Below are 57,671 nucleotides of genomic sequence, written 5' to 3'. Positions count from 1 at the left end.
CAATAAAGGTTTAAAACAGGAAACGGCCCTGCTCATTCAGCCGTTTCCCTCCGGTTTAAACTAACCTATTTACACTTTTGCTGATGTGGCTTGTGCTCAAGGGTCTGTTCAAGCTTGGCCTTGGCCTGTTGCTGAGAGTTAAGATTCTTTTCCAGAAAAATCAAACCACCATCGGCATTGGCCCAGCTTGCTGAAACGAATAAAACCAAAAAACATAGCACTGTATTTAATTTAAAAGACATAACATTCACCTGATTTAAATCTGTTGATTCATATTCCATTTCCAGCATTAAGAAATGGAGTGTGGGTGAATTCATCTTCAATAAACGCCTGATTCCAAACTGCTGTTTTAAAAATTCTGAAGAACCCAAGAAACTACGATTTATCGAGGCAAGTTCAAATTTGCCAAGCGTTTGATTAAGGACAAATAACCCATTGAAATAGATATATTTCCAGTGAGTTATTTTTAGGCTACCTCACTTATAGCGAGGTCAATATCGGAGGCGGGTTTAAGCCGGATAAATGCGGGGACTGGTAAGCATTAGACCAGTCATAGTGGTGTTCGATTTCATGGATCCGTACAACAGGAGCATGCCACTGCTGCTGTGTTTGCATCACCATCACGTAGGAACAGGACGGTAAATGATCATGATGATCTTGCAAGTTTAAAGAGGCGGCGACATCCGTATCCGCTTTAACAGCAGAAGCTGAATGCGTTGCAGAAACATGACGCTTTTCAGGGGTATGGTGCCCAAAATGCTTAAGCTCACTGTATTGGCCCGACTTTTCATGCGCGCAGAAAGCCGCTGCCACATTCCAGAAACCTTGGAACATGAACAAGCTTAACAACAGGGTCATAAAAACGATCGGACGTTGCAACAGCGCACCATTACAGTAAATTGCATAAAGTCACTATAGCAAGCGATGCCGATGTAATAAAATTACAAAACAATTTTTGGTCAATTTATGACTGATTTAAAAAAGTTTTTTCTTTAGAAAAATGAATTTCAGATTTGAGTTCCTGCCATGCATAAACTATGTTCCGCCCTCATCGCAATCGCCTGTCTAAATTTGAGTGGCTGTGCCACGACATTGCTGTCACAGGCACTTCCGAACGAAACCACAAGAACCGAAACAGTGACTTTAGCAAAAGATCAAATCATTGCCATAGGACAAGCTGTTCAAAACCAGCAGGCACAAGGTATTGTATTTGTAGGTAAAGATTTCAGTTATTTAATGACCGACGGAAGCGCAGAGCTATCCAAACTGCTACATGCAATTCCAGCAGATCAACGCAGTCTGACCAGCCCTTCCCCATTGGTACTGACCATGGATGATCCAAGTCATTTTCAGGGTGTGTTACAGATTCGCTATAACACGCGAATGGTCGATTTGAATGACACACAAAAGGACCTGTTAAAATCCCTGGGCTTTAGACAGAATTTCAATACCATTTATAACCAGCAAACCGCGCCTTATCCGTATATCAATATTTTCTTTAAAGGCCAGCTCTATCAGGCACCGGAAGCACGCAAGATCCAGAAAACCTTAGCGCAGCCTTATCCAATTATCCTGCAACAGGAAAATAAAATTACCAAAAAGCATCCTGTGAAAAAAGCCACCCGAATGGTGCTGTATCCATTTGCCATGACTTTCGATGTGATTACAGTGGTTCCATCATTGATGTGGGCCGATTTACGTGGTGAATTTAATAATTAAACGTCGAGTATTGGCTTTTTTATATGCCCTGCTGATCCACTCAACTTTTAATGAACATAAAAAAAACCAGCCCGAAGGCTGGTTTTTTGCTTTACCCGAAATTAACCGGTAATTTTTTTGTATTTGGTGCGTTTTTGAGATGCATCATCACCTAAACGTGACTGACGGTAAGCTTCGTATTCTGCATAGTTACCTGTGTAGAATTCTGGCTGTTCGTTCTCAAACGACAAGATGTGCGTTGCAATACGGTCAAGGAACCAACGGTCATGCGATACCACCATGACGGTACCTGGGAATACCAGAATGGCATCCTCAAGTGCACGTAAAGTTTCGATATCCAAGTCGTTCGATGGCTCATCCAGTAAGATCACGTTTGCGCCCATCTGCAATATCTTGGCAAGTTGTAAACGGTTACGCTCACCACCCGACAATTCGCCTACACGTTTTTGCTGATCTTGGCCTTTAAAGTTAAAGCGACCGATATAAGCACGTGATGCAATTTCGTAATCACCGATTTTAAGGATATCTAAACCGCCAGAAACTTCTTCCCAAACGGTTTTGTTGTTATCCAAGGTGTCACGAATCTGACCTACGTAAGCCACTTTAACCGACTCACCTAAAGTCACAGTACCGGTATCCGGTTGCTGTTCGCCCGTCATCATACGGAATAAGGTAGTTTTACCCGCACCGTTTGGACCAACGATACCCACGATCGCTGTAGGCGGAACAGTGAACGTCAGGTTTTCATAGAGTAAGCGACCATCGAATGATTTACTGATCCCTTCCACTTCCACAACCTTGTTACCCAGACGTGGGCCAGGTGGAATGTAGATTTCAGAGGTTTCATTACGTTGTTGGAATTCTTTAGAGTTAAGCTCTTCAAAACGTTCCATACGCGCTTTGTTTTTCTTTTGCTGGCCTTTGGCATTTGAACGAACCCATTCAAGTTCTTTTTTCAATGCTTTAGCAAAAGATTCTTCTTGTTTCTGTTCCTGCTCTAGACGGGCATTCTTTTGTTCCAACCAAGAAGAATAGTTACCTTGGTAAGGAATACCATGTCCACGGTCAAGTTCAAGAATCCACTCAGCCACGTTATCCAAGAAATAACGGTCATGCGTAATCGCAACGATGGTGCCAGGGAAGTCTTTCAAGAAACGTTCTAACCAAGATACTGATTCAGCATCCAAATGGTTGGTCGGTTCGTCGAGAAGCAACATGTCTGGCTTGGAAAGCAATAAACGGCACAATGCAACGCGACGACGCTCACCACCTGAAAGCAAGGATACATCAGCATCCCATGCTGGAAGGTTCAATGCATCCGCAGCAATTTCAAGCTGGTTATTGAGGTTATGTGCATCCCATGCATGGATGATGGATTCCAATTTTTCTTGCTCTTTCGCAAGTGCATCAAAATCTGCATCCGGTTCAGCATATTCAGCAAAAACCTGGTCAAGACGTTCTAAAGCGTCAAGTGCTTCACGTACACCATCTTCAACGTTACCACGAACGTCTTTGGTCGGATCAAGTGGTGGCTCTTGTTCTAAGTAACCGATTTTGATTCCTGGTTGTGCACGAGCTTCACCTGAGAAATCTTTATCTACGCCAGCCATAATACGGAGAAGGGTTGACTTACCTGCACCGTTCAAACCAAGCACACCAATCTTTGCGCCTGGGAAAAATGATAAAGAGATGTCTTTTAAGATTTCGCGCTTCGGCGGAACCATTTTAGACACTCGGTTCATCGTATAAATATATTGGGCCACGCAGGACTCCTCAATTGAAAAACCAGTACATCGCAAATAAGCGAAAAAATATCTGGCATATTATACGCTGAAACCCCCTTGACTTGAAGTTAAGTTGACATTTGTTTGGCTTCAACAAAGGATTTTCTTTTTCAAGACATTACAGGCTTGAAGAATGAAGCACTGATAAAAAATTGATCTGCTTCGGATTAACCCTGCTATATCACTAAAAACACTATACAGCGCAAAATTTATGCACCCTTCTGGATAAAATATCGGCTAGACTCGATGATTATTTAACTCACGTAGATGAAGTCATCATGACCTATAAAGATGAAACTTTAGCCATTCATGCGGGATATTCACCAGAAGCTACCACCAAGGCTGTGGCCGTGCCGATCTATCAAACCACCTCTTATGCCTTTGATAATACACAGCATGGTGCAGACCTATTCGATTTAAAAGTTCAGGGTAATATCTATACCCGGATTATGAACCCGACCACTGCCGTGCTTGAACAACGTATTGCAGCACTAGAGGGCGGGATTGGGGCGTTGGCGCTGGCCTCAGGCATGGCTGCGATTACCTACGCGATTCAGACCATTGCCGAAGCAGGCGACAATATCGCCTCGGTCTCCACCTTATATGGCGGAACTTATAATTTATTTGCCCACACCTTGCCGAAGCAAGGCATTGAAGTGCGTTTCTTTGACTATCAGAATCCGGAAGCGCTGCGTCAAATTATTGATAATAAAACCAAACTGGTGTTTGTGGAATCGATCGGTAATCCGCTCGGCAATATCATCGACCTTGAAGCCATTGCCAAGATTGCGCATGAATATGGTGTGCCTGTGATTGTCGATAATACGGTAGCAACACCTGCACTGCTTAAACCTTTTAAATTTGGTGCAGATATTGTGATTCATTCCCTGACCAAATATATCGGCGGTCACGGCAATAGCATCGGTGGTGTGATTGTCGATAGCGGTAAATTTCCTTGGGGCAAATATCCTGAACGCTTCAAAGCATTAAACACGCCAGACCCAAGCTATCATGGTGTTAATTATGTCGAAGTATTGGGAGAAGCTGCTTATATTGCCCGTGCGCGGGTGGTACCGTTACGCAATACCGGCGCGGCAATTAGTCCGCTCAGCGTATTCCTGATCCTGCAAGGACTGGAAACTTTAAACCTGAGAATGGAACGACATACAGAAAATGCCATCAAGATTGCTGAATATTTAAAACAGCATCCCAAAGTAAAATGGGTCAATTATGCGGGTCTGAAAGATCATCCACAGCATCATTTGGCGCAAAAGTATGTGAAAGGTAAACCTTCTGCCATCCTGTCCTTCGGTGTGCAAGATGGCTTAAAAGGCGGTACTCGCTTTATTGATGCCTTGCAACTGTTTACCCGTCTGGTCAACATTGGCGATGCCAAAAGTCTGGCCTGCCATCCTGCAACCACAACTCACCGCCAACTCAATGCAGAAGAGCTAAAATCAGCGGGTGTCAGTGAAGATTTAGTGCGTTTGTCGATTGGTATCGAACATGTGGATGACCTGATTGCCGATCTCGAACAAGCCCTCGCCCAAGTTTAATTTTAATGAAATCAACGAGCCCCGGAAATGGGGCTTATTTTTTGTGCAAAACTAAAAAAATATGCTCGATTTTTCAACTAATACAACACCTTGTTTTAGAGCTTTTACTCTAAAAAAGATATTATTTTTCAAACATTTACACTAGACAAACAAAAAAGATCGGTTAATATTAGACCAAAATAAATTGCAGTGTTAAGCGGTATAGGACAGCATTGCACACAACAGCATGATTCGTGATGAATGTAGGATACTTACATGAATGCAAAACTCAAAAAACTTTTTCAGCAAAAAGTCAACGGTAAAACAATCATTGTCACTGGTGCATCAAGTGGTATTGGTTTAACGGTTTCAAAATACCTGGCGCAAGCTGGGGCCCATGTCTTATTGCTCGCTCGCACCAAGGAGAAGTTAGATGAGGTCAAAGCAGAGATCGAAGCTGAAGGTGGAAAGGCGTCTGTGTTTCCATGTGATCTCAACGAGATGGAATCCATTGATGCAGTTTCAAAAGAAATTCTGGCTGCAGTGGATCACATCGACATTCTTGTAAATAATGCCGGTCGTTCCATCCGCCGAGCGGTCCATGAATCGGTTGACCGTTTTCATGACTTCGAGCGCACCATGCAGCTTAACTACTTCGGTGCAGTACGTCTGGTTCTGAATATCCTGCCGCATATGATGCAACGCAAAGATGGCCAGATCATCAATATCAGCTCGATCGGGGTACTTGCCAATGCGACCCGCTTCTCGGCTTATGTTGCATCAAAAGCGGCTTTGGATGCATTCAGCCGCTGCTTATCCGCAGAAGTACATGCACATAAAATTGCGATTACCTCTATTTATATGCCTTTGGTCCGTACGCCAATGATTGCACCGACCAAAATCTATAAATATGTCCCAACCCTTTCACCAGAAGAAGCTGCGGACCTGATTGCTTATGCCATCGTGAAACGTCCAAAGAAAATCGCCACCAATCTTGGTCGTCTGGCTTCGATTACCTATGCAATCGCACCAGACATCAACAATATCCTGATGTCGATTGGCTATAACCTGTTTCCAAGCTCTACCGCATCTGTGGGCAAACAGGAAAAACTTAATCTGGTGCAACGTGCCTATGCCCGCCTGTTCCCAGGTGAACACTGGTAAGCCTCTAGCCGGTTCATTAAGAAAACAGCCCGTCCTTTGACTGGCTGTTTTTATTTTGAATAAAGCTCTGTTTAACGGGCCTGACTGACCCAATCCGTGGTTTTACGAATTGCGCCTTCCAGATCACCCGTTGCAAGCTGCCAGCGCTGTTTGAACTGCTGTAACACTGCTTGTTCTAAAGGTTCGGTTCTAAGGAAATCTAACATTTCCCGAGACATTTCCAGCTTCTTCGCCAGCCATTGCCACTTTAAAATCAGTTTCAATAAAGCGACCGGAACATGGCGTGTAGGCGCCTTGACCTGCAACTGCGCTGCAATCAGGCCCGTCAATTGCGGTAGGGCCAGATCATGCTCGCTGACTACCAGCATCGACTGATTTACTAACGCCTGATCCATCGAAGCCTTGACCATGATCTGACATAAATCATCGACCCGGATCAAAGGCAGATAATGCTGTGCGCTTGCCGGCAGTGCACTCATTTTCTTGCGTTTTAGCAAATCAATCATTTGCGCAATCGGCTGGTTCAACGGAATCTCGCCAGAGACATCATCACCCAACACCGTTGCTGGATGGATAATGGTCCAGTCCACCGACAAGCGTTGTGCGGCGCGGATCCAGGCAAAATGAGCCTCTATCTTTGAGGCCTCATAGGCACCTAAGCGCTGATATACCGCGAGCCAGTCAGTCTGGTCGGGCTGTTCAAGACAAACGCCTGCCTGGCGTAAGTGATCAAGCAGCGTCAGCATATATCCTGACATATGTACAGCGCGTTTTAAATCACAATGCTGATGTACACAGGCCAGTAAATTCAGTGCGCCATCAACATTGACTGCCCGTGCCTGCTGCATCTCCAGATTCCAGGCAAACAAGGCACTACTATTATATAAAGTATTGACGGACTTTAATTTCTCCCAGTCTTGCGGCTGAATACCAAGATTTACCTGAGTCACATCCCCTTGCATAAAAGTCAGTTGCTGCAAAGAAACATTTTTTTGTTGCAGCCATTGAATCAGGGCCTGTTGTTGCTCCAGCGGATTACGGATCAGGGCGAAAACTGAATGTCCCTGTTGCAAAAGTTGCAGAATCAGATAGCGGCCAATAAAACCTGTCGCGCCAGCAACCAGTGCAACTTGACAATATTGTTGATTTTTTAAGTGATTATGGTCCATTTTTTATGCCTATTTGATTGACTGTAGGCACAGGTTAAAGGATGGAGTACACTCAATGGTCAAGGGGTTAATACCGCTTTTTTTATAACAATAAAGGATACGCAAGATGTTGATTGGACAGTTGGCAAAACAGGCAAACCTAAGCCGGGACACCATTCGCTTTTATGAAAAGATGCAGCTGATCCAGTCCATGACCTGTAATAATGGCTATAAAGATTATCCGGAACAGACGCTGCAACAGCTACAACTGATTCGTTCTGCCAAAAATCTGGGCTACACCCTGAATGAAATCAAGCAAATTTTAAATATGACGGCGCAAGAGGAAATTCCTGCGGCACAGGTCCAGACCCTTCTTCAAGAAAAGCTCAACTTGATTGATGAAAAAATTGCCCAGCTTTATCAGATCAGAAGCATGCTGACTCAATTTACGCAGGGAGAGCCCTGTCCATTCAGAGCAGACTGCATTATTCCAGTGCTGGACTAAGTGTTATTCCAAAATAGCTTGCTGCTCTAGGACGGCATAAGCCAAAAGCAAAAAATCAGGACGGGTGAAAATACGATTAAAAACAACACGGATTGACTGTGTGTATAAACTGAAACTTATCCACAGCTTTGCTGCTTTAATCATCAGTTCTAACGACTCGGCCTGTTTATAGCTTAATGAATGGATATTCATGTCTTAATGCATCGATCAAGATTTAATCTCCACACAGCCATCCAATCATCTAAAAAAATGCTCAAGATAGATTGCACCAAAATGGCTCTATTACAGATCATTTACATAAACTGAATCAGGCGAATGCAAATATTGTCTCTTATAAATACTTAATTCTCTGCTTTTAAAAAGATTAAAACCTATACATTGACCATTCTGACAATGTATATCTGTCAATGAGTTAGCTCAGAATCATAGTTATTCTCTCTAGATAAAAATATATTCATAAAAAACATACAAAATAGTGTCATTTTCATGCTTCTTTAGCGGTATATAACATTCTGTAAAGATTCAGTTACAGAATCTTGCTTGGTGAAAAGGAACGTATATGAGTCAGGTATATAGCAAGGAAGAAAGAAGAAGTCGTATCAAAGGTATCGTCGGTGCGGCATCAGGGAACTTGGTTGAATGGTTTGATTTCTATATCTATGCCGTCTTTGCTGCTTATTTTACGCATGCATTAACTGCACCGGATATGGATCCAACCACTAAAGCGATTTATGTATGGGGTGTATTTGCAGCCAGCTTCTTTATGCGACCAATCGGCAGCTGGTTATTCGGACGGATCGCTGACCGTCACGGTCGCAAACAGTCCATGGTGATTTCAATCTGTCTGATGGCACTGAGTTCATTCCTGTTTGCAGCCTTGCCGACCTATGATCAGGTGGGTATGTGGGCCCCTTTCCTGCTACTGATGGTTCGTTTATTACAAGGCCTTTCGGTCGGTGGTGAATATGGTGCCGTCGCTACCTATATGAGTGAACTGGGCTTAAAAGGTCAACGCGGTTTCTTTGCTTCGTTTCAATACGTCACCTTATCCGGTGGTCAGCTACTCGCCAGCTTACTCGGGGTCATCCTGCTTGGCTTTATGACCGAACAGCAATTGAATGATGGCGGCTGGCGTATTCCATTCGTGATTGGGGGTATTGCGGCAATCTTGTCTTTACTGGCACGAAGCCGTTTAGAAGAAACTTTATCGCATGAAGATGCGGAACGTGAGGAATCCGGTAGTCTGGTTGCCTTACTGAAACAGCACTGGAAAACCTTCTTGCTGGTAGTCGGTTATACCTCTGCAGGTTCACTGACCTTCTATGTGGTTACAGTGTATTCTAAAACCTATCTCACCAACATCGGGATGGATGGCAAAACTGTCGGTTTCATTATGACCACAGCCTTGTTTGTGTTTATGTTGGCGCAACCGTTGTTTGGGATGCTTTCAGACCGTATTGGCCGTCGTGCATCCATGCTGGCTTTCAGTTTACTCAGCGCGATCTTTATCTATCCGGTGATGGTCACCGGTATGCGTAGCTTTGCTGACTCGCCTGTCATTATCACCTTATTACTGATTTTCCTGATGATGCTGCTGAGCTTCTACACCTCAATCAGTGGTTTGGTCAAAGCAGAAATGTTCCCTCCACATGTGCGTGCCTTAGGTGTCGGTTTCTCTTATGCCGTCGGTAATGCCTTGTTTGGTGGTTCAGCACCATCGGTGGCGTTGCTATTTAAAGATGCAGGTATTGAAAACATCTTCTTTATTTATGTGATTATCATGCTGATGATCTGTTTCTTCTGTAGCTGGGCCTTACCGAAAAAGCCTGAATATCTGGAACATGACCACTAACTACATTCAAGCTTAACTAGCAAAACCACTTTTGTTCAGGCAAAAGTGGTTTTTTATTTTGGACTTATTTTAAATAAGGATTTGAATTTACCAACTGCTTAAATCCACTCTGGACCAGCATGGCGGTGCGAGAACGGGGTCGCTGTTCAGCTTCCCGCTGGGTAAATTCAATCATGATCCGGTTAAAATCGAGGCGCGGATAATGTTGCTGTAATTGCTGTCTAAACTGTTTGGAAAATTCAAAACCACGGCTACCAATGACGTCGCAGCTGGCAGCCTGTTGTAATAAATGAGCCTCAAGCCCCTGCTCAAGGGCGACATGGGGGTTCATATGCAGACTGATCACATCAAACAGCTGATCAGCGCGCCCCATGTCCCAGCCTTGTTGAATTGACCAGTCTTTCGCAGCATAGGCTCCTTGCCCGGCAAAGCAACGGCAATGTGCATGATGCTGATAATGTTGTGTTGTCATTCCCAAATCGTGTAACAGGCATGAAACTGCCAACAGCTCAGCATCACATTGCAGTCGTTGCATTTTGGCAAAGGCAATGGCGTAACACCATGTACGCAGACAGTGATTCTGTAAGGCCTCAGCACTACAAGACTGCATCTGGGCCAAGGCCTGTTGTACATCTGAGCTATCGGGCAATACCAGATCTTCGATACTCAATTGTTGCATTCTGTTGCGCTGTTTATGGTGGGCTAGAGCATAGCTTTTAATGGTTTGCTGAATGACTGGCAGTAAACTGTGACTCAGCAAGGTTATGCGATCTTTTAATCCTAAATCACCAGAAGTCCGGTTCATCCAGTGCTGTCGACCAATCTGCATCGTATTTTCTAAAATTAGAGTAATTACTCTAATTTTTAAAGCAACGCATTGAATCTGTCAAAGTCTTTTCCTTTCTCGACCTGAGCTGGTTTAAACAAGACAGCCATGAAGCCTGGATCAACTTTGGCTTTTTCTCCCCCTCTTCCGACATTTTTCGCTGCTGAATAAGCGCAAAAAATGATAAAAACTCCACTACTTTTCAGTCAGTTTTCCAGTTTCCTTTACAACTATTTTTAGAGAAAATTAAACAATTTGCTCACTTATCCAGCATTTCGTTTAGTTTTTCTGCTGAAGTTTAAGCGTAATTTAAGTTTTTATGCATAATGGACGGCGCTTTGTTTTTTATTTTTTGGTGTACTTTTAACACTTTTTTTATGGCAAGAGGTTACGACTTAAGGGAGTAAATAATGCTTACGCTGATAGGTATTCTAATTATTGTAACGATTGTCGCGTTACTCATGTCGGGTAAAACCAGTCCAATTGTTGCAATGTCGATTGTTCCGCTTATTGGGGCACTCATTGCTGGCTTTTCGATTAGCGAGATTTCCGGCTTCTTTGAAGCAGGTTTATTAAAAGTCAGCAAAGTGGCCACCATGTTTTTATTTGCCATTTTGTTTTTCAGTATTTTAAAAGAGTTACATGTTTTTGATCCCATGATCCGCAACATGGTGCGTCTGACCCGCGGTAATGTGGTGATTGTTGCGGTGATGACCACCTTGATTGCTGCTATCGTGCATCTGGACGGTTCCGGGGCGGCCACTTTTCTGATTATTATTCCTGCCTTACTGCCGCTCTATCGCAAACTGGGGATGAGTCCTTATCTGATGCTGCTCCTGATGGCCGGTAGTATGGGCATTATGAATATGGTGCCGTGGGGTGGCCCTTTAGGTCGTGCATCTGCCGTGACCGGCATTGAAGCCGCCGCACTCTGGCAGAGCCTGATCCCGGTACAGGTAATTGGTATTCTGGGCATGATGGGCTTTGCCGTATTGATGGGCTTACGTGAAAAAAAACGTATCCTTGCAGCACAAGCCTTGGGTACTACACCTTTTGAACAAGACTGCATGGCAGCCGATATGGCGGAAGATGTACAAGAACAAGTCAAACCTAAAAAGTTCTGGTTTAACATCGGTCTGGTTGTTCTTGCGGTTATCTGTCTGGCATTTGGTCTGTTCTCGGCACCTTACGTCTTTATGATTGCCTTATCACTCGTATTATTGGTGAACTTCCCTAAACCAAGAGAACAAATGGCGGTGATCAGCCGACATGCACCTCAAGCCTTAAGCATGGTTGCGATTATTTTTGCTGCTGGCGCCTTTTTGGGAATTCTCTCCGAATCAGGCATGTTGAAGTCAATCGCACTGGATCTGATTCATATTTTACCAACGACTTGGGTCGGTAGCCTGCATATTCTGGTCGGTATCCTAGGTGTTCCAATGGATCTGTTTACCAGTACCGATGCTTACTATTTTGCCCTCTTGCCGATTGTTCAGGAAGTGACTGCAACTGCTGGTGTAACTGCTGATTCGGTGGTGTATGCCATGGCCATTGGCAATAACGCCGGTACCTTCGTTAGCCCATTCTCACCAGCAACATGGCTGGCCATGGGGCTTGCAGGTACAGACATGGGACGTCACTTACGTTATTCATTTGGCTGGATCTGGCTATTTAGTTTCTTCACCTTAGGTGTTGGTTTCTTGCTCGGTCTTTATTAATCTTTGCCAAAATAAAAAGAGCATACTCAGGTATGCTTTTTTTATGTCTTATAAATTTTTATCGTGAGCAGAACAATGCCTAGAGCTGCTGCTTTAATAATTCCTCTAACCAATCAATAAAATCCTGAAAATATTGAGGACGATACTGGCGATCTGTCAATAAAATATTGACCGGTAATTGCAAGTCCGGAACCTCTACAAATAAACGCTGTAACACACCTTGCTGTACATAGGGTGCAGCATCAAATTCAGGAATCTGGATAATACCAATGCCAGCCAAACCTGCCTGAATATAGGCTTCGGTATTTTCAATCAGTAAACGGTACGGTATTCTCAGACGCTGATCCTGAAATACCAATTCGCTCCATTCCCGATAATGTTTCGCCACATGGTAGTCCACAGCATAATGCTGCTGCAGCTCCTCAAAGCTTTTGGGTTCACCAAATTCGGCTAGATAAGCAGGTGCTGCCAGTGTCCAGATATGGGTTTGTGTGATGGGTCTGATCAGCAGATATTGGTCCTGTACCTGTCCCACCCGCACCACACAATCCAGTTGCTGTTCAATCAGATTGGAAAAGTCATCACAACCATTCACCAGCACCTTGACCTTGGGATAGCGCTGATAAAAACAACCTAAATGCGGAATCAACAGCTGAGTGGCCAAGCGTTTTGGCATGCCAATGCTAATCTTGCCTTCCGTACTCCGCACATGCGTCTTAAAGCGATTCAGCTCTTTTAATTGCGTCACCAGACGCATGGCTTCCTGATAAAACAGACTCCCCTCATGGGTTAAAGCAACTTTACGAGTGGTGCGATAGAACAGCAGTACTTCATATTCTTTTTCAAGCGCCTGTATGGCATAGGTCACGTTGGAGCGGGGCAATCCCAGTTGCAGTGCAGCTTGTGCAAAAGATTGCTTCTCTGCCACTAAACAAAAGATTTTTAAGCGCTCAATCTTATCCATTTTATTATTCAACTTTTCTGCACAATCAGTTCAATACTAACAACTATTTCAAACAAATAAATTGCATTAGCATGATTTTCATACACAACAATCAGGAGAGAGATGTCACAACATACGCTAGCAGGAAAAACCGTATTGATTACGGGCGGCGCTAAAAACTTGGGAGGCTTGATTTCACGCAAGTTTGCAGAACAAGGGGCAAACTTGCTCATTCATTATAATAGTGCAGCAACACAGGCAGATGCAGAAGAAACCTTAAAAGCCGTACAGGCATTCGGGGCAAAAGCGGTTTTGGTGCAAGCAGATTTATCCGATATTCAGAATATTGAACACCTGTTTCTCACTGCCAAAGGAAACTTTGGCGGGGTGGATATTGCCATCAATACCGTCGGTCGCGTGCTCAAAAAACCATATCTGGAGACGACTGAACAGGAATTTGACGGGATGAATGAGATCAATAACAAGATTGCCTATTTCTTCATTCAGTCTGCAGGTCGTCATCTCAATCCGCACGGAAAAATCTGTAGCATTGTGACCAGTTTACTGGCTGCCTATACCGGTCTCTATTCCACCTATGAAGGTCTGAAAGCACCGGTAGAACATTACACGCGGGCCGCATCCAAAGAGTTTGGTGAACGTGGCATTTCAGTGACTGCGGTTGCGCCGGGTCCGATGGATACGCCATTTTTCTATGGTCAGGAAGCACCTGAAGCCGTGGCCTATCATCAATCTGCATCAGCCTTAGGTGGACTGACCAAGATTGAAGATATTGAACCGCTGGTTCGTTTTCTGGTCACAGAGGGCTGGTGGATTACAGGCCAAACCATTTTCGCCAATGGCGGTTATACCACCCGCTAATTCCAAAAATGAAACGCTTGGGCACTTTATTTAACAGCCCAAGCGTTTAATGCAACCAAAATACCAACCCGTAAAAACAGGCCAGACTCAGGATAATGGTCAATAAGGTATGCTTGACCTTGTAGGCAATTACAATGGTCAGCAGCGTCGCCAGAAAATAGGGGTTGAGTAAAGTACTACGGAAAGCCCCATGCTCATCCATAAATACAATCGGCGTGGCAATCGCGGTCAATAAACACGGTGCAGAATACTGCAAGGATTGCTGGAACCATTTCGGTAAGCGTAATGGAATATTCGGCTCCAGCAGAATATAGCGATTCATGAAGACCACAATGGCCAGGATAATCAGCAGAAACCAACTCATGCCGCACGCTCCCGCAGATTCTGCAAACAGGTCGCAGTTAACATACCAATCACGCCCGCCAAGATGGCTGCACTTTTAATGCCCAGACTCAAGAACACAACCGTCAGCATAACCGAGACCAGCACACCGACCAGCGTATTGAGGTTTTTAATAAATGGAATCACGATGGCGATAAAGGTCGCAACAATGGAAAAATCGAGATGATATTGATCCAGATTGGGCACTGAAGCTGCCAGCAATACACCACACAGGCTGAACAACACCCAGCATAGATAGAAGCAACTACCTGCACCTAGCAAATAATAAATATAATGCTGCTGTTTCTTAATACTGACCGCAAACAGTTCATCTGTCAGTAGAAATCCCAACATTAAGCGATGCTTCAATGGCTGTCTGCAAATATCGTCACGTAGATAGAGTGCATACAGATAATGCTGGGTGGTGATTAAAAACACGGAGATGATAATGGTTAAAGCAGGTGTCCCTGCCATGACCAGCCCCAAAGTCATCAACTGCGCTGCACCCGCAAAAACCAGCGCCGACATACCCACCGCCTGTAAGGTGGTCAGTCCAGCCTGAATTGCCATAGAGCCCGCGAGTAAGCCCCACGGTAATACCGCAAAACATAGTGGTAGTATTTTGACGACACCATTAAAAAATGCCCGCATTACAGTCATGGGGGTATCATCAGTTACGCTGTCACTTAACATCAAAATCACAAGGGTTGATAAAAGACCGTATGACTATGCCAAAATTTGCATCAGGAGAATTGCATAAAATTGCTGTTTTATTTGAGATAGGCAATATAACCGCCGGGCGTAATGCCAAAGGTCTGACGGAAATGCCGGCTAAAATGGCTCTGATCCGAGAAACCACATTGTTGTGAGACTTCGGATAAATTCAGTCCCTGTCTTAACAATCTTTGCGATTTCTGCAACCTTGCCTGTACCAGCCATGCATGCGGTGACAACCCGACATGTTTTTTAAATTGTCTCAAGAAATGCCACTGACTCAGATTGGCCATTTCTGCTAGCTCAGCCAAGGAAAACTCTTGCTCAGGCATCGTTGCCATCAGTTCTTTTATATTAAGGATTCGCTGTTTGGCATTGCTCAAATCGGTCACATGCGGCTTGACCTGACTGTATTTGGACACCAGCCATGCAATCGTCGACAAGAATAAGGTCTGTTTTAACAAGCTATTGTTCGGTTGTTCCAGTAAATCAAACAATAAACGGAATTGCTGGGCCAATCCTTCATCATGCAATACCGCTTCTCTGAACCAAGGTGCAGTACCGTGTACCGTCGTCAGATCGCGGGTGAGTTCATGAAATACTTCAGGTGTTGGATAGATTGCGCGATAGCGCCAGCCAGTGTCTACCGCCGAAGATCCGGTATGCACTTCATCGGCATTGACCAGAATAATATCGCCCTGTGGTGCCACATGATTGCCACCGGTACGATAAAAGCGCTGTGCGCCCTCTTCGATCACGCCGATACAAAATCCTTCATGAACATGTCGTGAAAACTCCTGCTGATAGTAACTTGCTTTCAGCATTTCCAGACCACCCAGTTCTTCCAGATGGAGGTAATCAACTTGTTCACGAGGTCTACGCGACATCACGACCTCCTTTGAATTTTTTGCATCATGTCAGATTAGCGCGATTGCATGAAATTTATAGAATAAAATTGCTGTTTATAGCGGCTATTCTACGCCCATGACAGCAGTAGGACAGGGTTTATTCTGCTTTTCAACAAATAAACGTCTTATCCAGTATATGCAATCGATTGATCATGGCATCAATAAAAAAGCGCCTGAGAACAGGCGCTTTTTTAGATGAAGCATCAACGATCCAGAAACTCGACCTGTCCGGTCTTCACATCATAAATTGCACCGACTATTGCAATTTCGCCTCGATCCAGCAGGTCTTTCAATACCGGACTATGCGCCGTAATGTATTGAATATTGTAATGCACATTCATTGCCGTGACCTGATTGATAAAAGCCCGACTTAAATCGCGCGGTTGCATAATGTCATAGACACTATCAACTGAATGCATCAACGGCCCCAGTACATACTGGATATGGGGCATCTCTTGCACATCAGAAACCCGTTTCTGCTGTAAACGTAACTGACAGGCACTGGTAACAGCACCACAATCGGTATGACCCAAAACCAGAATCACCTTGGAGCCTTTGGCCTGACAGGCAAACTCAAGCGAACCCAGTACTTTTTGTCCCGCAATATTTCCTGCAATCCTTAAACTGAATAAATCGCCAATCCCGACATCAAAGATCATCTCGGTTGGTGCACGCGAATCCATACAGCCCAGTACCGCTGCTATGGGATGTTGTCCTTCATCCGCAGTGACCCGGATCTGGCGATAAACATCCCGTTGCAGGCGTTCATTTTTGACAAAACGCTCATTGCCCTCTTTGAGTAAGGTGATGACCTGTTGCGGGCTTAATTTACGTTGCAGTTCCCGGGTACTGATATAAATATCCAGCGCTGCCTCATCGACATCCTGATAATGTTGCTTAAATCCGATGAGTTTTAGGTCGATCTGACGCTTACTGGCAGTTTCATTCTGATAGTCCTGAATCACTTGATAAATATCGGGATCAATCGAATCACACTGGGTTGCATCAATAATCAGCTGCTGGTGTTTATGTACATACTCCAAGGCTGAAATCAATGCAGAACGGTTCAGAAAGGTCACTTGTGAAGGTAGTTCAATTCGCGTCACGATACCATGCAAATGCTTCTCTTTATAGACTCGCACCCCTTTATTAAAATTACCATACAGAATGAAGCCGCTACTGGTGAGCAAGCCGATCACGATGCCCGTCAACAAATCTGTCAGTAAAATTGCAACCAGCGTAATAATAAACGGTAAAAACTGCTTCCAGCCTTTTTGATATAACTGTTTGAATAATTTGGGATGCGTGAGTTTAAAACCCGTTACAATCAAAATAGCAGCCAGCGCAGACAATGGAATCATGTTCATCAATGGCACGAAGAACAAAATTGCCAGCAACAGGAGTATCCCATGAAAAATAGTGGAACATTTGCTACGTGCACCTGTATTGGCATTGACTGAACTACGCACAATCACCGATGTCACGGGCATACCACCAATTAAACCCGATACGATATTGCCTGCTCCTTGTGCCCATAGTTCACGATTGGGTGGAGACGATCTTTTCTGTGAATCCAATTTATCGGCAGCTTCCAGATTGAGTAAGGTTTCCAGGGAGGCCACGATGGCCAAAGTGACTGCTCCAGTGTAAATCAGCGGCTCCGCCAGATAAGCAAAGTCAGGAAAAACCAGCACCTCCTGAGGTGCCTCCAGGATATTGGGTAACTGAATCAGGTTATCGCTTTGTACTGCCCACGGCGAACCGATACTGATTAAAATAAAATTCAGACCCGCAGCCAGTACAACTGCGATCAAGGCCGAGGGTAAGGCCAACTTTTTAAGCGGACTGCTATCCCAGGCCAGAATCAGAAACAAACTGAGCAGGCCAATTAAGGCCGCACCCAGATCAAAATGCTGAACCAAGGCGCTCGGTGTACTGGTCCACAACATGTCCCAAGAGAAGCTAGATAAACCGAATAAGTAAGGTAATTGGGTTACAATCAAAATTGCGCCAATGGCCGCCAGTAAGCCCAGAATCACATTATTGGGAATAAAATTCGCAAAGAAGCCCAATTTAAACAGTCCAAATAAAATCTGTAAAATCCCGGCAAAAACAATACACAATAAAAAAGCGGCATAATTGCCGCCTAATTGATCCAGTTGCACAAGAATGACTGCAGTCAGTCCTGCCGCCGGACCCGAAACGCTAATGTGCGAGCCACTCAGCAGCCCGACAATAATACCGCCAACAATTCCGGCAATAATGCCTGAAATAATCGGTGCTCCGGAGGCTAACGCAATCCCTAAACACAAGGGTAAGGCCACGAGAAAAACAACAACTCCGGAGAGGAGGTCATTTAAATGGAATCTATTTTTCAGTGCTAAACTTGTCATGAAGTAACCATTTATAATAAAAAAATAATTAATTTTTACTGCCTGAAAGCGTTTTCCCTACTTCGAGGCTTGAATGATATTGTCCGACAAAGTGCAAGGTTTAAAGTTTGGTTACGTTATAACGTTGTATATTTATTTATCGATTTCAGCCTATTTTTGTTGATCTTAAGATTCGCCTCATCTTGCTTCTGCGCAGACATCAGCTCTACCGTAAATCGGCTGGCAAATGAAAAAAACAGCAATAAAAAAACCTCCCGAAGGAGGTTTTTTAGCAATTATAAATTTATTTAGAACCTTTAATCCCGGCTTGTAATAACAAGGCGCCTAAACCACCAATTTTTTGCTCTTGTGGTTTTTCAGTTTTTGGCTTGTTCTGTTGCGGACGCTTAAAGTCACCTTCTTTACGTGGCGGACGTTGGCCTTGTGGTTTACGCTCTGCACGTTCGGTACGGTCTTGTGCTGCACGTTGTGGACGTGAAGCCTTCGCTGGCGCAGAACCTTCTGCACGCATACTCAAGTTGACACGATTACGTTCCACATCAACCTGCATGACACGGACCTGTACGATTTGGCCCGGTTTCACCACTTTATGCGGATCAGAGACAAATTCATTCGCCAACTCAGAAATGTGTACTAAACCATCCTGGTGTACACCCACATCGACAAAGGCACCAAAGTTGGTCACATTGGTCACCACACCTTCAAGCTGCATGCCTTCGGTCAGTTGCGCAACTTCAGTAATGTCTTCACGGAACTTGGCTGTACGGAACTCTGGACGTGGATCACGGCCCGGTTTTTCCAATTCAGCTAAAACGTCCTGAATAGTCGGTAAACCAAATTTGTCATCAACAAACTCATCTGCCTTCACTTGGCGAATGATTTCAGTGTTGCCAATAATGTCTTTCACCGTCGTTGCTTTTGCTGCAACAATCTTTTCTACCAAGCCATAACTTTCCGGGTGAACCGCAGAAGCATCCAATGGCTCTGAACCGTTTTGAACACGTAAGAAACCTGCTGACTGTTCAAAGGTACGCTCGCCTAAACGTGGTACTTTTTTCAAGGCCTGACGGTTATCAAAGCGACCATTTTCTTTACGGTATTCCACGATTTGCTGTGCAATCGACTTATTCAAACCGGCAATATAAGCCAGAATTGCAGGAGAAGCCGTATTCACATCTACACCAACGGCATTCACACAATCTTCAACCACAGCATCCAGTGTTTTTGCCAAACCGGTCTGATTCACGTCATGCTGATATTGCCCCACACCAATTGATTTCGGATCAATTTTAACCAGTTCAGCCAATGGATCTTGTAGGCGGCGTGCAATTGACACGGCGCCACGAATCGACACATCAAGCTCAGGAAGTTCTTGTGACGCCAATTCACTTGCAGAATAAACCGATGCACCTGCTTCACTGACGGTGATACGTGTCAATTTCAAATCTGCATTGGCTGCCATCATTTCTGCAACCAGAGCTTCAGTTTCACGGCTTGCCGTACCGTTACCAATCGCAATAAGTTCCACGTGGAACTCTCGGCATAAACGCGCAAGCTCTGCCAGCGAACCTTCTTTATCTTCTTTTGGTGCAAATGGATAAATGGTGCTATGCGCCAGTACATCCCCTGCATCGCTTACCACAGCAAGTTTGACACCCGTACGGATACCAGGATCTACACCTAACGTGGTACGGCTACCTGCAGGTGCAGAAAGCAATAAATGACGCAAGTTTTCAGCAAACACATCCATCGCTTCAGCTTCAGCAGCTAAACGCTTATCCGTTAATAATGAATGTTCGATTTGCGGACGAACTTTACCCAGCCAGAATAATTTAGCAGTTTGCTTTAAATAATCCTGACGGCTTTGTGGCTGAAGTTGCTCAAGATTATATTCTGTCTCGATACGTGCCAATGGAGCATCGTCTTCACCATCTACTTTTAGACCCAGTACATTTTCCTGACGGCCACGTAACATTGCCAATAAACGGTGTGAAGGGACTTTATTGAGGTTTTCTGAAAAGTCAAAATAATCACGGAATTTCTTGCCCACTTCTTTTTTCTCATCAGAAGCGACTGCACTTTTTAATACTGCAGTTTTAGCAAAAGTTTGTTTTAATTCAGTGGTTAAGGCGATATTTTGTGCCCAGTCATCAATCAGGATGTGCTGGATCGCATCGAGCTGGCTTTCAACATCAGGATAGTCTTCATGACTAAAACCAGCCAGTGCTTCTGCAGGATCAATTTGATCTGCAATAATTTTTTCAGCAATCGGACCTAAACCAGCTTCTTTGGCTTTAAATGATTTGCTGGTGCGTTTTGGACGATAAGGTGCATAAATTTCTTCTAATGCATTTTTCGTTTCAGCCGCATTGACGCGTGCCAATAAATCATCGCTTAATTTATCTTGTTCTTGTAAAGATTGAATCACCTTCTCACGACGCTCGAATAAATCACGTAAATAGGTTAAACGTGTATCGAGTTGACGTAATTGCGTATCGTCTAAGCCTTGCGTGACTTCTTTACGGTAACGTGCAATAAAAGGAACGCTAGCACCTTCATCAATTAAACGAATAGCAGCTTCTACTTGGTTTGGACGTACGGCAAGTTCATTTGCCAACTGCTGAACTAAGTCAGTCATCGTGATTGATTCCACAAGGGTTAATTCTAAAAGCACTGATTATAAAGTTCATGGCTATAAAATCCACCATTGTTTTTTTGAATATTGTGTTTTATTCCTGTATAAATTTTATTCACAGGCGATTAATTGCAGTATTGGCCCGCCCTTCGAGAACAATCTCTGGACTCAATCTTTTATGCAAATCGCCGCATATTTCTCAAATCAGCTGTTTTTTCTGCCTAAATATTGAAAAAATAGGTTGTTTGTCATAATTCTGCCTGTATATATTTGGTATCTATCTCTTGATTTTATTGGCAATATTTGTTGCTTTATAACATAGCCAAAACTGTGCAATGAATCGTATACTCAAAGGTCTATTGATATTTCACATTCGCATTGCATAAAGACGATGACAATAAACGATAAAGGAGCACAATCATGAGTTTAGTTGTACCTGCTGAATCGACGGAAACCGTACACCATGAGACAGACCGGGTCGAACGCATTTTAGTGGTCGATGACGATGTGCGCTTGCGTACGCTTTTACAACGCTTCCTCGAAGATAAAGGTTTCGTGGTAAAAACTGCTCATGATGCGACACAAATGGATCGTTTACTGCAACGTGAACTGTTCTCTTTGATCGTGCTCGACTTTATGCTCCCTGTCGAAGATGGTTTAAGTATTTGTCGTCGCCTACGCCAATCCAATATCGACACTCCGATTATCATGCTCACTGCACGCGGTAGCGATTCTGACCGTATTGCCGGTCTGGAAGCAGGCGCTGACGATTATCTGCCAAAACCGTTCAATCCAAATGAATTACTGGCCCGTATCCGTGCCGTGTTACGTCGTCAGGTTCGTGAAGTCCCAGGCGCACCAAGTCAGCAAGTTGAAGTGGTCAGCTTTGGCCCATGGTCACTTGACCTTTCGACACGTACGTTGACCCGTGAAGGCCAAGTCGTGACCTTAACGACAGGCGAATTTGCAGTATTGAAAGCACTGGTCCAGCATCCTCGTGAACCCTTAACCCGCGATAAATTGATGAATCTGGCGCGTGGTCGTGAATGGGGTGCAATGGAACGCTCAATTGATGTACAAGTCTCTCGCTTACGTCGTTTAATTGAAGACAACCCTGCCCGTGCGCGTTACATCCAGACCGTTTGGGGTGTGGGCTATGTATTTGTTCCAGATGGTGCAGAGTAAGTTCGGGAAATTAAACGTTGAAACTTGAACCCATTGATCCACAAGAGTTTACCGAGTTCGCGGCTTATTCCGAAAGGCCCCGAACCAAATGGGAACGTTTTTTAGATAAAATCAAACCACGTTCCGCTGCCATGCGCACTACCATTCTGGTCTTGTTCATGGTGTTTTTCAGTCTGTTTATGTCCTTGTGGTTCTTTTGGCGAACCCTTTATCTTCCCGAATTACAGCAACATGCCCGCTATCTGGCGATTGAACTGGAACTGGTCAACAATCCGGATATCCGGATTTTGCATCGTGATAGCGAAGTCGATGTCGATACCTGGTTGAAAAACCGGATCGGGATTGAATACGTCACCGATCCAAAAGAGTTTCCCCGGGTTGAAGATAAATTCCTGGCTGAACTCTTTACCAACCAGATTGAAGAGAAGCTGGCCAAAGAACTCGGTGTTAAAGACGTTACGGTTTATTTTAAATTCAAGCCGATTCCGCGTATCTGGATTCAAACGCCTGAAATGAATGGCAACTGGGTCAGAGAACCACTCAAAACCTATACCAACTATAGTGTTGAGCTGATTGCTGGCTGGCTGTTTGGTGTTCCGATTGTATCGTCCATTATTATTTTAATCCTGGTGCGACAAATGAACCGGCCTTTGCGTCGGCTGCAAAATACTGCGAATAATTACAGTAAAACCGGTAAAGCCCCTTATCTCGATACCAATCACGGGCCACTGGAAATCCGTCAGGTCAATCAGGCCTTTAACCATATGGTGTATACGCTGGAGCAAACCGAGCGTGACCGTCAAATCATGCTGGCAGGTATTTCCCATGATTTACGTACGCCGCTGACCCGTATTCGCCTGACCGCGGAAATGCTGCCAGACGAGTTCTTCCGTGAAGGCCTGATTTACGACGTGGATGATATGGATGCGATTCTGAATCAGTTCATTTCCTATATGCGAGACGGTTCTGACGAAGAGCTCACAGAGACCAATCTGAATAGCCTGCTGCAAGAACTGGTGGTGCAGTTCAAACCGCTTGATATTCGTTTTGAGGCACAGGAACTTCCGATTATTGCTGCACGCAGCTTGTCGCTGAAACGTCTGATTGCCAATCTGATCAATAATGCCAAACGTTATGGTGCAGAACCGATTGAATTGTCCGCCAGCCATGTTGATGATCATATCCTGATTACCGTGGCAGATCATGGTGAAGGGATTCCGCCGGATCAGGTCGAAGAACTGATGCAACCATTTGTCCGCGGTAATTCTGCCCGTACCATTCAAGGGAGCGGTCTTGGACTCGCCATTGTGAAACGTATTGTCGATATTCATCAGGGCCAGATCAGTATCCGTAACCGCGAACAGGGTGGACTGGAAGTGGTGATTTCCCTCCCTATTCCTACGGCGGCACCAGCAACCGAATCACCGAATAATGCCATTGATAAGATCAAACAGACTATTACCGGGCATTTTTAATTGCAAATGCCCAATTGAGCTAAATTAAGGAATACAAAACTCCATCCTGTTACCCTTCCTCTTATTTATCTCACCGAAAATACATACATAAATAACTTTAAATCAAATATTGAAACACACTAATCTAGCTTAGAGATTCAAATCTTACTATTTTTACAGCCTCTTAGTTTCCAGTTTTATAAAAATAAGAGGCTATAAGTAAAATAAATTAATGCTCCGAACAGTTTCTTATTTTTTCTATCGCCAATTTGTTAGTGAGGTGGTTAAAACCGCATTAAGAGCAGTAATGTACATAAGACCATTCGATGAAATTGCCAAATCTTTTGCATTATACATAACAGCATATCTAAGCACTTGAAGTTTACAACCCGAGGTTGTTGCATCACAAACTTGACGAGCCATGAGTATAGTTGATTCTATCGGGTTAATAATATAAAAATTACCGTTCGCATCTAATACTATTTTGCGAAGATTGAAATTTACTCCACCGCCTTCTATCGGTAAAGTACTCACCAGACCTGAAGGAGTAATTTTACGTACAGTACTTTTTTGATCAACTACATATAGATTTCCACTACTATCAACTGTAATTCCCGTAGGTAAATAAAACCGTGCAATATCCCCTTTACCATCAGCACTTCCCTTTACTCCTGCCAAACCCGCAAGAGTAGTAACAGTGCCAGATGGACTGATTTTTCTAATAATAGAATTTCTTGTATCAGCTACATAAATATTTTTGTTTCTATCAATTGTAATTCCAGATGGTAAAAGGAATCGTGCGGTTGCTCCATTCCCATCAACATCACCACTTTCCCCAGCTAATCCAGCTAAAGTAGTGACTACTGCTGATGGACTAATTTTACGTATAGTATGATTGGCAGTATCTGCCACATAAGTATATCCATTGTTATCAATAGTAATTGCTGAAGGCCAACTAAAGCCTGCTTTAATCCCTATGCCATCATTTACAGTAGATTCACCTGGAATGCGCAACCCAGCTAAAGTAGTAACCACACCTGTGGAGCTAATCTTCCTAATATTGTCATTAAACATATCAGTCACATATGCATTGTTATGTTCATCAACGGTAATTCCTTCAGGATTATCAAACAATGCTGCAGAACCTGTTCCATCAGTATTACCCACTTTACTCGCTATGCCTGCAAGGGTGCTGACAACGCCTACTGAGTTAATTTTGCGAATGGTGTTATTTAGGCTATCGGCTACATAAACATTACCATCTATACCGACAGAAATTCCATGAGGGGAATGAAATCTAGCAGCATTGCCTTTACCATCGACACTCCCCCACTCTGCATCCTTTCCTGCTAAAATGCTGACCACGCCTGTAGAACTAAGTTTTTTGATAATATTTCTTATTGATTTTGTCGCATAGATATTATCCTGTAAATCAACTGATATTCCGTCACAATCAAAACCAAGAATAATAGTGGTAACATCAGCTTTAGGGCTAATTTTACGAATAGCATTATTACCAGTATCACATACAAAAATATTATCATTATTATCAATAGCAATTCCTACAGGTAAACGAAATCTAGCGTTAGTACCATTACCATTGATAGAACCCTCCTCTGCTTTTGCTGATCCTGCTATCGTAGTAACAACACCTGTAGGACTAATTTTGCGAATTGTCTTACTGAATGAATCTGCTACAAAAACGTTACCATTCTTCCCTACAGCAATCCCACCAACATATACAAACCTAGCCATTGAACCTTGACCATCAGCATAAGCAGACTCTCCTACAGCACCCGCCAAAGTAGTAACATTACCTGTAGGGCTAATTTTTCGAATCGTATAATTACCAGTATCAGAGATATATACGTTATCACTACTATCAACAGCAATTGCTGTTGGTGCATTAAAGCGGGCATTAGTACCAGCTCCATCAGTACTACCCTGTACTCCAGCTAGACCTGCTATGGTTGTAACAATTCCTGTAGGGCTAATTTTTCGAATAGTGTTATTAGCAGTATCAGACACATAGAAGTTACCATGACGATCACTTGCTATACCTTCTGGTCGACTAAATCTTGCATCAACTCCCTTACCATCAACAAAACCTTCCCCTCCATTATTACCCGCTAATACTGAAAATGCAGACGCAGTCACAAGTGTTGGTGTTGGTGTCGGTGTTGGCGTTGGTGTCGGTGTCGGTGTTGGTGTCGGTGTCGGTGTTGGTGTCGGTGTCGGTGTTGGTGTCGGCGTTGGTGTCGGCGTTGGTGTTGGTGAATTACCATCCGAGCCACCTCCACATGCTGTTAAAACTATTGATAATAAAGCGACTGGAATCGATGAATAAATAAGTTTTTTACCCATTTCAATAACCCCTTAAACTATTTAAATTTCTACTTTCATTAAAATATTACAGATAAGTTTCTTTATTCTTGCATCTTAGCTCAACCTAACATAAAGCTAATTCTCACTGCAAAAAGATTAGTTAATATAACTCATATTAAGCCAGTTTATTAATAAGAAAATTAAAAGAATAGCCTTATATATTTTCACATTTGTTCAAAAAAAAGATAATTCATTAATTATTAATCTAATTGAAAATTTCTTTTCTCGGGATCTATTGAGAGCCTAAATAAAATATTAAGTTTAATTTAAATATCTATAAAAATAATTTTTAACTTTAAAAGAATTTTTTAAATAGAAATCCATTATCTCACAACTAAAAATCAAACCTACAGATTGTGAAACGTATTGTCGATATCCATCAATGTCAGATCAGTATTCGCAATCGTGAACAGGGTGGACTAGAAGTAGTAATTTCCTTACCCATTCCAACAGTAGAAGCTAGCGAACCGGCCAACAATGCAATTGATAAGATCAAACAGACCCTGACAGGCCATTTCTAAAGCAAAATTCCTGAATCAACCGCCTGTCACCGGTTGATTTAGACTAAAGTCGCCTATTTAATCACCACACAATCGGCGACTTTCTGCCCATTCAGTCGCACAGATACATCCTATTTTACTTCACATATATTTATTTTTTTCTTCATAAATTCAAACAGCTAGATTACTGCTTTAAAATAGGCTGAAATACAAGTGAATAAAGCGTATGCAGCTGTATTAGACCTTAGCCTTATTTCAATCCACTTTTCATGTTTTAGCGCTAAAATCCATACCCAATGAAAAGCAAAATTGAGAATGGATGATGTCTTTAAGTCGTATTCGCCTTGCAGCTCTACACGACAAAGTGATGAGTGCAGAACAGGCTGCCAGCTTTATTAAAAATGATATGACGGTCGGAATGAGCGGTTTTACCCGTGCAGGTGAGGCAAAAGCTGTTCCTCAGGCACTGGTTGAACAAGCCAAGAAAAATCCGTTAAAAATCACGTTAATTACTGGTGCCAGCCTTGGCAATGACTTAGACAAGCAATTGACAGAAGCCGGTGTACTGGCTCGTCGTATGCCCTTCCAGGTTGACAATACCTTGCGCCGCGCGATTAATAACGGCGAAGTGATGTTTATTGACCAGCATTTGTCTGAAACCGTTGAACAGATGCGTAACCAGCAACTAAAACGTCCTGATGTTGCGGTAATTGAAGCGGTTGCGATTACCGAAGATGGTCATATCGTTCCAACCACTTCGGTCGGTAACTCGGCGAGCTTTGCGATTTTTGCAGAAAAAGTGATTGTTGAAATCAACACCTCACTCAGTGAAAACTTTGAAGGTCTGCACGATATTTATATTCCGACTTATCGCCCAACCCGTACCCCACTGCCATTAACAAAAGTGGATGACCGCATTGGTTCAACCGCGATTCCAATCGATCCAGCGAAAATCGTCGGTATCGTGTTCAATGACACCGCAGATTCACCATCAACGGTGACCCCACCCGATGCGGAAACCCAAGGCATTGCCAACCACCTGATCAAATTCTTTGAACAGGAAGTGGCTGCAGGTCGTTTAGCCAAGAACTTAGGCCCATTACAGGCGGGGATTGGTTCAATTGCCAATGCTGTGCTGACCGGTCTGAAAGACTCGAATTTTGAAGATCTGGTGATGTATTCAGAAGTACTGCAAGACTGTACCTTTGAATTGATTGATGCAGGCAAGATGAAGTTCGCTTCAGGCAGCTCCATTACCTTGTCGGCACAATGTGGCGAACGTGTTTTTGGCAATCTTGAGAAATACAAAGACAAACTGGTGTTACGTCCACAGGAAATTTCCAACCATCCTGAAATCGTACGCCGCTTAGGCATTATCGGGATTAACACGGCACTTGAGTTCGATATTTACGGCAACGTAAACTCAACCCACGTTTGCGGTACCAAGATGATGAACGGTATCGGCGGTTCAGGCGACTTTGCCCGTAATGCGCATCTTGCCATCTTCGTAACCAAATCAATTGCCAAAGGCGGTGATATTTCGTCGATCGTACCGATGGTCAGCCATGTCGATCACAACGAACACGATGTTGATATTCTGGTGACTGAAGTGGGTCTTGCTGATTTACGCGGTTTGGCACCACGTGAACGTGCCCGTGTCATTATCGACAACTGTGTACACCCGCTTTACCAAGGCGCGTTAAACGATTACTTTGACCGTGCTTGCGAACGTGGTGGTCATACCCCACATATTCTGCGTGAAGCATTGTCTTGGCATGCCAACTTTGAAGAAACAGGTCATATGTTAGCGCCTGTAGAGATTGCTAAATCTGCTTAAACTGCGCATTTGTTTCTAAAAAGCATGCTTCGCCATGCTTTTTTTTATTTTCAGTCTTTCAAGTCCTTTGCCACCCTACTCTCAGCAAGACTGGAAAGGTCACCCGCATCGGCTGCCGGATCAACAGGATATCCTGTAAATCGACCAGCGCACTAACCTGCATGCGATCTTGATAATGTTGGACTGCAGACCAGGTATTGAGATAATCCCACAACTGCTGTCCTGTCCAGCATAATTCAATCTGAAACTGCGGCATCGGAATGTCTTGAAAAGGAAATGGGATCGTTTGATAAAGCTCATCAATATAGCGCCGCTCTGCATCCCAGAAGCCGTTTAAGGTCTGGTGGTAGAGCTGTTGCAGCCGATCATTTAACAACGCATCCTCAAGCGTTAACAGGCCATAACCAATCACTGCAATCACGCCTTCTGGTTTGAGGGTTCGTTTCACTTGTGCGTAGAATTTTTCAAAGTCAAACCAGTGAATCGCCTGCGCAACGGTAATCAGGTCAAAATACTGATCGGGGAAACTGCATTGTTCCGCGGCTTGCTGTAAATAGCTGACATTACGCAAGACTGGCGCCTGATCAAGCTGGTTCTGGCTCAGGTCAGTTGCAATCACCTGTTGAAAATACGGCGCAATCAGGCGGGTTAATTGCCCTGAACCTGCGCCACAGCCCCATGCACGGTCGAAACCCTTGAGCTGCTGAATTAAGCTGTCTATAAGCGATTGTGGATAAGTCGGTCGTGCCTGTTGATAAAGTTCACTTTGCGCCGAAAATAAATCCTTCATGCGATGTTATTCTTCAATTCTTCTACTTGGTTTCAATATAACAAACTATTGGCGCAATAAAAAAAGCCCCAAACTTTCGTTTGAGGCTTTTTGAATATGGTGGCGAGACCCAGGATCGAACTGGGGACACACGGATTTTCAATCCGTTGCTCTACCTACTGAGCTATCACGCCAATGGGGTGTATTAAGCCGTATCTCGGCGCAATAGTCAATAATTATCATGAGCTTTTGATTTGATTGCCCATTTTTCACGCAATCAATTTTAAGGCAAAAAAAATCCCTGATGGGATCAGGGATTGAAAATACAAATTTATGGTGGCGAGACCCAGGATCGAACTGGGGACACACGGATTTTCAATCCGTTGCTCTACCTACTGAGCTATCACGCCAAAGTGGGCGTATTAAACAATGTTTGTCTAAGCCCGTCAAGCAAATTTGTGGATTTTTCGTTTAAGCGCTTAATTTTGCTGCAAAGCATGGTTTTAAGGCCAGCTGTTTAGATTTTACCGAGATGCGACAGGCAACGATGGATCGCCCCGCAGCCCGGTTCAAACTGTTGCACGCCCTGTGCTTCTTCCATGCGACAGACCTCTTCAACCAGACGTTCTGCCACACCGCGGCCACGATTGGCGGGATGAACCACAATATATTCCAGAACACGGCTTTCACCTTGTCCTGTCGCCCAAATTGCACCTATAATTTTGGTGTTAAATTCAGCAGTGTAAACTGTGGTATATTGCTGTAGATTTTGTTCAAGTTGTTCCATTGCATCTTGCCCGTCGCCAAACTCTGGGCTGGTATCGTAAAGTCGCTCGAGCTGAGTACGAATTCCTGAATCTTCCAGAGAACTGTAAGCATGTACGGTAATAGGCATTGATTAACCCTCCTGAGCAAACTATGATGCTGTCACTTTTTCGTCACAGCGAAACTATTGGTTTTTAATTCAATCATTTTTGACGTTTTTTGAGGAACGTGTCCATGACGCAACGTATCAGTGAAGTGGTAAGAAATACCAACGAAACAAAAATTCGAGTTCGTCTCAATCTCGATGGTACTGGTCAAGGCACACTCAACACTGGAGTTCCATTTTTAGACCATATGATTGATCAAATCAAGCGTCATGGTCTATTTGATATCGATATTCATTGCGATGGCGATCTGGAAATCGATGACCATCATACCGTCGAAGACTGCGGCATCACACTAGGACAAGCCTTTGCGCAAGCCTTAGGTGATAAGAAAGGCTTACGTCGTTATGGTCATTTTTATGCACCTTTAGACGAAGCATTGTCTCGTGTAGTAGTAGATTTGTCTGGTCGCCCGGGTTTATTTATGGATATTCCATTTACCCGTGCCCGTATCGGAAGCTTTGATGTCGATTTATTCTCGGAATTTTTCCAGGGCTTTGTCAATCATGCACTGATGACGTTGCATATTGATAACCTGAAAGGCAAAAATAGCCACCATCAGATTGAAAGTGTATTTAAAGCGTTGGCACGTGCCTTACGTATGGCCTGTGAAGTTGATCCACGTGCTGAAAATACCATTGCCTCAACCAAAGGTAGCCTGTAATGACCCGTATTGCGTTACTTGATTATGGCATGGGCAACCTGCACTCTGCGGCAAAAGCATTAGAACATGTCGGTGCAACGGTGGATGTGACCAATGATCCTAAACTGATTGCCAAAGCAGACAAGATTGTGTTCCCCGGTGTCGGTGCCATGCGTGATTGCATGCAAGGCATGCGTGAAGCAGGGATTGATGAAGTGGTGCGTCAGGCGGTCTTTAACAAACCAGTTCTGGCAATTTGTGTGGGGATGCAAGCCCTGTTACAAAGCTCGGAAGAAAATGGTGGCGTCGAAGCACTGGGTATTTTTGAAGGCGCGGGAAAACACTTTCCGGCAATCCCGAATCTCAAAGTGCCACATATGGGCTGGAATCAGGTACATCAGCTTGATCCAGAGCATCCAATGTGGAATAACATTGAACAAGATGCCCGCTTCTACTTCGTACATAGCTATTATGTCGAGCCAAGCGATTCGGCAATTATTGCCGCGACCTGTGATTATGGCGTGAACTTCTGTACAGCCATTCATAAAGACAATTTGTTCGCAACACAGTTCCACCCAGAGAAAAGTCATACGGCCGGTTTGCAGTTGCTGAAAAACTTTGTGGAATGGAAAATTTAACTGATCTGCATTAAAAAATCGCCATATCATGTGGCGATTTTTATTGCCCATAAAAAATAATTCAAACGACGAATAATGATGTTACAGCCTGTTTCTAACAATTTATCCAATCCGCTTAATCCGCAGGGCCGTTTTAGCCGCTTATCTTATCTGGCCTGGCAAACTGTCATTTTCCTGTTGGCGATTCCGCTAAACATTTACCTTAGCTATGAAATGTTTCAGATCGGCTTAGATGAAGCCTATAGACGCACAGACTTTCTGGCTTTATTTTTATTTTTGACCTTGGCGCTGTTTGTGGTCTATAGCAGTATCATGTTTGCCGTACGGCGCCTGCACGACTGTAACCGTTCAGGTTGGTGGGCGCTGCTGCTGACCTTACCTTATCTGAATATATTGACGCTGTTGTATCTGCTGCTGGCCCGTGGGCAGCAGCAGCCCAATCGTTATGGGCCTCCGCACCCGACTGCCATCTGGGAGAAAATCATGGCCTATATCGGATTGAGCTTAATGCTGATCTTCTCGGTGCTGATGTTTCTGGTGATCAGCAAAAGCCCTGTACTGTTCCACTAATCGTTTTTTATGGTTTGCTTTCTCTCTTAGTCGCCTAAAACCAGATCAAAATTTCTGCTATTTTTAGATTTCTTGCTTATAATCGGATGCGATACAAAAATTTAAATAAACATAAAAACTACGATTTATGAGGCTTTAATGAATACATCAACTCAAATACAAGATTCTGTTTTCAATGCTAAAGGCCGTTTTGGGCGGCTTGCCTATGCGGCATGGTCCTTTCTCAGTGCCATTGTGCTATGCGTGGTGATTTTTATCCTTGCCTTTATTGGCAGTCTGTTTACAGGTAGCGAGAGTAATTTAGAAACAGGTAACTTTCCATTTGTTATCATAGCCTTATTCTTTATTAGCTACGTCATCCTGATCTATTTTTCCTTTGTGTTTAGCATACGGCGATTCCATGATCGTAACCAAACCGGCTGGCTGTCATTACTGATGCTTATTCCACTGGTTAATTTTATTGTGATGCTATATTTATTCTGTGCCAAAGGAACAGAAGGACCCAATAAATTCGGTCCTGTACGTGCAACAGCCCCTTGGGAAAAAGTGCTGGGCTGGATTTATATTATCCTGATTCCGCTCATCCTTATTTTTGCGCTGATCGGCACCGCAGTGCCTGCCTATCAGGAATATCTACAACGCAGCCAGTATATTCAATCAGAATAGCTGCTCTCAGCTCTTCAATCCTTCTCAATCCAGCCAAGTTCCGACTTGGCTTTTGTATTTCGATAAAACCCTTTAAGCTCAGTTAACTGACTTGAGTTTTTAAATGCAGATGGACACACCTCAACAAACAGCAACACCCTTAAGCAAGGAACAAATACGTGCCTTAACTGCCTTTGAAAACCTTGCTTCAGAAAAGATCATGGTCATTCAAACGCTTGAACAATGCCTGACGCTACACGATCAACTCAGTTCCATTGCAGTGTTTGGTTTTGACAGTGAATCGAAACCGACCTTTAAAGTCGGGGAAAAGTCGACCGGACCGCATGTCATCCAGCTTGCAACACACGATACCGCCTATGTTTTTCAGGTCAGTGCTGAAATTCTGGATTTTTTAAGACCGATTTTAGAAAATGAACAGCAACTGAAAGTCGGCTTTGGTCTCAAGAATGATGCACATATTTTCCGTAGCCGAGGTATCCAGCCTGCATCACTGATTGAACTATCCAAAAGCTTTGGCAGTTTTGGCTATCGCAGCCAGGTCGGTGTACAAACTGCGATTGCCCTGCTTTTCCAGCGTTATCTGGCCAAGAATAAAAAGATCAGTACCTCAAATTGGGCGGTTAAACGGCTTAGTCCGCATCAGGTCAGTTATGCCGCAGCGGATGCTTACGCAGCATTGCTGATATTTGAGCAGCTTTACCAGCAACACCGATTCACACCACAATTACAACAACAAATCATGAAAATACTTGAAGGATCAACAGACAAGGCTTAGAGATTGATCAATACTTTGCTAATATAGGGCACGCTGAACATTCAGAAATGCATTGCGTTATAGGCTAAATCGCCTGTTCTGTCGCAATCTTAGAGGGACGTTCAACAAGCCCTAATAATTTAAACTCTATGATGACGCAAGGAGCGGTGTATGCTAATCATCCCAGCAATTGACCTGAAAGATGGTAAATGTGTCCGTTTAAAACAAGGACGTATGGAAGACGATACAGTTTTCTCTGATGACCCTGTGGCGACTGCACAACATTGGGTGGATGAAGGCGCACGTCGTTTACATTTAGTCGATTTAAATGGTGCTTTTGCCGGCACGCCGATTCATAAACCTGTGGTCGAAGCGATTGTACGGGCCCAGCCAGAACTGCCTATCCAGATCGGTGGGGGTATCCGTTCACTTGAAACCATCGAGCATTATTTAGAAGCGGGTGTGTCTTTTGTCATTATCGGCACCAAAGCCGTGAAAGAGCCTGAGTTTGTAGAAGAAGCCTGTAAGCGCTTTGCAGGTCGTATTATTGTCGGTATCGATGCCATGAATGGCATGGTGGCAACCGATGGCTGGGCCAATATTACTGAGGTCAAGGCAACTGATCTGGCCAAACGTTTTGCAGATGCAGGCGTATCCAGCATTGTGTATACCGACATTGCCCGTGATGGCATGATGCAAGGTGTCAACGTTGAGCAGACTGTTAATCTGGCAGATTATTCAGGCTTACCGGTAATCGCATCTGGCGGTGTGACCAATCTGGATGATGTCCGTAACTTAAAAGGCCAGAAAGGTATTTTAGGTGCGATCACGGGCCGCGCCATTTACGAAGGCACCTTAAACCTGCGTGAAGCACAATTATTGCTGGATGAAGACAACCGTCTTTAATCTTGCATAAAAAAGAAGTTATCTGTCCAGATAACTTCTTTTGATTTAATACAGCACATGACGTATGAATTTTAATGGCTGTGTCCCTCGATTGGCATAACCATAACGAACCGAACTTTCAAATAGCATAGAATCCCCAGCCCGCACAACGCGTGTTTCCTGTTCCAACTCCAGACTTAACTCGCCTTCGAGTACATAAATCAATTCCTGCCAGCCTTGTTGATCTGCTTCGGCATGATAGACCTCTCCGACAGCCAGTGACCAGCTCCATAATTCAACCTGAGTCGAGACTGGAACCGATGCTAACAGTGTCGCTTGACTGGCGGGCTGATGGCCTTGCCAGGCCAAGGTATTCACAATTGCGGATTCACCCAGTTCAGGCGGGCTAACAATACGTTTGAAATCAATCCCCAGTACCGCTGCTATCGCATCCAGTTTTGCCAGACTAATATTGACCTGACCCGTTTCTAAAGCGGCAATGGTACGGCGACTGACCCCAGCCCGGTCTGCCAGTTGTTGCTGGCTTAAATGACTCAGGTCCCGAAAATGACGGATATTTTTTCCTACATGGCTCAGGACAGCATCGGATTGGCGCATGGGCAACAACATTTAAAACTAAATCTTGCGCAATATATTGCACAATGTTCTCAAGCAATGCAATATGTGCAGTATATTGCACGTTGCATAGGATTGTTGTTTTGGCCACCTTATCCCAGTCTCCTAAAGCCGCCCAGTTTGCCCTGATTTTTATTACCATGATCTGGGGCGGTACTTTTTTAGCCGTGCAATATGCGCTGAATTTTAGTACCCCGATGTTTTTTGTGGGCTGTCGTTTTGCAGTCGCGGCTTTGGTCATCTTTTTGATCTCGATTAAATCCATGCGCGGCTTAACCTTAAAAGAGAGCTTGGCGGGCACCGCCATCGGCATTGTGATTGCGGTTGGTTATGGCACACAGACCATCGGCCTACAAACCATTTTAAGCAGTGAATCCGCCTTTCTCACTGCACTGTATGTGCCCTTGGTCCCGATTTTAATGTGGCTGATCTTCCAAAAAAAACCTTCTGTAATGACTTGGGTCGGTACGGCACTGGCCTTTACCGGCTTGGTGTTGTTAACCGGGAATGGCTTTTCCAGCATTAATTTCAGTTATGGACAAACGCTTACCCTGATCTGTGCCTTTGTGATCGCGCTTGAAATTATCCTGATTGGTTATTTTGCCGGGAAAGTTAATCTAAGACGGGTCACGGTGATTCAACTGGCAGTTGCTTCATTATTATCATTCGCCAGTATGCCCTTGGTCGGTGAACACAGTATTCCAGCGTTTTCCTGGGGATTGCTGATTATTGCCGTGGCGCTCGGCTTAGCCAGTGCGTTGATTCAATTTGTAATGAACTGGGCGCAACGTATGGTCGATCCAACGCGTGCTGCGATTATTTATGCGGGTGAACCGGTTTGGGCCGGTGTCATCGGACGTATTGCCGGAGAACGTTTGCCGTTACTGGCATTGTTTGGAGGACTACTGGTGGTGCTTGGGGTTTTAGTCAGCGAATTAAAATTTAAATTCTTTGCGAAGAAACCACTGCCAGAGAATAAATAGAGAGAACAAAGTGCACAACAGTTTTGGTTGAATACAATCTATTGTGCACCTTTCAACAATTAGGCTGGAATTTCCTGCTGATTTCTGGCTAAGGGACTATTGCCAATTTGCCACACATAAGGCAATGGTGCTTGATTGACTTCCCAATCGCCAATCACTTTCTGCTTATAGACCAATGGGTTGTGTGATGCGACCACACGGGCATTGCGCCAAAAACGGTCCAACTGCTTGTCGGTGGAACTGGCCGATGCGCCCAAGGCATTAAACAGCTCGCTACTCAAATTCAGTACCAGTTCGGCAATCACCACCTGCCCCTGCGCCGACACTAATTCAGCACGCTGATTGGCATCCAGCTCAGCCTGTTCATCATTTTGAAAATGCTGTAAATAAGCCGCATCTAGCGCTTCAGCAGTACTCAGTGCAATACTTTGAGCCGCATAAGCCTGTGCAGACGCTTTGCCAATTATTTGCAAAATTTGGGCATCTTCACGTACCAGACTGGCATTACCATGACTATAAATCCGCGTCCGCTGACGCACTTCCTGCTTAAAGGTCTGCACTGCACTTTGTGCAATACCTGCCAAAGTCGCCAGATGAACTACTTGATAAAATGCGGTTTGATATTTAAAGCGGTTTTCAAACACCAGAATATGATCTCGTTCAATCTCCACATTGTTTAAGGTCAAGGTCCCGCTGCCCGTGGTTTTTTGCCCAAAGCCATCCCAGTCATCCACAATATCAATGCCTTGTGCCTGCGTGGACACCGCAGCAATCACATGCTGATCGGTGGTTTCATCCAAAGCGAACAGGTCAATCCAGTCTGCGAAAATCGTGCCTGTAGAATAATACTTCTGACCATTGATACGAAGTTTTCCGTCCTGCGCTGCCGTAACACGGGTTGCGACATCTCCAATTTCAACTTGACCAATTTCGGTCCATGCATTTCCCACAATCTCACCACGAACAAAGCGTTCGAACCACAGGGTCTGTGCTGCCGTTTTTTGTGCATTTAAACGGTCTTCCACAAAGGCAAAATGCCCGCGTAAGGCCTGAACCACATTGGAGTCGGCCTGAGCCAGTTCAATCAACAGCTGAAACAGTTGTTTTTGCGAAACTCCTTCACCACCAAAAGCCACAGGCACCCGTACCGCGCCAAAGCCTGCCTGTTTTAACCATTGAATCGGTTCATAGGGCAAAGTTCGGTTTTTTTCCCGTGCTAAAGCCCCTTCTGCAATGCGCTTGAAGATCGGACGGAACTTGCCCGCCACCTGCTCGTAATGTACACCTAAGGAGAGATTTTGATTGCTTTGACTTGTCATAATACCGTCCTCTTAGCTCCACGCATGACGTGGCAGAGCCACACCATTCAAATAGTAATTACCCACCAGATTGTATTTCCAGCGTACCGGATCATGCAGGGTATGCGTGCGTGCATTGCGCCAGTGTCGATCCAGATTCAGTTCGGATAAGGTGGAACGGGTACCCGACAACTCAAATAATTTATTGGCCGCCAAGAGTGCGATTTCAGTGGTTAGTACTTTCGATTCAGCCGTGAGTAAGGTTGCTTCTGTTACGCTGTCTTCGGTTGGATTGGCCAAAGCACGGTCAATCGCCTCACCGGCCAAGGCTAAAACCGCCTCTGCGGCACGCAATTTAATTTTTAGCTCGCCGATATTGCTAATGGTATAGGGATCTTCACTGGCATGTTCCAGACCTGAATCAATCCAGGGACGGGCATGCTCACGCACATAGCGAATGGTTTCCTCAATAGCGCCACGCGCAATTCCCGCATCGACAGCGGACTGAATAATTTGTGAAATTGCACCTGCTGCTGTGGGACGTTCAAAAGCCTGATGGATCGGCACCACATATTTTAAATCGACCTGCACATGATCCAACTGCACGCTGCCACTGGCCGTGGTGCGCTGACCAAAACTGCTCCAGTCATTCACAATGGTCAAACCTGGGCTATGTTGTGGTACCAGTGCAGCAAATACTTTGCCCTCGTCACTCACAGCAACCACAGGAATCCAGTGTGCCAATAAAGCGCCTGTGGCAAAGAATTTCTGACCACTAATCAGCGCATAATCCTCTTTAAATTCAATTTTAGTGGTCAAATCCGCAACGGTTTTCGAGTGTTTTTCCGAGAATGCATTGCCTAAACGCTTGCCTTGCAACACTTGATCAAAGAAAAACTGCTGCTGCTCCAATGACGCATCCAAACGGATATGTTCTAAAAAGGCCCAATGATTTTGTGCAATTTGTCCTAAAGATGAATCGGCACTGGAAATAATGGTCACCACCTCAGCAAGGGTTTTATAACTCACCCCTGCACCACCGAACTGTTTTGGAATATTGATCCCCCACAGACCCGAGGCGGAGTATTGCTGGATTTCCTGCAGTGGCAGCTTGCGCTCATGGTCACGTTTTGCCGCTTCTTTGGCAAAAGCAGCCGCTATGCGATGGGCCACGGCAAGGGCTTCTTGATCTGAAGCAATCACATGTGCCGGCGTATTATTCAAGTAAAAATCTTGCGGAATACTCTGCGCATCTTCCAGTTTGATTTCTATTTTTGAGGTCATTATAAATACTCATTGTTCCAGTTATAAAAATAAACTAGCACTATTTTTATTGCATATTTATAAGTTAAATATAGAAACTAATCTTTTTATTTAAAATAAACTCAAACCATCACTTATTTATTTAAAATAGTATTTAAAATCATTAATTACCTATGGTTAACTAACACCTCAATGTACCTCACCAGAAAAAAAGCAAAACAACCTTTTGAATTTAATAAAAATAATCGATAAAAATACACTGCAAGAACCTGTTAAATCTATTCATGATAAAGTTTTATTTTTTTATGATTAATCAATTCAATATTTTTTAATTAATATCAATAAAAATCTTTAATTTAGTAAAGACCAATGACTAAGCAAATTAGATTTAATGCCTTTGAAATGAACTGTATTGCGCATCAATCGCCTGGATTGTGGCGCCACCCTCAGGATCGCTCGATCGAATATAAAGACCTCGACTACTGGACCGATTTGGCCAAGATTTTGGAACGCGGCAAGTTTGATGGGATTTTTATTGCCGATGTTTTAGGTATTTATGATGTTTATCATCAATCGGCAGAACATGCACTCACAGGTGCCGTACAGGTTCCGGTAAATGATCCTTTGCAAATCGTACCTGCGATGGCGGCCGTTACCCAGCATTTGGGCTTTGGCCTGACCACTTCGATTTCTTTTGAACATCCCTATCCTTTTGCACGACGCATGAGTACCTTGGATCACCTGACCAAAGGCCGCATTGGCTGGAATATTGTGACGTCCTATCTGGAAAGCGGTTCCAAGAACTTAGGCCTTAAAACCCAGGTCAGCCATGATCAACGCTATGATATTGCTGACGAATATTTAGAAGTGCTCTACAAGCTCTGGGAAGGTTCATGGGAACAGGATGCGGTGTTACGTGATAAGGAACGGGGTATTTTTGCCGACCATCGTAAAGTCCACCCCATCAATCATCAAGGCCAATATTTTAACGTTCCCGGCATTCATATCTGCGAGCCTTCACCACAACGCACCCCTGTACTGTATCAGGCAGGCGCATCCAGTCGTGGACAATTATTTGCCAGCCAAAATGCTGAATGTGTGTTTATTTCTGCACCAACTAAAGCAGCTGTGAAAAAACTGGTGCAAGGTATCCGCTCCAACCTGATTGAACAAGGCAAAGATCCTCATTCAATCTTGATCTACACCATGCTGTCCATCGTGGTGGAAGAAACCGATGCAAAAGCCCAAGCAAAATTCCAAGACTATCAAAACTACGCCAGTTATCATGGCGGCTTAACCTTGGCATCCGGCTGGTCGGGAGTGGATTTTTCGCAATTCCATGCAGAAGACAAAGTTGAATATATTCATACTGATGCGATTCAATCGATGCTGGATTCTTATGTAAAAGCCGATCCAAATCGTGTCTGGACCATTGAAGAGATTGCCAAATTTATCAGTATCGGTGGTAATGGCCCAGTTCTGGTGGGCTCAGCGGCCACAGTTGCAGATCAACTTCAGGTATGGATGGAAGAAACCGACATTGATGGCTTTAACCTGGCCTATATTCTGGCGCATCAAACTTTTGAGGATGTGGTGGAATATCTGATACCTGAGCTTCAGCAACGCGGAGTTTATCCAACTAAATATCCCGAAGGAACTTTACGCGAAAAGCTGTTTGGGCAAGGCCCACTGCTGCCTGAGCAGCATCGCGGGGCAAGCTATCGCTATCACTCCACAGCGAAAACCAAAAACGCTATAGAACTCGCTTAGTGGTTGCACTCAACCAAACGAGTTCTGATCGATTAGCCTTGGTACATCGGCTTGTTGTCATTCAAGGCAATCAAACCGCGAATGGCACGATAGACGATCCAGATCCATGCACCGAAAATCACCGCAAAGGCAAAGGTGGTTGCAGAAATAGCGACACCGGCAAAGGCAGTGCCATTATCGCCTGTCAGGAACAGGAACGAGAACGGAATAAAGGCAATAATATTCCAGGCCAGATACCACCAGAAGGTGCGGATTTGCCAGGTAAAGTGACTTTCAAAAATCGAGCCTTGGACATCACTACGTTTCACATAGTTGATGATCAAGGCCACAATGGCCAATAAACCTACCGTAAAAATTGCAAGGATATAAAGGATGTACAGGACCAGAGTCAAAGTACGATTCGGATCTTGATCAACGGAATAATTCATTTCTATTTATCTCCAGTGTCAGACTCCGCTTAATATTAATAAAACACATTAAGTGGAGAAATTAACCAACATATCAATAATATATTAAAGACTATGGTACAGAAATAAATCTTCCGAAACGGTTGCTTTTGTGTTTTATGTCTCAGTTTTTGCTGAGCAAGCCAACCGGCGCACCATCCTCCCAAAGCATCCACAATATGCAGGGTCTGCTCGGGAATACGGCGATTCCCGAGTTGCGCCGCCTCTTTGTCCTGCGCATACAGCCAATAACTCACCACATTCATCAAGCTGACAAATAACAGGGTATACGGCGGCAATAATTTGCTAAAGCTGGCGACCAGCATAAAGACAATATAAATCACAATTGCAATCTGCATGGCCGACCACGGTTTAGTAGCGGTTGGCTTTTCAGCTTTGGCTTTATGCTCAAATACTTGCGAGGCTTTTAAATACACGGCTTGCTGAGCGCGATAACGACCGCGCTCATCCAGAATCACCACATACTCCAGCGCACAACCGATAATCGGCCTTGGCCCTGTGCGAGCAAAGTCTTTAATGTGAATAAAAACACGTTGTTTTTGCGGGTCATTGGGTTGGATAAAGCCATAGCCTTTATCATCAAACCACTCCACTAACCGACCTTGATCGCGCATGATATTTTCCTAGGCTGTGATTCGTTGTAAACGGTCTTGCATCATCATGCGCATTTGTAGCGGATCTTTTTGCAAAATATCATCGCCGGTACGCCCGTGCTCGGCATTTTTTTGTGCCACCTGCAAACGCATGCTCCAGAAACGACAAGCCGCCATCGCCAGGAAGATATTTAAACAGGCCAATTCATCCTCAGTCAGCGTGCGAATGCCTTGATAGGCAGCCAGGAAGGCATCGGCCTTGGCTTGATCAAGATGCGCTTGCGGATAAGCGGTACAGAAGTCATTGATACTAATCGCAATATCAAACAACCATTCATCCTGATTCAATTCATAAAAATCAAGGATGCCTTGCAACTGATCGCCTTCAAACAAAGTATTGTCTCTAAACAAATCTGAATGAATAAAACCGGTAGGACGATCTGGATGTTGCTGGGTAATCTGTGCAAACTGCTGAAAAACTTGTGCCAATAAAGCCTGATCGTCCGCATTCATTTGCGGCTTAAGCTGTGCGGCCACATCCGACCAGTATTGATGATTACGATTAAAATCACGCTCCAGCGGAAAGCCCTGCAAGGCCAAATGTAATTTTGCCTGCGCCTGTGCAATCGCCTGAATTTGCGCAATGCTGGCATCTTCAGGATGCTCGCCCATCAGGCGCGGTGCAATTTGTGCGGGCTTATCGGCAATACTATGAATCGCCTGTCCACTGTGCTTTAACGGTACCGCTACAGGCACGCCGGCCTGACCCAAACAATCCAGTACAGGCACCAGTTCACCCGCTCCTTCAGCATCTAACTCTTCAAACACCGTTAAAACATATTGTTTCTTTGATTGATCCACCAAAAAATAATTGGTGTTTTGAATACCGCCTTGGATTGGAATCAGGTCAATCACTGCTAAACCATAGGGTTCGGCAAAGGCTTGAACTTCTTCTAAACTCAACGGGGTATAAACCGACATGGAAAACCTGCAAAAAATAGCTGTGAAGTTTGATAGAATACCTGTTCCCTCCATGAAGGTGTAGCACCCCTTTCTTTATTGGCGATTTTTTGGAAAATTTTATGCTCGCAAAACGTATTATCCCTTGCTTAGATGTTGATAATGGTCGAGTCGTCAAAGGCGTTCAATTCCTTGATATTCGTGACGCAGGTGACCCTGTCGAAGTGGCGCGTCGTTATAACGAACAAGGCGCCGATGAAATCACCTTTTTAGATATTACTGCTACCCATCATGGACGCGACACCACCTACCGTACCGTAGAACGCATGGCAGAAAGCGTGTTTGTACCGTTAACTGTCGGTGGTGGTGTCCGTAAAGTTGAAGATATCCGTTTATTGCTGAATGCCGGTGCCGATAAAGTCAGTATCAACTCAGCAGCGGTATTTACCCCTGAGTTTGTACAGGAAGCCTCGCAACGCTTTGGTGCTCAATGTATCGTGGTCGCGATTGATGCGAAAAAAACCGGCGAGAACAAGTGGGAAATTTTCACCCACGGTGGTCGTAAACCGACCGGCATCGATGCGATTGAATGGGCCGTAAAAATGGCCGACTTCGGTGCAGGCGAACTGCTGATTACCAGTATGGATGCCGATGGTACCAAAGCAGGCTATGACATTGCCTTGATGCGTCAGATCAATGACCGTGTCAATATTCCCACCATCGCTTCCGGCGGTGTAGGTAATTTACAGCATTTGGCTGACGGTATTTTAAAAGGTGGTGCAGATGCAGTGCTTGCGGCTTCTATTTTCCACTTTGGACAACACACCATTCCAGAAGCAAAACAATATCTTGCAGCACAAGGCATTGAAATGCGTCTCTGATACATCAGGGATAGAAATATGAACCTCTCTGATGAGAGGTTTTTTTATGGAAAGCTTTTTACAGGCAAAAAAATACCTTGCTGGGCAAGGTAAGAAACGGCGTTATATAACGCTAGAGGGTAAAACATACATATCCATTTTGAGTAAAATATAGTCAAATATTTTGTCTGAGCTAAAGTAGCGCTAAAATCTGTAGAAATATTGACATTAAAAACCATTTTTATTGACAATTTACGACAAAATTTTGATTCTTCCGTTATGAATCCTGCTGATCAAACCCATATACTGTTTTATCGGTCGCTTTAAGCCACCGCATCATCGGTTTGATCTTGCGACGGCACTGCTGTGACCAGTTTAGGTTTGTGCTCCACCCATTTTACCGGGAAAACAGCCTCTACTGCTTGAGTCAGTGTTTTAGACAATACTGCAGGCAAGCGGAGACCCAATGGATTGGCCTCTTTTAAGTCTGCAGATGAGACCACACGGGTACCCATCACATAATCAAACCATGGTCGGGTCACACACCAGTTGGCATCCTGATTGGAATTCATGTGATGATCATAATGCCAGGGAATGGTTTGTTTGGCCCAATCCGGTTCCAGATGCGCGCGGCGGTGTACATAATAATAATTGCCTGCACTATACAGCGCCGCCAGAGACATACCCTTTGAAAGTGGATAGAACGCCACACTGGCAACACCGGCTACCACCACCAATGACATGATTTCATTACGCGTGCGCCAATGCTCAACACCTTCTACATAACAGTCGTCAGAGAACTGCTGCTTACGCACTTCACGGTGATGGGCCCAGTGCGACTCCATACTTTTCGGCACTGGACTATAGCGTGGCTGACCGGGACGATGTACGCCATGCAAAATGTATTTATGGGCAAACCATTCAAATGCGTTCGCCACTGCCAAGCCTGCGATAAAACCTTTAATCATGGTCTTCTCCCCTATATTTGCTTATTTTTATTCAGCATATAAATTTTGATAGGCGAAGTATTGACGATAGGCTATAGTTATATTGACAAAACACGACAAGCGAACAGGTGGACAGGATGTCACAGCTCAAGCACTATACCGGCTCTGTTTTTGGTGGTTTGGGGCATTTGTTAAAAGCCTATTGTGAAGCAGAACAGATTGCCATTCCTGAACAATTACAACAGGTTCAGAATCAGGAACGCTTTGATTATGTGATTTGGCGGGATCTGTTAGAAGATCTAAATCGACTACATCCGAAAATTGGCCTAGGCTTGGAAATCGCCGCCTATGTACAGCCCAAACATCTGGGGATTATTGCCTATCTGGCCTTATCCTGTGAAAATCTGGGCGAAGCTTTAGCGCGTTATCATGACTTTCACCGCCTGATTTATGATGGCAGTCCTTTGGTGGTCGAATTCAATGATCGCTATGCTTCAATCCGCTGGGAAGCACCTGAACCGCATCCGACCCAGTTGACCGATGAAATTGCCATTGCCCTGATGGTGCAATTCCTGAAACTGTTTATGTCCGGTGACACAATTCAGCTGCATGAAGTGCATTTCGTCAATGCTGCACCGAAAAATATCAGTATTTATGAGCAGTATTTCCACTGCAAAGTGCGCTTTGATCAGCCTAAAACACAGTTACTGCTTCCAGTCAGCGAAGCATTTAAACCCTTACGTAGCGGTGATCACACCTTACAGCAACTGTTGCTGCAGCAAGCCCAAGCCTTGCTGGATAAATTGCCCAATTCGACCCAACTGGATCAACGGCTACAACATGCCATTTTAACCGGCCTGCAAAAAAACCAATATCAGCTGGATTTTATTGCCGAAAAACTGGGCCTTTCCGTGCGCCAATTACAACGTCATTTACAACAACAACACACGACTTTTCAGCAACGGGTACAACAGGTGCGCTTTATGCTGGCCACCGAATATCTCAAAGATCCGCATCTCAGTTTGCAGGAAATTGCGCTACTGCTGTGTTATTCGGAACAAAGCGCTTTTCAGCGTGCTTTTAAAATCTGGACCGGGCAAACCCCGCAACAGTGGCGAAACAACAACACAATTTACAATTCTTAATAAAATTACCCATGAACTAACGGTTTCACAACTGATCCATTTTTTCACACGTTTTATACAAGAGCCTATATACCTATGTGAAATAGTTCACACTTTTTCACGCGGTTGACACATATCCATAATAACGTTTTGGATGCTTGTTTTTTTTATTTTTTAAAACATGTTTGGTGATAACAATGAACAAATATTTAGCAGAATTTCTTGGTACTTTTTGGCTTGTTTTTGGTGGTTGTGGTAGTGCTGTACTTGCAGCAGCATTTCCAGAGCTTGGCATCGGCTTTCTTGGTGTAGCACTTGCTTTTGGTTTAACTGTATTAACAGGCGCGTATGCCTTTGGTCATATTTCAGGTGGTCACTTTAACCCGGCAGTCAGCGTCGGTTTATGGGTCGGCGGGCGTTTTAATGCCAAAGATCTGGTGCCTTATATTATTTCTCAGGTGATTGGTGGTGCGCTGGCTGCATTCGTGTTGTACATTATCGTACAAGGTCAGGCTGGTTTTGCCGGTACAGGCGGCTTCGCGACCAACGGTTATGGCGAACTTTCTCCAAACCATTTCTCTGTGGCTTCAGCATTCCTGATTGAAGTAGTCCTCACAGCCTTCTTCCTGATCGTGATCATGGGTGCAACAGACCGTCGTGCACCCGCTGGCTTCGCACCGATTGCAATTGGTTTGGCCCTCACCCTGATCCACTTGATCAGTATTCCTGTGACCAACACTTCGGTGAACCCGGCACGTAGTACTGCGGTGGCTTTATTTGCAGAAACTGCTGCACTTAGCCAGTTGTGGTTATTCTGGGTTGCGCCAATCATTGGTGCCATTATCGGTGCAGTGATCTACAAAGTGGTGGGCAGCGAGAAAAACTAAGCGCATCACACCGCATAAAAAAACAGCCTGCATCGGCTGTTTTTTTATTTATAAAAATGGATTTTCAATATCCTGTTCAGGCTGACGCTCGATCCGTTCAGGCAGCTCCTGTTTCTCCAAGGCTGCCACCACCTCATTAATAAAGCCTTGTAATGCCTTTGCGGTTTTTAAACCAGCCTGATCTTTGGTGATTTGCAAATTGCCATATAAGCTCACACAATCCACCTGATTTTCCAGGGTCAGATCATAAATTGCTGACGACTCATCACCATGTTCAAAAGGTTTAAACATCTTTCTCTCTCGTTATTTTTGTCTCTCACCCAACATGAGCCAAGCACGATCACTTTGCAAGTGTTTCTTAGCGCAACATTTGTAAGAAATACTGTACCAAGGCATTGATCAGCTGGTTAATCATGGCCTGCTTGGTCTGTTCATCAATCTGCGGCAACTTGCTGCCTGCCGACTCAGTCGATTGTGAGGTAAATTGACGCTGCTGGGCCTGAATGGCATCGGTCTTGGCCTCTTCCGCACACTGACTTTGCCCATCCCAATGTGAATAGCTGATGTCCTTGTTCGGCTTTACCTGTTGCGCAGACAATGGCAACTGATAGACATTGCGTTTCTGCTGCTCGGTCAATTGCGGGAATAAATTAATTCCCAGCTTTTCTTCCAGATAGCAGACACTCACCACTTTGACCTGCAGTGAATTATTGTTCGGCGCATAGTAGGCACCAATAATGCCCTGCTTGGGCAAATACACCGCTTTATAGACCGCAGTCGGGACAATCACCCCTTTACCAATGGTTTTCAGGCGTTTGCCTTCAAAGATTGGTCCGGTCAGTACATAGGCATCTTTATGCTGTTTGGTGACCATGGAACGCACCGCTTCTTCCAGTTTGCGCCAGACTTCCTGATTATTCTTCGGTGCTTGCGGCACCATATTGGCCAGGGAGAAACTGTCATACTGGGCTGCGGTATTGTTCATGTCCCCGTTAGGTGCCATATGACCACGGTCATAGCCGGAACCACGATAATCCGATAACAACGCGCGATGCGCCAACTGCACCCGGGTTTCTTCATGGAAATTATCTTCACGTTTGATTTTGACACTTAAACGTTCAGGGGTGAGATATTCCGCTGACCACAACGGCGTTTTGGAGATGCCTGAATACATCACATTGAAGTCATTAAAACACAAGGCATAACTGTCTTTTTTCAGACTGTCTTTGCTCAATAACGGCGGCACATCACGATAGAACGGTTTTAAACAGGCGCCATTACTGGACTGGAACGGAATCAGTTTCGAAATTTTTTCATTGCCAAACGCAATCGCAAAACTTCCCGTCGCGACTGCAGCCAGCACAAGCTTTCCAACATTCTGGCTCAAAAAAGCAAATGGAGTTTTACCCTTTCTGGTTGGTCTCTTCGCCATAACTACATCAAAATCAATATGAACGCGCAGCTTAACAACTCAAAGCCTTGCTGTATATTGGGTTTCAGCCTAGAGCGACATTTTATGTCGCAAATCTGTACACTTGCTCAACAGACAATAAAAAAGGCACTTGAGCGTGCCTGTTTTATCAACTTAAACTTAAACTTAAATTTCGATCTGGCTGCCCAGTTCCACCACACGATTGGTCGGGATCTGATAGAAGTCACTGACCGGACTGGTATTGCGCTGCATCGAGATAAACAGCTTTTCACGCCATGGTGACATGCCATCACCAACGGTATGCACAATACGGTCTCGCGAAATGAAGAAACTCATTTGCATCATATCGAACTCAAAATCCAGTTGTTTATAGGCCTGTTCCAGCGCGACCGGAATATTTGGCTGATCCTTGAAACCATAATAGACATAGATGCGATAAAAGTGCTCATCCAGCTTTTCTACTTTTAAGCGGTCGGCTTCAGCCACATAGGGAATATCCTGCGTATAGACCGTCACCATCACATTGCGCTCATGCAGCACTTTATTGTGCTTGATGTTATGCAGCATCGCATGCGGCACAATATTCGGGGTACCGGTCAGGAAAATCGCTTCACCTGGCACATATTGGGTTTCCTTGCTCATGCCAATACTTTTAATAAATAACTCGATTGGCAAGGCATTGGTCTCCATGCGGTTATACACGATTTCACGACCACGTTTCCAGGTCATCAGAATGGTATACACCACCACACCAATCAGGATCGGTACCCATCCGCCAGAGAGGATTTTTAATGAGGTTGAACCGACAAAAATCAGATCAATAATCAGGAATGGCACCGCAAACAACGCCACTTTCCATGCAGGCCAACGCCACACCCCATAGGCCAGCGTCGAGATCAGGATGGTACCGCAGAGCATGGTCATGGTCACCGCAACGCCATAGGCACTGGCCAGTTCGGCACTGCTTTCAAACAGTAAAATCAGGATCACTACCGAGATAAACAACACCCAGTTAATGAAAGGCAAATAGATCTGGCCCTGCTCTACATCAGAGGTATGGTGCACGGTAAGACGTGGCAAATAGCGTAACTGCATGGCCTGATTGGCCATCGAGAACACACCGGTAATCACGGCTTGAGAGGCAATCACCGCCGCGGCAGTTGCCAGTCCGATCATCGGGAATAAGGCCCAGTCAGGCACCAGCAGGTAAAACGGGTTTTCAATCGCCTTGGCATCACGCAACAGTAAGGCGCCCTGACCTGCATAGTTGAGCAGCAAGCACGGCAAGACCACGATAAACCAGGCCAGCTTGATCGGCATCCGTCCAAAATGGCCCATATCGGCATACAACGCTTCCCCACCGGTCATGGTCAGGATCACTGCACCCATGGTAATGAAGGCGACCGTTGGCTGGTCATAGACAAAATGCAGCGCCCAGTAAGGATTGACCATCATCAACACATACGGGGTCTGAATGATGCTCCACAGGCCAATCAGGCCAATGGATGCGAACCATAATAAGGTAATCGGCCCAAAGAATTTGCCCATGGTGGCAGTACCATGTCGTTGCACCATAAACAAAGCGGTTAAAATACCGAGCGCAATCGGCACTAACCAGCGATCCAGTGTGGGTGTGATCAGACTCAGGCCCTCAATCGCCGACAGTACCGAAATGGCTGGCGTAATAATGCCGTCACCAAAGAATAGCGATGCCCCGATAAAGCCCAATGCGATCAGAAAGATTTTATTCTTGTTGCTGAATACGTTAGAACGCAGGTTTAACGCCAGCAAAGACATGATTCCGCCTTCGCCATTGTTGTCTGCACGCATGATCATCGACACATATTTAAAACTGATGGTCAGGTTCATGCACCAGAAGATCAGGGACAGGATGCCGAGGATCGATCCTTCACTGATATCCACATGTCCTGTGACAAAGCATTGCCGTATCGCATAGAGCGGACTGGTCCCAATGTCTCCAAATACCACCCCTAATGCTGCCAGCGTCATCGCGGGCAATGCGGCTTTTTTTGCAGTACTTTGCATATTATGTCGCTTCAAACTAAAACGTTATATGGCGCAATCTTATCATTAGCCAAAAAGTTTTTCTGCAAATCTGTTCATCACAACTTGGCAGCCCGCATTTTTTTGGTTACTATCGCACACCTTGGTGAGGTGTCCGAGTGGCTGAAGGAGCACGCCTGGAAAGTGTGTATACGTTTGCGCGTATCGAGGGTTCGAATCCCTCTCTCACCGCCAAGATTATTTCCAAAACCATCTAAAGATGATCTAAAAAGCTTAAATCTAAAGGACTTAGGCTTTTTTTATTGCTTACAAGTTCCTACCCTTTCCATTGCAATCCCCCATGTTGTGGGGGATAATTGGGGGATGATTATAAAAATCGAATAATCGTCCCCCAATTTGCATGGATACCATTCAGAATGCTTAGCGATGCTCAAGTTAGAAAAATCAAACCACTTGAAAAGAAAAAGCGTTATGCCGATGAAAAAGGACTGTATTTAGAAGTCACGCCATCAGGTGGTCGCTTCTGGCGGTTAAAATATCGGTTTAATGGTCGTGAAAGTACTCTCACTATTGGCAGCTATCCAGAGATTTCGCTTGCACAAGCTCGTCGGACTCGTGATGAAGCACGTATTCAGCTTTACAATAATATCGATCCCAATGCCGTAAAAAATCAACGATTACAGCAAATAGATAAAAGCATCCTTTTCAAATCACTTGCGATGGAGTGGATGGAAGATCGTAAAGCCGTCATTAAAGAAACGACTTATATACGGGATCTATCAGTCTTTGAAAAAGACCTTTTCCCTGCATTAGGTGATATACCTATTGATCAGATTAAGGGTAAAGATGTACTTGCTTGTGCAAAAAAAATTGAAGAACGTGGCGCACAGGAAATGGCTAAACGTTCAATTCCTTTAGCTGGTCGAATTTTTCGCTTTGCGATTCGTAAAGGCATTATTGAAAATGATCCAACACCTCACCTACAAGAAGCCTTGAAGCCTCGTAAAGTAAGGCACATGGCCCGTTTGGATATTTCAGAATTTCCCCCATTCCTTGAACGTATGGATCGTTATCATGGTAGTCCAATGATTAAAACAGCAATTCAGTTGATGACCTTAACTTTTGTACGTACTGCTGAACTTAGAATGATGGAATGGGATGAAATTGATTTTGAAAATAAATTATGGCGTATACCTGCTGATAAAATGAAGATGGCTCAACCACATATTGTTCCTTTGTCGAAACAAGCAATCGAGTTAATTGAGCGATTACGCCCTCTTACAGGCAATAAACAATACGTGTTTTATAATCATAGTACAGCTAAGCCTATGAGTAGCAATGCTCTTCTATGCGTAATTCGTACTATGGGCTATAACGGGAAGATGACTGGACATGGCTTCCGCGGGCTAGCTTCAACGACATTACATGAGCAAGGCTACATGCATGATGCGATTGAAATCCAACTGGCACATCGAGTTGGGAACGCCGTATCTCAAGCCTATAACCATGCTCAGCATTTGGATTACAGAATCAAGATGATGCAGGAATGGTCTGATTTTATTGATAGCTTAAGAACTAAAATTATTACCTAAACATAAAAATTTAACTTGCACAATTAGGTAGGATATCCTATTTTAAAAAGTAGGATTCCCTACATTTTTTGAATCATAAAATTTTGAAAGGATTTTAACATTTGTGAAAACTAGAACTGAAATTAATCAACAAAGCAATGAACGCCGCGGAATAGTTAATAAAGCTTTTAAGTTGCATCAGAATACCGTTGATGCTATTCGCAGCTTTGCTGATGATTCTGAGAAATCTCAAGCTCAGCTCGTAACTAATGCCTTTGATGGTTTTTATACACCTCTACCTGCTGGCTATGAAAATGAGGATGGCGAAGATATTTCAGCAGATATCTATATTTATCACCCTTACAGTTTAGAAACATGGCTCATTATCACGAATATTCGATATGACTATGATGAAGATAAAGAAATTGATTTCTATGAAATTAACTTTGAGGACATGATTAATTACTTTATTAGCCAGCATTTGCCAGGTCTCCACATCAATCACATAAAGATCTTCTACACTCCTATACTCGGCTCAGGTGAGTTCTACAGACCAAATTTCTCCAAATTAAAGCAAGAAATGTACAAAGAAACAGTTTCTTTCTTTTTTGACCTATTTCATGAAATGCCAACTCTGTTTAGATATAAAAATCTTGAAATGATTCCTATGTTGCAAGACTCCAACGAATATGAAAAATTATTAAAATTATATTAATTTCAACCAACTAAATAAAATCAAAACTAATAAATAAGTGAAAGAGGTGTACTTCTCTAGCAAAAACTATGCTGGCTATAAGCATTTCGATATAAATTCTTTTTGAAATGCTCCAACTTTGACATTTAGGTTAAAGAGAGAGCCATTACACCAATAATAGTGCCTTCATCAAGCAGTTTAGCCTGTGAAATTCTCACTAATTTGATTAAGGCTCTCAACCTAATTGTTTCTTTTAAAGTAGCAATAAAAAAAACAAATCAAAAATCAATTCGTATATCCAAACAGCAATGCCTTATACGGTAAGGATCGCCTGACCTATGATGAGTATGTTGAGAGTAAAAAATTGAACTTGTATGTTCATCAAATTCAGAAGTAAAATTTTCAAGTCTATTATTAGGATCTGTGGCTAACTCTTTAAGATGAGCATCCCAGCTTTGCATTACTTCCTTAACAGAGTATTGCGTTTTGTTTAAGTAAATTAGAACACCACCACTTTCAAATTTCCTACCAGTTGAGTAGTCATTTATCAACTGATAAAGCCCTTTCTCATGGTATTTGTCTCCACCATATAGTTTAGCTTCTCCAATCCACTTAAATTTTTTACTTTGGTTTTGTACTAATATATCAACATGTCCATTGTTATTAGGATCATGCATAGAAATAAAACCTTTTGAATCTAAGTAATCTACAATTCGACAAGAAATGTCATCTTCTAATTTTCTATGTAATAGTTCTACGTGTTTTTTAAATTCATCTTTATCTTGTATGTTCTTTTGAGCTGAATTATATAAATCTTTAAAATTCTTCACTTCAGAGTTTTTATTAACATTCGAACAAATTCGCTCTGACGCCTCATCTAGAACCTCTTCAAAAAGTTGTAAGAATTCCTCATGAGAATCAACATGCCTAATACGATGGAGTTGCAATACAGCTTGATCATTAAAATTAATACTGGTCATTTTTATGATCCAAGAAATTTTGAGTAACTCCAAAATAAGGAAGAACCAAGTTATAAAACTGTTTTTCAGAGAGTTCTTCGCCTGTAAATGGATGCGAAAATTTCTTTGAAATAATCATTTTATTTACTTTTTCAAACTTTACTGGCACATATCGTTCTTCTATCTCTCTCCAAGCAGAGAACCCCTGTTCAAGAATATCAATATCTTCTCGCGTCAGATAAAAAACACTCGAAATAAAATCTTCATTACTAATTCTACTATTAACCTTCTCACGTAACTCATCAAAGCTAAAAGTGACCTCAAGATCTATTCCAGCAATAATTAAATAATCCAATATAAAAAGACAGCTTAACTTTATATCGGAATACTCAGAAAATTTCCGATTTCGAATAACTTGATGGAAATAGCTATCTCTTAATGAAGAATTCATGTGATAGTTCTATTCGCTAAGATCTTATCGATAATGAAAACATAATCATCATAAGATTTGATATCAAAAATATGTGCTTCATATAAATTCTTCGTTCCTGATATGGCTTTATTAAAATAACGATAATGCACACCTGTATAAACCTGAGGCCATGTATCTGCAATACGTTGAAAACGCTTACTTATCCGATAGGGACGAATTTTACCACCTAGAGCCTCTTCAGCAGCTTTACCTCTTAGATGATATTCAGCTTTACGAATATCACGAGCTCGATCTCTCAAAGTTTCATGATGATTATTCTTTGAAGTGGAAAAAGACGCTTTCGTAATTTCACCTTCTTTATTATCATAAAAGTTTTGGATAGTAGTATAAAGATTTATAAATTGGGCCTTATCCGGGATGCGACAATTTGTGACGCCAACTTTTCGAAATGCCTTATTAATACTTACTTTTAAATTATTAAAAAACTTATCAACGGCATTCGCTAGAATGATACTCCCCAGATCTAATTGCAAAATTAATCGTTTGTTTTTTAAGTCAAGAGCTATAGCATCAAAACAGGTAATTTCTACAGGGCGATAGCCTATTATTCTATTATACTTGGATAAAACTTCTTCAGCAAAATTACCTAAGTCACTTTCAGTTAATTCTTTTCGTTCAGCGACTTCACGGACTATTTTAAAGTTATATAGAATTAAATCTTCTGCAATTTGATGACAAGAATGTGCTACGTATTCTGTACCATCAAAAGACGTACTGTCACTATAAACTTTAATAAAAGCATTAATGAGTTCCTGAATCCCATCTTCAGTGAGATGGTTAAAAACCATAATTAGTTTATTATCATAGCGAATATGATTTTCTAAAAGTGTTGATATCTTTTCTTCTATTTGTGAAGCTTTTGCATCACTACATCTTACAGCTTCGCTAGTAAGCGATCCCCATCTATGAGCGACATCAATCCCAGCTTTTTCAAAAATGCTTTCAACAATATCAAGATCTATCCGTCGCTCCTCACAAAGTTTAATTTTATTTACTAAACTCTTACGTGGATGTTCATTATTCTCATCAACTTTAATCGCTACTTGTGCTGTCATTTTTCAACTTTTTAAAATATAACTTTGCTTAAATTAATATACTTTAATAAAAAAAAATAGCTTAATTCGACCAAATGCTAAATTAAAAAAAGATACTGCCTCTAAAATAAAAGTTATAAATTTACTTTAGAGACAGTTCAAAAGCTCACTTTATTCGTCTCGACATTCCAATTTACCTTCAATCCACAGATGAATTTCTAAGGCAGACCAGCCAATACGTGATTCACTTAAGCGAATAGGTTTAGGAAAGGTTGGATCATGATATTTTGACTCCTTATTTATCATTTCATAGATTTTTGAGCGACTAATACTAGTGAACTTTATTACATCACTAACTGTAATAATTTGATTCATCTGAAATGATTGAGTTCTACGTATATCCATGATGTTTTCTCTTAGTTAATTCAAACCTGAACCGATTACAGTTCCCCTTTCTAGATACCCTAAATACAGGTTATTAAGAAATTGGGTTGAAGGTAATTTATTTTTTCTAATTTTTGAGGATTGCTTGGTTTGAATAATTAAATGTAAAGGAAGGTGGTTTAAACTATTTTGAATTTGACTGATCATTGTAAATAATCCTATATCGATAAAATCATAAAAATCCGATTTTTTGAGCATAAAAGCCACACGTAAAAATGCAGCAGAAGGTGCTGTTTGACGTTCTTAGGCTAATTTAAGCTACCATTCTAAGTGCTTGTTCCAAGCCACGTTGTTTAATAGTTGATCCTGCACCAAACCATGCTGAATCCAAACGGTGATCCTTACTCATCGCACGTCTTTCGTGATCGACGAATTCGGTGATTGAGCATAGTAATCCATACGCTGTATCTTTGGCTGAACTCAGCTCTGCCCCACGCCCATGCCCGTTAAACATGGTCATCACCTTGGACATGGCCCGTCCATTCGGTTCAGTTTTATTATCTGATCGAGTTGAGTGAGTTTGGTTCGGTATGACTGCTTTTCGATAGAACTGAATGATACTCTCATCCTGTTCCGCAATACTCATACTGGTGTTGTTAAACACTGCATCAAAGTACGCTGCGGCTTCTTGTTGAGTGACTTTACGTTGACTCAATTGCTTCATTTCATACATATGCTCATCCCATGCCCGTACTGAAATACCCAGTTGCTGTTTAACCTTTTCCGCATCAAATCGGGTGCTATGTGGCACCTTCACCACACCTGTACTGCTTAGCTGCCCTCTTAGTGCAATCGCCAGAGTGTTATTGCATACCACACGGATACTGGTGAACTGCGCCGTAGTTGCCAGAGTTCCATCACAGGCCGTTGCCAATAAAATGTAGCCGTTGCTAACATCCTTTCCTTTTAAAGCGGAGGTCTGTCCAGTCTTTGCCAATGCCCAGAATTTCTTTCCGCCCTTGAGTACACCTGCAGTTTCCAGTTCAAAACCCGATTGCTCGGTCAGGTCACGATAGAACTCTAAAATTTCCATCGGCTGTACTTCATGAAAACGTTGGCTCACCACGGATAACGGAGCAAGGTTATCAGATCGATACAGTACCCGCTGCTCTTCATAAGGCATGATAATGTTCTGCCCTCTATGGTTTTGGGCCATATAACTAACATTGGAAGATTCAATCCTCCAGTTCATACCTGCCTGTTGTGCCCAGACTTCGATTGGCTGGTTATGGGTTAATTGATTGCCTAAGCCGTGCCAAGGGGTTTGCCCTACATAGGCCATTTGTTCAAGTTGATGTGCCATGATGTTTTCCTTTTAGATGTATAAACAAAGAGAGAATGTAATAAGAGTTATGTTCTATTCAGGCCGCTTGATTTCGAACTGTTCCAGACATTGTTCGCACTGGTAATGCCAGATCACGAGGTTGTCCTGTTGCTGGAAGTAGAGTAGAAACATTCCGCCTGCGGTCAGACCAATAAAGCCGCCAAGCAGTGGATTGATACCCAGCCGTTTTGAGAGTTCCATGCCCGCACTTGCCAGTGTCATCGGTGAAAAAGAAGAAAATGAAATCTTGGTTCTGGATTGGGTTTCCTGGGTACGCCGTAGTAATTGCACATGGGTTGAGTGGCAATAGGGACATTGCTGCATCATGTACTCCTGATTTAGATATTGAGAGGTTGAATAACCGGCATAAAAAAACCACGAGCATTAGCTCGTGGTTTTTTAGGGTTTATGCAGTTTGGGGAATTGGGGTGATGATTGTTTTGATTAACGATTCGTTGTCTTTGTAGTCGTCTGGTTAGGTTTCTTACATGGACGAATGCTTTGGATATAAGCGCCATCGCCCGTATCTTTAAAGAAACCATTCTTGGACTGAATTTCCAGACATTGCCCTTTTTTATAGGGTTTGAGTTGCTTGGCAACCTGAATCGGTAGCGCAAAACTATTCAGGATCACTTCGCCTTTGGTGGTGGTGAAAACCACCGCTTCTTCGCCGTAATGTACATTGGCTTTTAAGGTAATCTGTTCGGTTTTGGCAAAGGCCATTGAACTCACTGCCATTGTTAAAAAACCGCAGCTGAGGAGTTGAATCAATTTCATAAGCTTATCTCGTATTTATTCATGAAAGTCATGTTGGTTTGAATGAATGTATTGTAAAAACAGGTTGGACTTAGCGACCAAAGCAAGGCTTGTAACCTTCGTTGATGACTTCATCTGTGCTTTTGTTCCACTGCACCACATACCAGGTACATTGATAACGATCTGAATCCCATGCAGTACGGTAAGTGATGGTATTGCCCTGTTCACTCCACCCTTCTAAGCGTTTGGCAACTTGATCTGGAGCAGAACGTCCCCAAACCTCCATAAGGTGAGAAGCCAGCATGAGATCAATATCAGCAACAGTGGTGCGCAAGTCGGCTGGTGCAGACTGGATTGGTTTTAAACCATAGCGGGAAAGTTTTGTGCTTAGGGTTTTTCCTTCATGGTATTGGGCATCAACGTCGTAACTTAAACGTTCAGTTGCTGCTGCTTTTTGGCTGGCTTTAGCACTATCGACTGCGGCAAGTGCCCCTGCAACATCATCCGCACTGACTTCAAGATGTGCTGTTTGGGTCTCTGGATCTTCGGTTAGACCTTCAATGCCAGAGAGCTTGGGTTCCCTTGGTTCTGATGTGGCATTACCTTGATCCGTTGCTTGCTGCTGTACTTTACTTTGCTCTAGTGCAAGTTGTGCCAACTCAATATCGGTTTTACGTTGTTGCTGCTGGTTAAATAAAACAGCAGCGACAACAACAATCACCGCAATACATAGTCCAAGGATTATCTGCTTTGATGTTTGAAGTTTTTGCATCATCTATCCCCCTTAATGCGGCCATAGGCCCTGTTCTTTGAGTGCCTTGATTTGAGGATC

The 57,671-nt window shown here is 43.5% G+C and carries 57 protein-coding genes, 3 tRNA genes and 1 pseudogene (1 of these 61 running past the window's edge); 25 read left to right on the top strand and 36 right to left on the bottom strand.

What is annotated here, in order from left to right; all coding sequences use genetic code 11:
• Positions 1-65: 65 nt before the first annotated feature.
• Positions 66-242 (bottom strand): hypothetical protein, encoded by a 177-nt coding sequence (locus JO943_RS07490; protein WP_171062152.1) that lies wholly within the window; start codon positions 240-242, stop codon positions 66-68.
• Positions 243-480: 238 nt separating this feature from the next.
• Positions 481-879, bottom strand: coding sequence for a cation efflux protein, CzcI-like (locus JO943_RS07485; protein WP_202740423.1), 399 nt, complete (start codon positions 877-879; stop codon positions 481-483).
• Between the two features lie 147 nt (positions 880-1,026).
• On the opposite strand from JO943_RS07485, the gene JO943_RS07480 reads away from it, so the two are divergent.
• The gene (locus JO943_RS07480; protein ID WP_005282638.1) at positions 1,027-1,719 is read left to right on the top strand and encodes a hypothetical protein; all 693 of its coding nucleotides are present in this window, start codon (positions 1,027-1,029) and stop codon (positions 1,717-1,719) included.
• A gap of 101 nt (positions 1,720-1,820) precedes the next feature.
• On the opposite strand, the gene ettA is transcribed toward JO943_RS07480, so the two are convergent.
• Positions 1,821-3,482: an energy-dependent translational throttle protein EttA gene (gene ettA, locus JO943_RS07475; protein ID WP_004776096.1), complete on the bottom strand. Its 1,662-nt coding sequence runs from the start codon at positions 3,480-3,482 to the stop codon at positions 1,821-1,823.
• A gap of 299 nt (positions 3,483-3,781) precedes the next feature.
• Here ettA and JO943_RS07470 point away from each other — a divergent pair, with 299 nt between their 5' ends.
• Together JO943_RS07470 and JO943_RS07465 are read left to right on the top strand one after the other, a co-directional pair.
• Positions 3,782-5,059, top strand: coding sequence for an O-acetylhomoserine aminocarboxypropyltransferase/cysteine synthase family protein (locus tag JO943_RS07470; protein ID WP_032873619.1), 1,278 nt, complete (start codon positions 3,782-3,784; stop codon positions 5,057-5,059).
• A gap of 255 nt (positions 5,060-5,314) precedes the next feature.
• The gene (locus JO943_RS07465) at positions 5,315-6,202 is read left to right on the top strand and encodes an SDR family NAD(P)-dependent oxidoreductase (protein WP_005227707.1); all 888 of its coding nucleotides are present in this window, start codon (positions 5,315-5,317) and stop codon (positions 6,200-6,202) included.
• Between the two features lie 71 nt (positions 6,203-6,273).
• On the opposite strand, the gene JO943_RS07460 is transcribed toward JO943_RS07465, so the two are convergent.
• Positions 6,274-7,371 (bottom strand): SDR family oxidoreductase, encoded by a 1,098-nt coding sequence (locus tag JO943_RS07460; RefSeq protein WP_202740422.1) that lies wholly within the window; start codon positions 7,369-7,371, stop codon positions 6,274-6,276.
• A 106-nt stretch (positions 7,372-7,477) separates the two neighbouring features.
• Between JO943_RS07460 and JO943_RS07455 the strand changes: the two genes are divergently transcribed.
• Positions 7,478-7,855, top strand: a complete 378-nt coding sequence (locus JO943_RS07455) for a MerR family DNA-binding protein (RefSeq protein ID WP_005227712.1) — start codon at positions 7,478-7,480, stop codon at positions 7,853-7,855.
• Positions 7,856-7,858: 3 nt separating this feature from the next.
• On the opposite strand, the gene JO943_RS07450 is transcribed toward JO943_RS07455, so the two are convergent.
• Positions 7,859-8,047 (bottom strand): hypothetical protein, encoded by a 189-nt coding sequence (locus JO943_RS07450; protein WP_005227713.1) that lies wholly within the window; start codon positions 8,045-8,047, stop codon positions 7,859-7,861.
• A 367-nt stretch (positions 8,048-8,414) separates the two neighbouring features.
• Between JO943_RS07450 and JO943_RS07445 the strand changes: the two genes are divergently transcribed.
• The gene (locus JO943_RS07445) at positions 8,415-9,707 is read left to right on the top strand and encodes an MFS transporter (protein WP_005227716.1); all 1,293 of its coding nucleotides are present in this window, start codon (positions 8,415-8,417) and stop codon (positions 9,705-9,707) included.
• Between the two features lie 64 nt (positions 9,708-9,771).
• On the opposite strand, the gene JO943_RS07440 is transcribed toward JO943_RS07445, so the two are convergent.
• On the bottom strand, positions 9,772-10,536 hold the full coding sequence (locus JO943_RS07440) for an HD domain-containing protein (protein ID WP_005227718.1): 765 nt from the start codon (positions 10,534-10,536) through the stop codon (positions 9,772-9,774).
• 407 nt (positions 10,537-10,943) lie between these two features.
• Between JO943_RS07440 and JO943_RS07435 the strand changes: the two genes are divergently transcribed.
• Positions 10,944-12,251, top strand: a complete 1,308-nt coding sequence (locus JO943_RS07435) for a CitMHS family transporter (protein WP_005227720.1) — start codon at positions 10,944-10,946, stop codon at positions 12,249-12,251.
• 79 nt (positions 12,252-12,330) lie between these two features.
• Here JO943_RS07435 and JO943_RS07430 read toward each other — a convergent pair whose 3' ends face one another.
• On the bottom strand, positions 12,331-13,215 hold the full coding sequence (locus tag JO943_RS07430) for a LysR family transcriptional regulator (protein WP_202740421.1): 885 nt from the start codon (positions 13,213-13,215) through the stop codon (positions 12,331-12,333).
• Between the two features lie 102 nt (positions 13,216-13,317).
• Between JO943_RS07430 and JO943_RS07425 the strand changes: the two genes are divergently transcribed.
• Positions 13,318-14,073 (top strand): SDR family oxidoreductase, encoded by a 756-nt coding sequence (locus tag JO943_RS07425; RefSeq protein WP_005227722.1) that lies wholly within the window; start codon positions 13,318-13,320, stop codon positions 14,071-14,073.
• Positions 14,074-14,119: 46 nt separating this feature from the next.
• On the opposite strand, the gene JO943_RS07420 is transcribed toward JO943_RS07425, so the two are convergent.
• The 5 genes from JO943_RS07420 to JO943_RS07400 all read right to left on the bottom strand — a co-directional run bounded on the left by JO943_RS07420 (position 14,120) and on the right by JO943_RS07400 (position 21,107).
• On the bottom strand, positions 14,120-14,437 hold the full coding sequence (locus JO943_RS07420; RefSeq protein WP_004776114.1) for an AzlD domain-containing protein: 318 nt from the start codon (positions 14,435-14,437) through the stop codon (positions 14,120-14,122).
• A complete protein-coding gene (locus tag JO943_RS07415; RefSeq protein ID WP_202740420.1) occupies positions 14,434-15,147 on the bottom strand; it encodes an AzlC family ABC transporter permease in 714 nt (237 codons plus the stop codon). Before JO943_RS07415 ends, JO943_RS07420 begins: the two co-directional genes overlap by 4 nt.
• 77 nt (positions 15,148-15,224) lie before the next feature.
• Positions 15,225-16,055: an AraC family transcriptional regulator gene (locus JO943_RS07410; protein ID WP_202740419.1), complete on the bottom strand. Its 831-nt coding sequence runs from the start codon at positions 16,053-16,055 to the stop codon at positions 15,225-15,227.
• 224 nt (positions 16,056-16,279) lie between these two features.
• Positions 16,280-18,469 (bottom strand): bifunctional SulP family inorganic anion transporter/carbonic anhydrase, encoded by a 2,190-nt coding sequence (locus JO943_RS07405; RefSeq protein ID WP_202740418.1) that lies wholly within the window; start codon positions 18,467-18,469, stop codon positions 16,280-16,282.
• A gap of 283 nt (positions 18,470-18,752) precedes the next feature.
• Complete coding sequence (locus tag JO943_RS07400) at positions 18,753-21,107, bottom strand: Tex family protein (RefSeq protein ID WP_202740417.1); 2,355 nt, start codon at positions 21,105-21,107, stop codon at positions 18,753-18,755.
• Positions 21,108-21,524: 417 nt separating this feature from the next.
• On the opposite strand from JO943_RS07400, the gene ompR reads away from it, so the two are divergent.
• Positions 21,525-22,289, top strand: a complete 765-nt coding sequence (gene ompR / locus JO943_RS07395; protein ID WP_004657337.1) for a two-component system response regulator OmpR — start codon at positions 21,525-21,527, stop codon at positions 22,287-22,289.
• 17 nt (positions 22,290-22,306) lie between these two features.
• Positions 22,307-23,764, top strand: coding sequence for an ATP-binding protein (locus tag JO943_RS07390; protein ID WP_202740416.1), 1,458 nt, complete (start codon positions 22,307-22,309; stop codon positions 23,762-23,764).
• Positions 23,765-24,001: 237 nt separating this feature from the next.
• Here the strand turns inward: JO943_RS07390 and JO943_RS07385 are convergent, their stop codons facing one another.
• Entirely contained in the window at positions 24,002-26,107 is a 2,106-nt protein-coding gene (locus JO943_RS07385; RefSeq protein ID WP_202740415.1) for an NHL repeat-containing protein, read from the bottom strand.
• A 368-nt stretch (positions 26,108-26,475) separates the two neighbouring features.
• Between JO943_RS07385 and JO943_RS07380 the strand changes: the two are divergent.
• Positions 26,476-26,649: pseudogene (locus JO943_RS07380) on the top strand (two-component sensor histidine kinase); the annotation flags it as partial.
• A 301-nt stretch (positions 26,650-26,950) separates the two neighbouring features.
• On the top strand, positions 26,951-28,465 hold the full coding sequence (locus JO943_RS07375; RefSeq protein ID WP_032880857.1) for an acetyl-CoA hydrolase/transferase family protein: 1,515 nt from the start codon (positions 26,951-26,953) through the stop codon (positions 28,463-28,465).
• Between the two features lie 58 nt (positions 28,466-28,523).
• Here the strand turns inward: JO943_RS07375 and JO943_RS07370 are convergent, their stop codons facing one another.
• From JO943_RS07370 to JO943_RS07355, 4 genes are all read right to left on the bottom strand, one after another.
• Complete coding sequence (locus JO943_RS07370) at positions 28,524-29,255, bottom strand: class I SAM-dependent methyltransferase (RefSeq protein WP_202740414.1); 732 nt, start codon at positions 29,253-29,255, stop codon at positions 28,524-28,526.
• A 97-nt stretch (positions 29,256-29,352) separates the two neighbouring features.
• Positions 29,353-29,428 (bottom strand) — tRNA-Phe (locus JO943_RS07365).
• A gap of 140 nt (positions 29,429-29,568) precedes the next feature.
• Positions 29,569-29,644: transfer RNA gene (locus JO943_RS07360), tRNA-Phe, on the bottom strand.
• 107 nt (positions 29,645-29,751) lie between these two features.
• A complete protein-coding gene (locus tag JO943_RS07355) occupies positions 29,752-30,129 on the bottom strand; it encodes a GNAT family N-acetyltransferase (RefSeq protein WP_004776129.1) in 378 nt (125 codons plus the stop codon).
• 104 nt (positions 30,130-30,233) lie between these two features.
• Between JO943_RS07355 and hisB the strand changes: the two genes are divergently transcribed.
• The 6 genes from hisB to hisA all read left to right on the top strand — a co-directional run bounded on the left by hisB (position 30,234) and on the right by hisA (position 34,340).
• On the top strand, positions 30,234-30,827 hold the full coding sequence (gene hisB, locus JO943_RS07350; RefSeq protein ID WP_004776131.1) for an imidazoleglycerol-phosphate dehydratase HisB: 594 nt from the start codon (positions 30,234-30,236) through the stop codon (positions 30,825-30,827).
• Positions 30,827-31,444, top strand: coding sequence for an imidazole glycerol phosphate synthase subunit HisH (hisH, locus tag JO943_RS07345; protein WP_032868521.1), 618 nt, complete (start codon positions 30,827-30,829; stop codon positions 31,442-31,444). Before hisB ends, hisH begins: the two co-directional genes overlap by 1 nt.
• A 75-nt stretch (positions 31,445-31,519) precedes the next feature.
• On the top strand, positions 31,520-32,014 hold the full coding sequence (locus JO943_RS07340; RefSeq protein WP_202740413.1) for a DUF805 domain-containing protein: 495 nt from the start codon (positions 31,520-31,522) through the stop codon (positions 32,012-32,014).
• A gap of 138 nt (positions 32,015-32,152) precedes the next feature.
• Entirely contained in the window at positions 32,153-32,680 is a 528-nt protein-coding gene (locus JO943_RS07335) for a DUF805 domain-containing protein (protein WP_202740412.1), read from the top strand.
• Between the two features lie 103 nt (positions 32,681-32,783).
• Positions 32,784-33,455 carry a 3'-5' exonuclease gene (locus tag JO943_RS07330; RefSeq protein ID WP_202740411.1) on the top strand — a complete coding sequence of 224 codons (672 nt, stop codon included), beginning with the start codon at positions 32,784-32,786 and terminating at the stop codon, positions 33,453-33,455.
• Positions 33,456-33,605: 150 nt separating this feature from the next.
• Positions 33,606-34,340, top strand: coding sequence for a 1-(5-phosphoribosyl)-5-[(5-phosphoribosylamino)methylideneamino]imidazole-4-carboxamide isomerase (gene hisA / locus JO943_RS07325; protein ID WP_005282589.1), 735 nt, complete (start codon positions 33,606-33,608; stop codon positions 34,338-34,340).
• 45 nt (positions 34,341-34,385) lie between these two features.
• Here hisA and JO943_RS07320 read toward each other — a convergent pair whose 3' ends face one another.
• The gene (locus JO943_RS07320; protein WP_202740410.1) at positions 34,386-34,937 is read right to left on the bottom strand and encodes an XRE family transcriptional regulator; all 552 of its coding nucleotides are present in this window, start codon (positions 34,935-34,937) and stop codon (positions 34,386-34,388) included.
• 158 nt (positions 34,938-35,095) lie between these two features.
• Here JO943_RS07320 and JO943_RS07315 point away from each other — a divergent pair, with 158 nt between their 5' ends.
• Positions 35,096-35,938, top strand: coding sequence for a DMT family transporter (locus tag JO943_RS07315; protein WP_376746146.1), 843 nt, complete (start codon positions 35,096-35,098; stop codon positions 35,936-35,938).
• 59 nt (positions 35,939-35,997) lie between these two features.
• Here the strand turns inward: JO943_RS07315 and JO943_RS07310 are convergent, their stop codons facing one another.
• Positions 35,998-37,257: a monooxygenase gene (locus JO943_RS07310; protein WP_202740409.1), complete on the bottom strand. Its 1,260-nt coding sequence runs from the start codon at positions 37,255-37,257 to the stop codon at positions 35,998-36,000.
• A gap of 12 nt (positions 37,258-37,269) precedes the next feature.
• Complete coding sequence (locus tag JO943_RS07305; protein WP_202740408.1) at positions 37,270-38,520, bottom strand: SfnB family sulfur acquisition oxidoreductase; 1,251 nt, start codon at positions 38,518-38,520, stop codon at positions 37,270-37,272.
• A 348-nt stretch (positions 38,521-38,868) separates the two neighbouring features.
• On the opposite strand from JO943_RS07305, the gene JO943_RS07300 reads away from it, so the two are divergent.
• Complete coding sequence (locus JO943_RS07300) at positions 38,869-40,269, top strand: LLM class flavin-dependent oxidoreductase (RefSeq protein WP_202740407.1); 1,401 nt, start codon at positions 38,869-38,871, stop codon at positions 40,267-40,269.
• Positions 40,270-40,301: 32 nt separating this feature from the next.
• Here JO943_RS07300 and JO943_RS07295 read toward each other — a convergent pair whose 3' ends face one another.
• Genes JO943_RS07295 through JO943_RS07285 form a run of 3 tightly spaced genes read right to left on the bottom strand, consistent with a single transcriptional unit; the run spans position 40,302 to position 42,310 of the window.
• Positions 40,302-40,697, bottom strand: coding sequence for a DUF4870 family protein (locus tag JO943_RS07295; protein WP_005227764.1), 396 nt, complete (start codon positions 40,695-40,697; stop codon positions 40,302-40,304).
• A gap of 35 nt (positions 40,698-40,732) precedes the next feature.
• Complete coding sequence (locus JO943_RS07290; protein WP_005282578.1) at positions 40,733-41,350, bottom strand: DUF1294 domain-containing protein; 618 nt, start codon at positions 41,348-41,350, stop codon at positions 40,733-40,735.
• A 9-nt stretch (positions 41,351-41,359) separates the two neighbouring features.
• Entirely contained in the window at positions 41,360-42,310 is a 951-nt protein-coding gene (locus JO943_RS07285) for a homoserine kinase (RefSeq protein WP_199949083.1), read from the bottom strand.
• A gap of 101 nt (positions 42,311-42,411) precedes the next feature.
• Here JO943_RS07285 and hisF point away from each other — a divergent pair, with 101 nt between their 5' ends.
• Positions 42,412-43,170, top strand: a complete 759-nt coding sequence (gene hisF, locus JO943_RS07280) for an imidazole glycerol phosphate synthase subunit HisF (RefSeq protein ID WP_004657307.1) — start codon at positions 42,412-42,414, stop codon at positions 43,168-43,170.
• Positions 43,171-43,472: 302 nt separating this feature from the next.
• Here hisF and JO943_RS07275 read toward each other — a convergent pair whose 3' ends face one another.
• Positions 43,473-44,117, bottom strand: coding sequence for a sterol desaturase family protein (locus JO943_RS07275; RefSeq protein WP_202740406.1), 645 nt, complete (start codon positions 44,115-44,117; stop codon positions 43,473-43,475).
• 116 nt (positions 44,118-44,233) lie between these two features.
• Between JO943_RS07275 and JO943_RS07270 the strand changes: the two genes are divergently transcribed.
• Positions 44,234-45,241 carry an AraC family transcriptional regulator gene (locus JO943_RS07270; protein ID WP_202740405.1) on the top strand — a complete coding sequence of 336 codons (1,008 nt, stop codon included), beginning with the start codon at positions 44,234-44,236 and terminating at the stop codon, positions 45,239-45,241.
• Between the two features lie 176 nt (positions 45,242-45,417).
• Positions 45,418-46,107 (top strand): aquaporin Z, encoded by a 690-nt coding sequence (aqpZ, locus tag JO943_RS07265; RefSeq protein WP_005227775.1) that lies wholly within the window; start codon positions 45,418-45,420, stop codon positions 46,105-46,107.
• 48 nt (positions 46,108-46,155) lie between these two features.
• On the opposite strand, the gene JO943_RS07260 is transcribed toward aqpZ, so the two are convergent.
• From JO943_RS07260 to JO943_RS07250, 3 genes are all read right to left on the bottom strand, one after another.
• Positions 46,156-46,398: a hypothetical protein gene (locus JO943_RS07260; protein WP_202740404.1), complete on the bottom strand. Its 243-nt coding sequence runs from the start codon at positions 46,396-46,398 to the stop codon at positions 46,156-46,158.
• Positions 46,399-46,465: 67 nt separating this feature from the next.
• Positions 46,466-47,539, bottom strand: a complete 1,074-nt coding sequence (locus tag JO943_RS07255; protein WP_032868507.1) for a DNA/RNA non-specific endonuclease — start codon at positions 47,537-47,539, stop codon at positions 46,466-46,468.
• Positions 47,540-47,704: 165 nt separating this feature from the next.
• Positions 47,705-49,585: a potassium transporter Kup gene (locus tag JO943_RS07250; protein ID WP_005227781.1), complete on the bottom strand. Its 1,881-nt coding sequence runs from the start codon at positions 49,583-49,585 to the stop codon at positions 47,705-47,707.
• Between the two features lie 123 nt (positions 49,586-49,708).
• Between JO943_RS07250 and JO943_RS07245 the strand changes: the two genes are divergently transcribed.
• From JO943_RS07245 to JO943_RS07235, 3 genes are all read left to right on the top strand, one after another.
• Positions 49,709-49,798 (top strand) — tRNA-Ser (locus JO943_RS07245).
• 182 nt (positions 49,799-49,980) lie between these two features.
• A complete protein-coding gene (locus JO943_RS07240) occupies positions 49,981-51,156 on the top strand; it encodes a tyrosine-type recombinase/integrase (RefSeq protein ID WP_202740403.1) in 1,176 nt (391 codons plus the stop codon).
• A gap of 103 nt (positions 51,157-51,259) precedes the next feature.
• Complete coding sequence (locus tag JO943_RS07235; RefSeq protein ID WP_202740402.1) at positions 51,260-51,850, top strand: hypothetical protein; 591 nt, start codon at positions 51,260-51,262, stop codon at positions 51,848-51,850.
• A gap of 257 nt (positions 51,851-52,107) precedes the next feature.
• Here the strand turns inward: JO943_RS07235 and JO943_RS07230 are convergent, their stop codons facing one another.
• The 9 genes from JO943_RS07230 to JO943_RS07190 all read right to left on the bottom strand — a co-directional run.
• Positions 52,108-52,809 (bottom strand): hypothetical protein, encoded by a 702-nt coding sequence (locus tag JO943_RS07230; RefSeq protein WP_202740401.1) that lies wholly within the window; start codon positions 52,807-52,809, stop codon positions 52,108-52,110.
• Positions 52,796-53,239 carry a hypothetical protein gene (locus tag JO943_RS07225; RefSeq protein WP_202740400.1) on the bottom strand — a complete coding sequence of 148 codons (444 nt, stop codon included), beginning with the start codon at positions 53,237-53,239 and terminating at the stop codon, positions 52,796-52,798. Before JO943_RS07225 ends, JO943_RS07230 begins: the two co-directional genes overlap by 14 nt.
• Positions 53,236-54,336, bottom strand: a complete 1,101-nt coding sequence (locus JO943_RS07220; RefSeq protein ID WP_202740399.1) for a hypothetical protein — start codon at positions 54,334-54,336, stop codon at positions 53,236-53,238. The genes JO943_RS07225 and JO943_RS07220 overlap by 4 nt, the downstream gene beginning before the upstream one ends.
• 150 nt (positions 54,337-54,486) lie before the next feature.
• Positions 54,487-54,720 carry a helix-turn-helix transcriptional regulator gene (locus JO943_RS07215; protein ID WP_202740398.1) on the bottom strand — a complete coding sequence of 78 codons (234 nt, stop codon included), beginning with the start codon at positions 54,718-54,720 and terminating at the stop codon, positions 54,487-54,489.
• Positions 54,721-55,012: 292 nt separating this feature from the next.
• Positions 55,013-56,062, bottom strand: a complete 1,050-nt coding sequence (locus tag JO943_RS07210; RefSeq protein ID WP_202740397.1) for a DUF932 domain-containing protein — start codon at positions 56,060-56,062, stop codon at positions 55,013-55,015.
• A 54-nt stretch (positions 56,063-56,116) separates the two neighbouring features.
• Entirely contained in the window at positions 56,117-56,407 is a 291-nt protein-coding gene (locus JO943_RS07205) for a hypothetical protein (protein WP_004774636.1), read from the bottom strand.
• A gap of 120 nt (positions 56,408-56,527) precedes the next feature.
• Positions 56,528-56,860: a hypothetical protein gene (locus JO943_RS07200; RefSeq protein WP_202740396.1), complete on the bottom strand. Its 333-nt coding sequence runs from the start codon at positions 56,858-56,860 to the stop codon at positions 56,528-56,530.
• Positions 56,861-56,930: 70 nt separating this feature from the next.
• A complete protein-coding gene (locus JO943_RS07195; protein ID WP_202740534.1) occupies positions 56,931-57,611 on the bottom strand; it encodes a hypothetical protein in 681 nt (226 codons plus the stop codon).
• Between the two features lie 12 nt (positions 57,612-57,623).
• A protein-coding gene (locus JO943_RS07190) for a hypothetical protein (RefSeq protein WP_202740395.1) crosses the window boundary here: on the bottom strand, positions 57,624-57,671 show its end. Its footprint extends 444 nt past the window's final position; only the last 48 of its 492 coding nucleotides appear in the window; its start codon lies beyond the right edge, outside the window; the stop codon is at positions 57,624-57,626.

This window comes from Acinetobacter sp. 'aerobic (ED)' (assembly GCF_904886855.1).
Taxonomy (GTDB): Bacteria; Pseudomonadota; Gammaproteobacteria; order Pseudomonadales; family Moraxellaceae; genus Acinetobacter; species Acinetobacter courvalinii.
Note: the sequence above shows the minus strand (reverse complement) of the source record. Positions and strands in the feature narration are given on the sequence as shown.

Coding starts and splice junctions, on each gene's coding strand:
- hisH (WP_032868521.1), top strand. CDS start 30,827: ATGACCCGTATTGCGTTACTTGATTATGGCATGGGCAACCTGCACTCT.
- JO943_RS07385 (WP_202740415.1), bottom strand. CDS start 26,107: ATGGGTAAAAAACTTATTTATTCATCGATTCCAGTCGCTTTATTATCA.
- JO943_RS07450 (WP_005227713.1), bottom strand. CDS start 8,047: ATGAATATCCATTCATTAAGCTATAAACAGGCCGAGTCGTTAGAACTG.
- JO943_RS07480 (WP_005282638.1), top strand. CDS start 1,027: ATGCATAAACTATGTTCCGCCCTCATCGCAATCGCCTGTCTAAATTTG.
- JO943_RS07305 (WP_202740408.1), bottom strand. CDS start 38,520: ATGACCTCAAAAATAGAAATCAAACTGGAAGATGCGCAGAGTATTCCG.
- JO943_RS07275 (WP_202740406.1), bottom strand. CDS start 44,117: ATGATTAAAGGTTTTATCGCAGGCTTGGCAGTGGCGAACGCATTTGAA.
- JO943_RS07370 (WP_202740414.1), bottom strand. CDS start 29,255: ATGAAGGATTTATTTTCGGCGCAAAGTGAACTTTATCAACAGGCACGA.
- JO943_RS07260 (WP_202740404.1), bottom strand. CDS start 46,398: ATGTTTAAACCTTTTGAACATGGTGATGAGTCGTCAGCAATTTATGAT.
- JO943_RS07460 (WP_202740422.1), bottom strand. CDS start 7,371: ATGGACCATAATCACTTAAAAAATCAACAATATTGTCAAGTTGCACTG.
- JO943_RS07250 (WP_005227781.1), bottom strand. CDS start 49,585: ATGCAAAGTACTGCAAAAAAAGCCGCATTGCCCGCGATGACGCTGGCA.
- JO943_RS07230 (WP_202740401.1), bottom strand. CDS start 52,809: ATGACCAGTATTAATTTTAATGATCAAGCTGTATTGCAACTCCATCGT.
- JO943_RS07330 (WP_202740411.1), top strand. CDS start 32,784: ATGCAGATGGACACACCTCAACAAACAGCAACACCCTTAAGCAAGGAA.
- aqpZ (WP_005227775.1), top strand. CDS start 45,418: ATGAACAAATATTTAGCAGAATTTCTTGGTACTTTTTGGCTTGTTTTT.
- JO943_RS07290 (WP_005282578.1), bottom strand. CDS start 41,350: ATGCGCGATCAAGGTCGGTTAGTGGAGTGGTTTGATGATAAAGGCTAT.
- JO943_RS07355 (WP_004776129.1), bottom strand. CDS start 30,129: ATGCCTATTACCGTACATGCTTACAGTTCTCTGGAAGATTCAGGAATT.
- JO943_RS07425 (WP_005227722.1), top strand. CDS start 13,318: ATGTCACAACATACGCTAGCAGGAAAAACCGTATTGATTACGGGCGGC.
- JO943_RS07410 (WP_202740419.1), bottom strand. CDS start 16,055: ATGTCGCGTAGACCTCGTGAACAAGTTGATTACCTCCATCTGGAAGAA.
- JO943_RS07340 (WP_202740413.1), top strand. CDS start 31,520: ATGATGTTACAGCCTGTTTCTAACAATTTATCCAATCCGCTTAATCCG.
- JO943_RS07430 (WP_202740421.1), bottom strand. CDS start 13,215: ATGGATAAGATTGAGCGCTTAAAAATCTTTTGTTTAGTGGCAGAGAAG.
- JO943_RS07420 (WP_004776114.1), bottom strand. CDS start 14,437: ATGAGTTGGTTTCTGCTGATTATCCTGGCCATTGTGGTCTTCATGAAT.
- JO943_RS07335 (WP_202740412.1), top strand. CDS start 32,153: ATGAATACATCAACTCAAATACAAGATTCTGTTTTCAATGCTAAAGGC.
- JO943_RS07470 (WP_032873619.1), top strand. CDS start 3,782: ATGACCTATAAAGATGAAACTTTAGCCATTCATGCGGGATATTCACCA.
- JO943_RS07270 (WP_202740405.1), top strand. CDS start 44,234: ATGTCACAGCTCAAGCACTATACCGGCTCTGTTTTTGGTGGTTTGGGG.
- JO943_RS07285 (WP_199949083.1), bottom strand. CDS start 42,310: ATGTCGGTTTATACCCCGTTGAGTTTAGAAGAAGTTCAAGCCTTTGCC.
- ompR (WP_004657337.1), top strand. CDS start 21,525: ATGAGTTTAGTTGTACCTGCTGAATCGACGGAAACCGTACACCATGAG.
- JO943_RS07255 (WP_032868507.1), bottom strand. CDS start 47,539: ATGGCGAAGAGACCAACCAGAAAGGGTAAAACTCCATTTGCTTTTTTG.
- JO943_RS07300 (WP_202740407.1), top strand. CDS start 38,869: ATGACTAAGCAAATTAGATTTAATGCCTTTGAAATGAACTGTATTGCG.
- JO943_RS07215 (WP_202740398.1), bottom strand. CDS start 54,720: ATGGATATACGTAGAACTCAATCATTTCAGATGAATCAAATTATTACA.
- JO943_RS07240 (WP_202740403.1), top strand. CDS start 49,981: ATGCTTAGCGATGCTCAAGTTAGAAAAATCAAACCACTTGAAAAGAAA.
- JO943_RS07445 (WP_005227716.1), top strand. CDS start 8,415: ATGAGTCAGGTATATAGCAAGGAAGAAAGAAGAAGTCGTATCAAAGGT.
- JO943_RS07435 (WP_005227720.1), top strand. CDS start 10,944: ATGCTTACGCTGATAGGTATTCTAATTATTGTAACGATTGTCGCGTTA.
- JO943_RS07375 (WP_032880857.1), top strand. CDS start 26,951: ATGTCTTTAAGTCGTATTCGCCTTGCAGCTCTACACGACAAAGTGATG.
- JO943_RS07400 (WP_202740417.1), bottom strand. CDS start 21,107: ATGACTGACTTAGTTCAGCAGTTGGCAAATGAACTTGCCGTACGTCCA.
- hisB (WP_004776131.1), top strand. CDS start 30,234: ATGACGCAACGTATCAGTGAAGTGGTAAGAAATACCAACGAAACAAAA.
- hisA (WP_005282589.1), top strand. CDS start 33,606: ATGCTAATCATCCCAGCAATTGACCTGAAAGATGGTAAATGTGTCCGT.
- JO943_RS07490 (WP_171062152.1), bottom strand. CDS start 242: ATGTCTTTTAAATTAAATACAGTGCTATGTTTTTTGGTTTTATTCGTT.
- JO943_RS07225 (WP_202740400.1), bottom strand. CDS start 53,239: ATGAATTCTTCATTAAGAGATAGCTATTTCCATCAAGTTATTCGAAAT.
- JO943_RS07195 (WP_202740534.1), bottom strand. CDS start 57,611: ATGCAAAAACTTCAAACATCAAAGCAGATAATCCTTGGACTATGTATT.
- JO943_RS07415 (WP_202740420.1), bottom strand. CDS start 15,147: ATGTTAAGTGACAGCGTAACTGATGATACCCCCATGACTGTAATGCGG.
- JO943_RS07440 (WP_005227718.1), bottom strand. CDS start 10,536: ATGCAGATTGGTCGACAGCACTGGATGAACCGGACTTCTGGTGATTTA.
- JO943_RS07310 (WP_202740409.1), bottom strand. CDS start 37,257: ATGACAAGTCAAAGCAATCAAAATCTCTCCTTAGGTGTACATTACGAG.
- JO943_RS07295 (WP_005227764.1), bottom strand. CDS start 40,697: ATGAATTATTCCGTTGATCAAGATCCGAATCGTACTTTGACTCTGGTC.
- hisF (WP_004657307.1), top strand. CDS start 42,412: ATGCTCGCAAAACGTATTATCCCTTGCTTAGATGTTGATAATGGTCGA.
- JO943_RS07465 (WP_005227707.1), top strand. CDS start 5,315: ATGAATGCAAAACTCAAAAAACTTTTTCAGCAAAAAGTCAACGGTAAA.
- JO943_RS07220 (WP_202740399.1), bottom strand. CDS start 54,336: ATGACAGCACAAGTAGCGATTAAAGTTGATGAGAATAATGAACATCCA.
- JO943_RS07405 (WP_202740418.1), bottom strand. CDS start 18,469: ATGACAAGTTTAGCACTGAAAAATAGATTCCATTTAAATGACCTCCTC.
- JO943_RS07315 (WP_376746146.1), top strand. CDS start 35,096: ATGATCTGGGGCGGTACTTTTTTAGCCGTGCAATATGCGCTGAATTTT.
- JO943_RS07210 (WP_202740397.1), bottom strand. CDS start 56,062: ATGGCACATCAACTTGAACAAATGGCCTATGTAGGGCAAACCCCTTGG.
- JO943_RS07200 (WP_202740396.1), bottom strand. CDS start 56,860: ATGAAATTGATTCAACTCCTCAGCTGCGGTTTTTTAACAATGGCAGTG.
- JO943_RS07320 (WP_202740410.1), bottom strand. CDS start 34,937: ATGCGCCAATCCGATGCTGTCCTGAGCCATGTAGGAAAAAATATCCGT.
- JO943_RS07455 (WP_005227712.1), top strand. CDS start 7,478: ATGTTGATTGGACAGTTGGCAAAACAGGCAAACCTAAGCCGGGACACC.
- JO943_RS07205 (WP_004774636.1), bottom strand. CDS start 56,407: ATGCAGCAATGTCCCTATTGCCACTCAACCCATGTGCAATTACTACGG.